A 48,104-nucleotide genomic window follows, 5' to 3' on the forward strand; every position below is an offset into this window, starting at 1 on the left:
GGCTGAGTCCCGTGCAATACAGGACTCAGCCCTTGGGCGCCTAGCCTTTAACTGTCCAACTTTGCGGGGTCAGTTCAAAGGCAGCCTTTTCGTCGTGCTCGGGAACGGTCGATGCTCAGTCGACCGCGCCTTCGCGGCTCGCGCGGCGACGCTCGTGCTCCTTCAGGAAGCGCTTGCGCAGGCGGATCGACTGCGGCGTCACTTCGACCAGTTCGTCGTCGTCGATGAATTCGACCGCGTATTCCAGCGACATCTGGACCGGCGGCACGAGACGCACGGCTTCGTCGGTACCCGACGCACGCACGTTGGTCAGCTGCTTGCCCTTGATCGGGTTCACGACGAGGTCGTTGTCGCGGCTGTGGATGCCGATGATCATGCCCTCATACAGCGCGTCGCCCGGCTTCACGAACATGCGGCCGCGATCCTGCAGCTTCCACAGTGCGTAGGCGACCGCTGCGCCGTCGTCCTGCGAGATCAGCACGCCGTTGCGGCGCTCGAACACCGAGCCTTCCTTGACCGGCGCGTACGAGTCGAAGATGTGGCTCATCAGGCCCGTGCCGCGCGTGAGCGTCAGGAATTCGCTCTGGAAGCCGATCAGGCCGCGTGCCGAGATCTTGTATTCCAGACGCGTACGGCCGCGGCCGTCCGACGCCATGTCCAGCATTTCGCCCTTGCGGCGGCCAAGCTCTTCCATCACGCCGCCCTGGTGTTCGTCTTCGACGTCGACCGTCAGCAGCTCGTACGGCTCGTGCCGCACGCCGTCGATCTCCTGCATCACCACGCGCGGACGCGACACGGCCAGCTCGTAGCCTTCGCGACGCATGTTTTCGACGAGAATCGTCAGATGCAGCTCGCCACGGCCCGACACTTCGAACACCGTTTCGTCGCCGGTATCCTTCACGCGCAGCGCGACGTTGTGGTTCAGTTCCTTCATCAGGCGGTCGCGGATCTGGCGGCTCGTCACGAACTTGCCTTCGCGGCCGGCGAGCGGCGACGAGTTGACGAGGAAGTTCATCGTCAGCGTCGGCTCGTCGACGGTGATCATCGGCAGCGCTTCCGGCGTGTCGACCGCGCAGATCGTCGCGCCGATGCCGACGTCTTCAATGCCGTTGATCAGCACGATGTCGCCCGCTTCGGCCGACTCGACCTGCACGCGCTCCAGGCCCTTGAACGACAGCACCTGGTTGATCTTGCGGTTCAGCACCTCGCCTTCCGGGCCGAAGCGCATCACGACCGGCTGGCCCGGCTTGATGCGGCCGCGCGTGATGCGGCCGACACCGATCCGGCCGACGTACGTCGAATAGTCGAGCGACGTGATCTGGAGCTGCAGCGGGGCTTCCGGATCGGCCGGGCGAACCGGCACGTGCGCGAGGATCGCTTCGAACAGCGGGCGCATGTCGCCTTCGCGCGTGGCCGGATCGAGCGACGCATAGCCGTTCAGGCCCGACGCGTAGACGATCGGGAAGTCGAGCTGCTCTTCGGTCGCGCCGAGCTTGTCGAACAGGTCGAAGGTCTGGTTGATCACCCAGTCGATCCGCGCGCCCGGACGATCGATCTTGTTGACGACGACGATCGGCTTCAGGCCGAGCGCGAGCGCCTTCTTCGTGACGAAGCGCGTCTGCGGCATCGGGCCTTCGACCGCGTCGACGAGCAGCAGCACCGAGTCGACCATCGACAGCACGCGCTCGACTTCGCCGCCGAAGTCCGCGTGCCCCGGCGTGTCGACGATGTTGATGTGCGTGCCTTCGTACTCGACCGCGCAGTTCTTCGCGAGAATCGTGATCCCGCGCTCTTTTTCGATGTCGTTCGAGTCCATCACCCGCTCCGCAATCTGCTGGTTCTCGCGGAAGGTGCCGGACTGGCGGAGCAGTTGGTCGACGAGCGTGGTCTTGCCGTGGTCGACGTGGGCGATGATGGCGATATTGCGAAGGGCGCGGGTCATAGAAACCTGGAAATCGTTTGAACGCGCAAACGCGCGCGCTCGTGTTTTTCACGGGCGCGCGCGTTGCAGCTTGGAAAGCCTCAAATTATAGCACGTGCGCGTGTCGAGAGCCGACCCGCCCGTTGCAACGCAGCAAAACGGGAGCGCCGCGCGGCGCTGCCGAACTGCTCAAAGGTCCGGCGCACCGGCACCGTGCGGCGAAGAAACCTTACCCGGACAAGGGACTCTCGCGGGACACAGCACGCGTTTTGCCGTTCGATTAACATTTGCCGCGGCAAGCAATTGTGCCTATACTGCTGCCTAGTCAACTATTGCAGCTTCAGGGTTTTATGTCGGATTCTTCTACCCCACCGCCCGTTTCGCCGCTGTCTACGTATCAGATGAACGATAGCGTCGGTTATCTGATGTCCCGCGTGAAGTCGGTGATGACCAACCTCGTCACGCAGCGCACGCAGGAAGAACTCGGCATCACGGGCACGCAGGCGAGCATGCTGTTCATGATCGCGGTCGGCAAGTGCTCGACGGCCGCCGAACTCGCGCGCGAATACGGGATCGACGCCAGCGCGGTCACGCGCCTGCTCGACCGGGTCGAGAAACGCGGCCTGCTGTCGCGTGTGCGCAGCATCGAGGATCGTCGCGTCGTGCGCCTCGAGCTCACCGACGAAGGCCGTGCGCTGGCCGAACGGCTGCCGCCCATTTTCCGCAGCGTGCTCGACCAGGTGCTGGACGGGTTTACGCCGGAAGAAGTCGGGTTCCTGAAGAGCATGCTGCGCCGCATTCTCAGCAACTATTGCGAGACGGCCGGCGGTAGCGTCACGTAATAGTTGCCATAACAATTACTTTTGACAGATTAATGTAAGGAAATCCTTGCAGTGTCCATCATTCATTCCGAGTCAGGGGTTAGCGCGATGAAATCCTCCCCGTTGTCCGTGCGCGCCGGGTCGTGCCGCGCCGCCGTCGCCGCCGCGGTCGCCGCGCTGGCGCTCGCGGGCTGCGCGAATTACATCGGCATCAAGAGCGACAAGCAGATTGCCCCCGCGTCGCAATTCGAATCCGCCCAGAGCCTGCCGGCCCAGGGCGGCCAGTGGCCCGCGCTCGACTGGGCCAGCCAGTTCGGCGACCCGCAGTTGCCGAAGCTGATCGACGAAGCGTTGCAGGGCAACCCGTCGATCGCGCAGGCGCAGGCGCGCATCGCGAAGGCTTCGTCGTACATCGAGTCGTCGCGCTCGAACCTGATGCCGAAGGCCGAAGCCAGCTATTCGTGGACGCGCGAGCTGTACTCGTCGAACGCGCTGTTCCCGCCCCCGTACGGCGGCCAGTGGTACAGCGAGAACAACGCGCTCGCGAGCGCCTCGTGGGAACTCGACCTGTGGGGCAAGAACCGCGAACGCCTGCACACGGCCGTATCGCAGGAAAAGGCCGCCGAAGCCGACCTGCAACAGGCGCGCATCACGCTCGCGTCGTCGGTCGCGCGCACCTACAACTCGCTCGCGCAGCTCTATGCGCTGCGCGACATCGCGCAGCGCGAGATCACCAACCGCGAGACGGTCGGCAAGATCACCGACGGCCGCGTATCGGCCGGCCTCGACACCAACGTCGAGCGCCAGACGGCCCGCGGCAACATCGCGACGACGCAGGCTTCGCTGTCGGACCTCGACGGCCAGATCACGACGGTGCGCTACCAGCTCGCCGCGCTGCTCGGCAAGGGCCCGGATCGCGGGCTGCAGATCGCGGCGCCCGTGATGAACCCGAGCGGCGACGTCACGCTGCCCGGCAACCTGCCGGCCGACCTCGTGTCGCGCCGCCCCGACATCGTCGCCGCGCGCTGGCAGGTCGAAGCCGCGATGCACGACGTGAAGGAGGCGAAGGCCGAGTTCTTCCCCGACGTGAACCTCGCGGCCGGTTTCGGCTTCGATGCGTTCGGCTGGGGCAAATTCCTGAATTTCGCGAGCCGCCAGGCGCAGTTCGGGCCGGCGATCCACCTGCCGATCTTCGATGCCGGCGCGCTGCGCGCCCAGCTCAAGGGCCGCTATGCCGACTTCGACCTGTCGGTCGCGAACTACAACCAGACGCTGATCAGCGCGCTGAACGACGTCGCGACGCAGGTCGCGTCGATCCGCGCGGTCGATCGCCAGATGGGCGACGCCCAACGTGCGCTCGACGCGTCGACACGCGCGTACGATCTCGCGGTCATCCGCTACAAGGCCGGCCTGTCGCCGCAACTGCAGGTGCTGACGGCGGACAGCAACCGCCTCGCCTCGGAGCAGACGGTGACCAACCTGAAGATGCGCCGGCGCGACATGCAGCTCGCCCTGATCAAGGCGCTCGGCGGCGGGTTCGACGCGACCGGCACGCCACTCGCCGCACCCGATGCCGCCGCGCCGACCAAACAGGCCGCCAACTGATCCGGCGCCACCACTACGCAGACACTCGAAATAACGGACGGAGAAAATCGCCATGAGCGACCAACAAAACGCCGCCAGCGCGCAGCCGCAGAATAACGGCAAGCGCAAGCGAATGATGACGCTGCTCGTCGCGGTCATCGTGATCGCGGCCATCGCATACGGCCTCTATTACTTCCTCGTCGCCCGCTTCCATGAAGACACCGACGACGCATACGTGAACGGCAACGTCGTGCAGATCACGCCGCAGGTCACCGGCACCGTGATCGCCGTGAAGGCGGACGACACGCAAACGGTCAAGGCCGGCGATCCGCTCGTCGTGCTCGACCCGGCCGATTCGCAGGTCGCGCTGCAGCAGGCGGAAGCCAACCTCGCGCAGACCGTGCGCCAGGTGCGCGGCCTGTTCGTCAACGACGATCAGTACCGCGCGCAAGTCGCGCTGCGCCAGTCCGACCTGTCGAAGGCCCAGGACGACCTGCGCCGCCGCCTGGCCGTCGCGCAGACGGGCGCCGTGTCGCAGGAAGAAATCTCGCATGCCCGCGACGCCGTGAAGGCCGCGCAGGCATCGGTCGATGCCGCGCAGCAGCAGCTCGCCTCGAATCGCGCATTGACCGCGAACACGACGATCGCATCGCACCCGAACGTGATGGCCGCAGCCGCGAAGGTGCGCGACGCCTACCTCGCGAACGCGCGCAACGTGCTGCCGGCGCCGGTCACCGGCTATGTCGCGAAGCGCTCGGTGCAGGTCGGCCAGCGCGTGTCGCCCGGCAACCCGCTGATGTCGGTGGTGCCGCTCAATGCCGTGTGGGTCGACGCGAACTTCAAGGAAGTCCAGTTGAAGCACATGCGCATCGGCCAGCCGGTCGAAATGACGGCCGACATCTACGGCTCGTCGGTCACGTACCACGGCAAGGTCGTCGGCTTCTCGGCCGGCACGGGCTCGGCGTTCTCGCTGCTGCCGGCGCAGAATGCGACCGGCAACTGGATCAAGGTCGTGCAGCGCCTGCCGGTGCGGATCGAGCTCGACCCGAAGGATCTCGACAAGCATCCGCTGCGCATCGGCCTGTCGATGCAGGTCGACGTCAACATCAAGGACGAACGCGGCGACCAGCTCGTCAACGCGCCGAACACCGTCTACGAGACCAACGTGTTTGCGAAATACGGCGACGAAGCCGACGCCGAAATCGCGCGCATCATCGCCGAGAACGCAGGCGGCAATGCATCGGCGCCGGTCGCGGCGAAGCAGAGCACCGCCGCGAAAATGATGTAACCGTTCCGACTTCGGAAAGGCAACCGACATGGCACAGGCTCCCGCCTCCTACCCGCCCCTGCAGGGCGGGCAACTCATACTCGGCACGATCGCGGTGTCGCTCGCGGTGTTCATGAACGTGCTCGACACGTCCATCGCGAACGTCGCGATCCCGACCATCTCGGGCGACCTCGGCGTGTCGTCCGACCAGGGTACGTGGGTCATCACGTCGTTCGCGGTCGCGAACGCAATCTCGGTGCCGCTGACCGGCTGGCTGACCGACCGTTTCGGGCAAGTGCGCCTGTTCCTCGCGTCGATCATCCTGTTCGTCATCTCGTCGTGGATGTGCGGGCTGTCGCCGAACCTGCCGTTCCTGCTCGGGTCGCGCGTGCTCCAGGGCGCGGTCGCGGGCCCGATGATTCCGCTGTCGCAGGCGCTCCTGCTGTCGAGCTATCCGCGCGCAAAGGCACCGATGGCGCTCGCGCTATGGGCGATGACGACGCTGATCGCACCCGTCGCAGGCCCCATTCTCGGCGGCTGGATCTCGGACAACTATTCGTGGCCGTGGATCTTCTACGTCAACATCCCGGTCGGCGTCGCCGCCGCCGCCGCGACGTGGATGATCTATCGCAATCGGGAGTCGGCCGTGCGTCGCGCGCCGATCGACGGCGTGGGCCTCGCGCTGCTGGTCGTCTGGGTCGGCTCGCTGCAGATCATGCTCGACAAGGGCAAGGATCTCGACTGGTTCGCGTCGACGACCATCATCGTGCTCGCGCTGACCGCCGTCATCGCGTTCGCGTTCTTCGTGATCTGGGAGCTGACCGCCGAGCACCCGGTCGTCGACCTGTCGCTGTTCCGCATCCGGAACTTCACCGGCGGGACAGTCGCGCTGTCGATCGGATACGGCCTGTACTTCGGCAATCTCGTGCTGCTACCGCTGTGGCTGCAGACCCAAATCGGCTATACCGCGACCGACGCCGGCCTCGTGATGGCGCCGGTCGGGCTGTTCGCCATCCTGTTGTCGCCACTTACCGGGAAGTATCTGCCGCGCACCGATCCACGCTTCATCTCGACGGCGTCGTTCCTGACGTTCGCGCTGTGCTTCTGGATGCGTTCGCGCTACACGACGGGCGTCGACGAATGGTCGCTGACGCTGCCGACGCTCGTGCAGGGTATCGCGATGGCGGGCTTCTTCATCCCGCTCGTGTCGATCACGTTGTCCGGCCTGCCCGGCCACCGCATTCCCGCGGCGTCCGGCCTGTCGAACTTCGTGCGGATCATGTGCGGCGGCATCGGCACGTCGATCTTCCAGACCGCGTGGGACCACCGCAACAACTTCCATCACGCGCAACTGGTCGAGCAGGCGAACCCGTACAACCCGACGTTCAACCAGGCCGTCACGCAGATGGGCAATCTCGGGCTGTCGCAGAACCAGGCGCACGGGCTCATCAACAACATGGCCACGCAACAGGCCGCGCAGCTCGGCGTGAACGACCTGTTCTACATCTCGGCGGTGATCTTCGTGCTGCTGATCGCGCTGATCTGGATCACCAAGCCCGAACGCGCGGGCGGCGGCGATGCCGGTGCGGCGGCGTCGGCGGCACACTGAGCACTACCCGGCAGCGCATCACTGCGCGGTCACGCGAAACAAAAAGCCCGGTCGAAATCGACCGGGCTTTTTCCTATTCCGCCGCGTGCAGTCATGCGCGCTGCTGCGTCATTGAGCCGTCACGACGAGCCGTTCCGGTGCGAGCACGCCATTCGCCTTGCGCGCCACGCCGAGCAACCGCGTTGCGTCGTACACGCGCACGCGCTCGCCCTCGGCCGCGCCGATCGGCTCCAATGCCGACAGCGGCAGGCGCTGGCCGTGCAGAAACCGCTTCGCGCACGCGTCGTCGAGCCGAACGGCGGGGAACGTCGACAGCAACGCATCGACCGGCTGCAGCCATGCATCGCGCGCCGCCTCGGCAGCGTCCGACAGCGCATCCAGCGTCACCGCATGCTCGAGCGTCAGCGCGCCGACGCCCGTGCGACGCAGCATCGTCAGATGCGCGCCGCAACCCAGCGCCTCGCCAATATCCTCCGCCAGCGTGCGCACATACGTGCCCTTGCTGCAGGTCACGCGAAACGTCACGTCGGGCAGCTCGCAGGCAAGCAGTTCGAGCGCGTGGATCGTCACGTTGCGGCCTTCCCGCTCGACCGTCTGGCCGGCCCGCGCATATTCGTACAGCGGCTTGCCGTCGCGCTTGAGCGCCGAATACATCGGCGGCACCTGCACGATGTCGCCGGTGAAGCGCACGAGCGCCGCTTCCACCGCCGCACGATCGCATTCGACGGGCCGCGTGTCGATCACGTCGCCTTCCGCGTCGCCGGTGGCCGTGCGCTGGCCGAGACGCATCGTCGCTTCATAGGTCTTGTCGGCGTCGAGCAAATCCTGCGAAAACTTGGTCGCCTCGCCGAAGCACAGCGGCAGCAGGCCCGACGCCAGCGGATCGAGCGTGCCGGTGTGACCGGCTTTCTTCGCGAGAAGCAGGCGCTTTGCGCGAATCAGCGCATCGTTGCTCGACAGGCCGACCGGCTTGTCGAGCAGGAGAACGCCGTCCAGCACGCGCCGAGGCACGCGCGGACGTTGGGGTGCTGCATTCGTCATAGGCCGGTCGAGCTCAATCGTCCTTGGCAGGCGCATCGGCCTCGCCGTCGTCCTTCGCGCGCGTCGAGTTCGCTTCCTTGATCAGGCGCGACATTTCGACGGCCTTCTCGATCGTCTGGTCGTAATGGAAATGCAGCGTCGGCACCGTATGAATGTGCAGGCGCTTGAACAGCAGGTTGTGCAGGTGGCCCGACGCGTGGTTCAGCGCCTCCTGCGTCTTGTCCGGATCGCCGGTGAGCGCCGTGAAGTAGACCTTCGCGTGCGCATAGTCGGGCGTGAGTTCCACGCTCTGGATGGTCACGATACCGATGCGCGGATCTTTGACCTCGCGCATGATGAGTTCGGACAGATCGCGCTGAATCTGATCGGCGATCTGAACGTTGCGATTGGGGGAAGTACGTTTCCTGGACATGATCGATCCGTGATCCGTTTATCAGGATGAAGCGGCGGCCATTTTCGGCACGCCACCATGAAAATGGGCGGGACAGGCCCAAGCCTGCCCCGCCCATGAGCCGATACGCGACGATTACAGCGTACGCGCGACTTCGGTCACTTCGAAGACTTCGAACTGGTCGCCTTCGATGATGTCGTTGAAGTTCTTCACCGACATACCGCACTCGAAGCCTTGCTTCACTTCCTTCACATCGTCCTTGAAGCGCTTCAGCGATTCGAGTTCGCCCGTGAAGATCACGACGTTGTTGCGCAGCACGCGCACCGACGACGAGCGCTTGACGATACCGTCCGTGACCATACAGCCTGCGACCGTGCCGACCTTCGGTACCTTGAAGACCTGGCGCACCTCGACCATGCCGGTGACCACTTCGCGCTTCTCCGGCGCCAGCATGCCCGACATCGCCGCCTTCACCTCATCCACTGCGTCGTAGATGATGTTGTAGTAGCGGATATCGATGCCGTTCGCCTCGGCCAGCTTGCGCGCCTGTGCATCCGCACGCGTGTTGAAGCCGATGATGACCGCCTTCGATGCCGTCGCGAGGTTGACGTCGTTTTCGCTGATGCCGCCGACCGCGCTGTGCACGATCTGCACGCGCACTTCGTCGGTCGACAGCTTGAGCAACGACTGCACGAGCGCTTCCTGCGAACCCTGCACGTCTGCCTTGATGATGAGCGGCAGGTTCTGCACTTCGCCTTCGCCCATCTGCTCGAGCATGCTTTCCAGCTTCGCGGCCTGCTGCTTCGCGAGCTTCACGTCGCGGAACTTGCCCTGACGGAACAGCGCGATTTCACGCGCCTTGCGCTCGTCCGGCAGCACGATCACTTCCTCGCCCGCGCCTGGCACTTCCGACAGACCCTGGATCTCGACCGGGATCGACGGGCCGGCTTCCTTCGTCGGCTTGCCGTTCTCGTCGAGCATCGCACGGACGCGGCCGTAGGCCGTACCCGCCAGCACGATATCGCCGCGGTTCAGCGTACCGGACTGCACGAGGATCGTCGCGACCGGGCCTTTACCCTTGTCGAGCTTCGCTTCGATCACGATGCCCTTGGCCGGCGCTTCGACCGGTGCCTTCAGTTCCAGCACTTCGGCCTGCAGCAGCACGTTTTCGAGCAGATCGTCGATACCTGCGCCCGTCTTGGCCGACACCGGCACGAACGGCGAATCGCCGCCGTATTCTTCCGGCACGACGCCTTCCGCGACCAGCTCCTGCTTGACGCGATCGGGGTTCGCTTCCGGCTTGTCGATCTTGTTGATCGCGACGACGATCGGCACGCCACCCGCCTTCGCGTGGGCGATGGCTTCCTTCGTCTGCGGCATCACGCCGTCGTCGGCCGCCACCACCAGCACCACGATGTCGGTCGCCTTCGCGCCGCGTGCACGCATTGCCGTGAACGCTTCGTGACCCGGCGTATCGAGGAACGTGATGACGCCACGCGGCGTATCGACGTGGTAAGCGCCGATGTGCTGCGTAATGCCGCCCGCTTCGCCCGCGGCAACCTTCGCGCGGCGGATGTGGTCGAGCAGCGAGGTCTTGCCGTGGTCGACGTGACCCATCACCGTGACGACCGGCGGACGCGGCAGTTGCTCCGCATCGGTACCGGTTTCGCCCTCGACGAGCAGCGCTTCCGGATCGTCCAGCTTCGCGGCGACCGCGCGGTGGCCCAGCTCCTCGACGATGATCATCGCCGTTTCCTGGTCCAGCACCTGGTTGATCGTGACCATCTGGCCCATCTTCATCATCACCTTGATGACTTCGGAGGCCTTGATCGACATCTTGTGCGCGAGATCGGCAACCGACACGGTTTCCGGCACGTGCACTTCACGGACGATCGGTTCGGTCGGCGCCTGGAACGACGATGCGCTGTCCTGGTGACGGCCGCGACCCTTCGGGCCGCCGCGCCAGCCGCGGTCGACGCCGCCGCTCGAATCGCCGCGCGTCTTGATGCCGCGACGCTTCGCTGCGTCGTCCTGCCAGCCGCCCTTGCCTGCGCCCGGCTTCTTGTTGCGGTCGCCCGCGCCTGCCGGCGCCTGCGTCGCGGCCGGTGCCGCGGCGCCGGCCGGCTTCTTCACGGCCGGACGCGCCTGCGCACCTTCCGGCTTCGCCGGCTTGTGCAGCGTGCCCTTCGCTTCGGCCGGCTTCGCCGGTTCCGCCGGCTTCGGCGGCTCGACTGCCTTGACCACGGCCTTGCGCGGCGTGTTCATCATTTCGCGGATCGCGCGTGCTTCGGCTTCGGCCGCCGCGCGGCGCTTGCTGATCTCTTCCTGCTCGGCGCGCGCCTTGTCGGCCGCCTCGCGAGCAGCGTCCTCGGCCTTCTTCGCCGCTTCGCGCTGCGCCGCACGTTCCGCGGCTGCACGCGCTTCGTCCTGCGCGGACTGCGTCGGCGCCGTTTCCTGCTCGGCCGCGGCGGCCTGCCGGGCTGCCGCCTGCTGCGCCGCGGCGGCTTCCGCCGCTGCACGCTTCGCCGCCGCTTCTTCCTCGGCGCGACGGCGCTCGGCCTCGGCCGCTTCCTCGCGGGCGCGACGCTCGGCTTCCTCGCGTTCGAGGCGTTCCTGACGCTCGCGCAGCTCCTGCGCCTGCTTCTCGAGCAGTTCGGCCTCGCGGCGCGCCTCTTCCTCGCGACGCTTCAGTTCCGCATCGTCGTCCGCTTCGGCAACCTGCGCCTGACCCTGTTCCGCACCGTCGGCCACGTCGTCGCGCTTGACGAACGTACGCTTCTTGCGAACCTCGACCTGAATGGTGCGAGCCTTGCCCGTCGCGTCAGATTGCTTGATCTCCGACGTATGCTTGCGGGTCAGCGTGATCTTGCGCTTGTCGCCGTCGGTTGCGCCGTGCGACTTGCGCAAATGATCGAGCAGACGCGCCTTGTCCGCTTCGGACAGCGCATCGTCTTCACTCGCTTTCTGGACGCCCGCTGCCTGCAGCTGTTCGAGCAGCACACCAGCAGGCATTTTCAGTTCCGCGGCAAATTGGGCTACGTTGTTACTCGCCATTCATTCCTCTTAGTGCAAGGACCGATTCCTTGCGGTTAGCATCGGGTCAGGCCATACGGCCGCCATCAAATCAGTGCGCCATGGTCATTTCTCACTGGAACCAGTGTTCACGTGCTTTCATGATCAACGCCTTAGCGGCATCCTCTTCCATCCCGGTCATGTCGACCAGTTCATCCACAGCCAGCTCGGCGAGATCGTCGCGCGTCTGCACGCCATGTTCGGCCAGCTTCGCGAGCAACTCCGGCGTGATGCCGTCGAGGCTCTTGAGATCCAGCGCCGCGTTCTCGACCTTTTCTTCGTTCGCGATGGCCATCGTCAACAGCGCGTCGCGTGCGCGGTTGCGCAGTTCGTGCACGGTGTCCTCGTCGAACGCTTCGATTTCGAGCATTTCGTTGAGCGGCACGTACGCGATCTCTTCGAGGCTCGTGAAGCCTTCGTCGATCAGGATGTCGGCAACTTCTTCGTCGACGTCGAGACGCGCCATGAACAGTGCACGCAGCCGGTCGCGTTCTTCGCCCTGCTTCAGCGCGGATTCGTCCGGCGTCATGATGTTGATCTGCCAGCCGGTGAGCTCGCCGGCAAGGCGAACGTTCTGACCGCTGCGGCCGATCGCGACAGCCAGTTCGTTCTCGTCGACGACGACGTCCATCGAATGCTTTTCTTCATCGACGACGATCGACTGGACGGCTGCCGGCGCGAGCGCGCCGATCACGAACTGGGCGGGATCCTCCGACCATAGCACGATGTCGATGTTTTCGCCACCGAGCTCGTTGCGTACGGCCTGCACGCGAGAGCCGCGGATGCCGACGCAGGTGCCGATCGGATCGATCCGCTTGTCGTAGGCGATGACGCCGATCTTCGCGCGCACGCCCGGGTCGCGGGCAGCCGCCTTGATCTCGAGCAGGCCCTGCTCGATTTCCGGCACTTCCATCTCGAACAGCTTCATCAGGAATTCGGGCGCCGTGCGCGACAGTTCGATCTGCGGGCCGCGCGCGGTGCGGTCGACCTTCGCGATATACGCACGCACGCGGTCGCCCACGCGCAGGTTTTCCTTCGGGATCAGCTGATCGCGGCGCAGCAGCGCCTCGACACGGCCCGATTCGACGATGAAGTTGCCCTTGTCGAGGCGCTTCACCGTGCCGGTCATGATCTTTTCGCCGCGCTCGAGGTAGTCGTTCAGGATCTGCTCGCGCTCGGCGTCGCGCACCTTCTGCAGGATCACCTGCTTCGCGGCCTGCGCACCGATGCGACCGAATTCGATGGACGGAACGGGTTCCTCGACATACTCGCCGACTTCGACGTCGGGATTCTGCTCACGTGCCTCGAACAGCAGGATCTCTCGATCCGGCTCCTGCAAGCCTGCCTCGTCGGGCACGACGAGCCAGCGACGGAAGGTTTCGTGCTCGCCGCTTTCGCGATCGATATGGACGCGGATTTCGGCGCCTTCGTCGAACAGCTTCTTGGAAGCGGAAGCGAGCGCGGCCTCGAGGGCGCCCAGCACCACATCCTTGTCGACGTTTTTCTCGCGCGCCAGCGCATCCACCAGCATCAACACTTCGCGACTCATTATTTGCGGCTCCTAAAGTCAACTTGCGGAATCAGGCGGGCTTTGTCGATATCGGCCAGCGTGAAATCCAGCATGGCTGCCTCGCCCTTCTTCCCCTCAAATTCCAAACCGATCGTTTCGCCATTCGGCGCGTGCAGAATGCCCCGGTACGTCTTGCGCCCGTCCAGCGGCTTTTTCAAGGTCACGGAAGCTTCGCTGCCGGCGAAGCGCTCGAAGTCGGCCAGCTTCTTCAACGGGCGGTCGAGCCCCGGGGACGAGACTTCGAGCCGTTCGTAATCGATGTTTTCGACCGTCAAGACGTGCTGGAGCTGACGTGTGACCTTTTCGCAATCTTCGAGCGAGATGCCGGCAGGCTGATCGATATAGATGCAAAGCATGCCGCGCCCGGTGCGCTCGAGATCCACCAGCTCGTAGCCGAGCCCGGTGACCGTGGTTTCTATCAGTTCCGTCAGTTGCACAGTGTCCTCTCAGGTGTTCGCGCCCGCCGCTCGCGATTCACCCGCGGGCGCGCGCCTTAGCCGGCGCAGGAAGCGCTACCCGAGATGCCTAACCGTTTCAGCAAAAAAAAATGGGCGGAACGCCCATCTTCTTACTGGTGGTCGCACCTGAGCCGCACATTGAATCCGTACGCCCAGCGACTCCGCGATTATAGCGATTTTTGGCGCAAACGCCAAGCCAGCCGGTAAAAGCAGCGCGTCGGCTGCCTTTACGGACCGAAAATGCGAAATCGGGCTGCCCGATCGACCGATATCACCCTGCCGTACCGGTGATCGCCGTTGTCGCGGCACGCGACATCGATGCAGCCGAACCCCGTCAATACAATGCGTCGCGTCGACACAACCGGCCGGATGCCGGCCAGACCGACGAGCCGGCGGCTTTACGCCGCCGTACGACGCCAATCAACAGCGACTTAACGGCTGCGCGTGCGGCTGCGCTGCGGACGCTGGCCGCCGCGCGGGCCGCCGTTGCCTGCGCCGTCGGCACGATTGCCGCCCGGATTGCGATTGCCGCCGCCCTTGCCACCGCCGCGCTTGCCGCCCGCGCCATCGCGCTTGGGACCTGCGCCATACGACGCGCGATTGCCGTCGACATCGCGACCGCCGCCGGCGCGGTTGCCGTCGCGCCCCATGCGGTTGCCGTCGCGGCCGCCGCCCGTGCGATTGCCGTAGCCCGACGGCGCAACCGGCAGGCTGCCGTAGCCGCTCAGACCCGGCAACCCCGGGCCGCCGCGCCGGCCACCGCCGCGACGCGGCTGGTCGAGTTGCCCGTGCGTCGTCAGCACCGGCTCGCGGCTGATGAAGCCCATCGACGTCTGCATCGGATCGGGCTGGCGACGCTCGGCCGGACCGGCAGCGCCGCGCTTGCCCTTCTCCTCGGACGGCGCCTTCAGGCCGACGGTCGCCATCAGCTTGCGCACCTGCGCGTCGTCGAGCTCCTCCCAACGACCACGCTTCAAGCCGCGCGGCAGCGGAATCGGGCCGTGACGCGTACGGATCAGCCGGCTCACCATCAGGCCGACCGCCTCGAACATCCGGCGCACTTCGCGATTGCGGCCTTCGGCCAGCGCGACGTGATACCAATGATTCGTGCCTTCGCCGCCGCCATCGCGGATACGCAGGAAATTCGCCGGACCGTCGTCGAGCTCGACGCCGTGCAGCAACTTCTGCCGCATGCCTTCGGACAGCTCGCCGACGACGCGCACCGCGTACTCGCGCTCGACGCTGTAACGCGGATGCATGAAGCGGTTCGCGAGGTCGCCGGAAGTCGTCAGCATCAGCAGACCTTCGGTATTGAAGTCGAGGCGCCCCACCGCAAGCCATTTCGCCGTCTTCATCGGCGGCAGGCGGTCGAACACCGACGGACGGCCTTCCGGATCCGCGTGGCTGACGATTTCGCCGGTCGGCTTGTGATACAGCAGCACGCGCGGCGGCTTGTTCGGCAGCTTGCGCTTGACCGGCTTGCCGTTGATCCGCACCTGGTCGGTCGGCATGATCCGCTGGCCGATGTGCGCGGGCTCGCCGTTCACCGACACGCGGCCGGCGACGATCAGCTCTTCCATTTCGCGACGCGAACCCATGCCTGCTTCCGCCAGCACCTTGTGGAGCTTCGGCGCGTCGTCGTCCGGCGACAGCACGCGCTTGTTCGCCGGCTGGTTGCGCCCGCGCCGCAGCATCGGCGCACGGACGCCGCTACCGCCCGCGGAGTTGTCCGCATCGAAGGCGGGCGACGTCACGTACGCAAACAGTTCGTCCTGGGACGCATCGCCTTCAACGGGTTTCGCCAAGCCACCTTCTGCCTTCGATGCCCCGCGACGGCCCTGGCCGCCCTTGGCCGCGCCTTCGCGCTTGCCGGCCGGCTTGCGAGTGCCCTTGGCCGCGCCTTCCTTGCGAGGCGCACGCGCCGGCTGCGCATCGGCAGCCTCGGCCGGCTGCGCATCCGCGCCCTCGGCGCCCTGCTGCTCGCCTTCGGCGCCCTTCGACTTGGCCGCCGCGCGACGCCGCGCGATCAGGCTGCGCGGACCGCGCCGCAGACCGCGGCGGGGACGCTCGTCGCCACCCGCGGCCGAAGCATCCTGCTCCGGCGCATCGTCGGCACGCGCTGCCTGCACGGCAGGCGCGGACGATTCAATATCGTGGATATCTGTCAAAACAACCTCAAAATGTCAGGTCTCGCGCCCGGCGCGGGCGCGGCAAGAAGTTGGCCGCGATCAGGCGCGACGCTGTTCGGGTTCTGCTTCGTCGTCCGGCAGCGCGTCGGCGCCGATGGGCGCACTGGCGCTTCGTACGGCATCCGCGAGACTGTCGGACGTGTCGTCCAGCGTCTCGTCGTCCGCAGGACGGGAGCGGGGGGCGTCGGCCTGATCGGCCTCGCCGGGCGTGTCGCCGGCCGCTTCCGCTCCGTCTCCGGCAGCCGCTTCGGCGGCCGGCTTGCGATCTTCCTCGCTCGAATCCGCACGCTGCGGCTCGGGCTGCACATCGGTCGACACGGCTTCGGCGCCGACCTGTTCCGTCCGTTCCGCGTGCCCACGATCAGCATCGAGCGTATCGCGACTCGGGAATTCCTGCGTCGACGCGACGTCGGCCACGGCATCGCCCGGCACCTCGGCCGACTCGCCGGCGGGCACGTCATCCGCCTGCGCCTGCGGCACGTCGGCCGCAGCCTCGTCGGTCACCGGCACGTCGCCGTCGAAATCCATGGCCTGCTGCGCGAGCAGCGCGGCCTCGATGTTCGCGGCCGGCTCTTCGAGCGCCGGCAGGTCGTCGAGCGCCTTCAGGCCGAGATCGTCGAGGAATTGCTTGGTCGTCGCATACAGCGCCGGACGCCCCGGCACGTCGCGATGACCGATCACCTCGATCCAGCCGCGATCCTCGAGTTGCTTGACCACCTGCGTATTGACCGTGACGCCGCGAATCTCTTCGATGTCGCCGCGCGTGACGGGCTGCCGGTACGCGATGATCGCGAGCGTTTCGAGTACCGCGCGCGAATATTTCGGCGGCTTCTCGGGATGCAGCCGATCGAGATAATGACGCATCGCCGGCTTGCTCTGAAAGCGCCACCCGGTCGCCAGCGCCACCAGTTCGACACCGCGACCGGACCAATCCTGTTTCAGATCTTCGAGCAACGTGCGGACCGTGTCAGCCGACACGCCGTCGGCAAAGAGCTTGCGCAAATCGCCGAGCTTCAGCGGCTCCTGCGCACAGATCAAAGCAGTCTCGAGGACGATCTTCGCCTCTTGGGTATTCATGCAGCTAGGCCAGACCCTGTGGTCAAACGAACCGGATCAACAAACAGACGAAAGGAACGGAAGACGCGCTCGCCCGATTCTGATCGGTCATATTGATGGGAGCACGAACCGGGGGCGGCGAACCAACTTCAGGCCAGGCCCAAACCGGACGGAACAGCACGGCTCAACGACGGAACCGCGTGACTGAACGCCATATTACGCAAAATTGCCCGGTGCGTAAAGATGAGCGGAACAGGCCGCCGCCCAGGCCGCATGCCCGCTCCGGCCCCGCTTCAGCGAGCGCCGGCGCCGCGTGCCAGGAACCGGCGCAGCCGCTCCACGCCCGCGTCGAGTCGCGCCGGATCGCACGCATAGCACCAGCGCACGAACCCTTCCCCCTCGGGGCCGAACGCGCGCCCGGGCGCAAGGCCGAGCCCTGCCTCGCGCACCAGCGTCGTGCAGAACGCCAGGCTGTCGGCCGCGCCCGGCAGCCGCAGGAACAGGTACATCGCGCCCGGCGGCGGCGGCACCTCGACGCCCGGCAACGTCCGCAGCGCGGCGACCAGATGGTCGCGCGCGTCGCGCAGCGCCGAGACGAACGACCGCACGAACGGCTCGCCGTCGCGCAACGCGACCACGGCCGCGGCCTGCACGAAACCCGGCGCACACGACGTGTTGTATTCGACGAGCTTCGACAGCTCGCCCATCACCGACGTCGGCGCAACCAGCCATCCGAGCCGCCAGCCCGTCATCGCCCATGCCTTCGAGAAGGAATTCACGACCACGACGCGCTCGTCGCGCGACGCGATATCGAGGAACGACGGCGCACCGCCCTCGCCGAATGCAAGCCGCTCGTACACCTCGTCGGCGACCAGCCAGATGCCGTGACGACGGCAATGGGCGAGCACGGCCTGCTGATCGTCGCGCGACATCGTCCAGCCGGTCGGGTTGTTCGGCGAATTGATCAACAGCATCCGCGTATCGGGCGTCAGCGCCGCGAGCAACCGGCCGACGTCGAGCTGCCAGCCCGCGTCGCCGTAATCGAGCGGCACGCAGTCGACCCGCGCGCCGAGAATCTTCGGAATCTCGACGAGATTCGGCCACAACGGCGTGACCGCGACGACACGCTCGCCCGGCCCGACGAGCATCTGCGCAGCCAGCATCAGCGCATTCACGCCCGAGCTCGTCACGGCGACCGTGCCGGCCGCCGTCGCGCCGTGACGCGCGCTGACATAGGCCGCGATCGCGTCGCGCAGCGGCGCCGTGCCGAGATTGTGCGTGTAGAAGGTCGCGCCCTCGCGCAGCGCCGCCGCTGCGGCGTCACGGATGAAATCCGGCGTCACGCGATCGGATTCGCCGAACCAGAACGGCAGCACGTCCGGCACGCCGAAGCCGGCGTTCGCGACTTCGCGGATCAGCGACGGGCGCAGCGCGTGCACCGCGGCGCGCGCCGCAGGCTCATCGTTCACCGGGAAAAAACCTGCGGAATGCGTCATCGAGAACCACCGCCAACGAACACGATCCACGTAGTGTACCGGCCGGCAAGCCGGGCCGGCTCACGCCGATGCGCATCACTCGAGGTCCTCGGCCCGCGCCGGCATCTGCCGCACGAGCTCCCAGATCGCCTGCGCGGCGGGCGACAACGACCGGTCGCGGCGGCGCACCAGCTCGACGGTGCGTTCGGTGCGCGGCGTGAGCGGCCGCGCGACGAGCGTCGAGCCGGCGGGCAGCGGCAGCGACAGCCATGGCTGCACGCTCACGCCGACACCGGCCTCGACCAGCCCGAACACGGTCGCCGAATGCCCGAGTTCCTGCATGACCGTCGCGTTGACGCGATGCGTGGCCAGCGCCGCATCGATCAGCGGCCGGCTGCCCGACGCATGGTCGAGCAGCACGAGGCGCTCGCCGTCCAGCGCCGCCCACGGCACCTCGGACCGCGCCGCGAGCGGATGGTCGGCGCGCGCGACAAGGCAGAACGAATCGGTCATCAACGGTTCGCAGACGAGATCGGCGACCGTCAGCGGCCCGATCACGACGCCGAAATCGACTTCGCTCGACTTCACCTTGCGCAACACGTCGCTCTGTACGTCGTCGCGCAGGCCGAGCGTCACGAACGGGAACTGCCGCTCGCACGACGCCACCACGCGCGGCATCAGCCTGCATGCGATCGTCGGGCTTGCCGCGACGATCACGCGCCCGCGGCGCTGCTCGCCGATCTCGCGGATCTCGCGCAGCGTATCGTCGAGATCGTCGAGCAGGCGCGACACGCTCGCGATCAGATTCGCCCCGACATCGGTCAGTTGCACGTCCCGCGTCGTGCGGTCGATCAGCTTCAGCCCGAGTTCGGCCTCGAGCTCGCGCACGCAGCGGCTGACCGCGGACTGCGTGAGCCCGATCTCGTCACCCGCCCGGCTGAAGCTCTTGAGCCGCGCGACTTCGATGAACACGCGAAGCTGGCGCAGCGTAACGTTCATCCCCTGACCTCATCAATCGTCGATATCGATGCGCGATTTTAATGCGCGAAACCGGCTTCGGTGACGAATCCGGCGTCCCTCGCCCATGTTTCGCTGCGGTGCAATACGTTCGCAAACGCACGTGACATGGGCGAATTGCACAAGATTGGTGATTGTCCCGATTTGCTCACGGGTTATTTTGGCGTCTTATACGCCCCTAGCTGACTTAGCCGTTAGCTCGCTGCCAAGCGGCTCTCGAGGGATTCACCTCCGACATGGCACGCTTCGTGCATTACCTTGCGCACAGGGTGCAGGTTTCGTCGGACGGAAGAGCAGAAACACCGCTGCCGGCCAACCGGACGCCCCCACCCGGCACTCGACGATCGAGTGCTTGAAGAGTGCGCGGCGCAGGGCAGCGCACCGGAGTTAGCTTCGCTGAGGTGAGGACATGATGCTGTTCGACGATTTGAGAGATAACGAATGGGCGCTGGTCGAGGGTCTGTTTTGCTCGGAACCCGCACGGAGTGAGCGGCGCGGCCGTCCTCGCGTGGAGGCTCGTTCGGTGGTCAACGCCGTGCTGTGGGTGCTGTCGACGGGCGAAGGCTGGTCCAAACTGCCGGGCCGCTATCCGTCCCCGCCGACCTGCCGCCGCCGCTTCGACGAATGGCAGGCGGACGGTACGCTCGCCGAAATCGTGAAGCGACTCGGCACGAGCGGCCGGCAGATTTCGCTGCGTGGACGCATCGGCGCAAGCGCGGCGAAGCCACCCGCGCCGCCGAGCCGCGATCGGTTGCGCGGCGCCTTCTGGACCAATCCGGAATCCTGGCGCGCGCCCGTCAAGATGGCGTAACGAATGCTCGATCGGGCGGCTTCGGCCGCCCGGTTTCTTTCTGCGACGCGATCTTGTTGCGCCGCATGCATTGCAGTCGATTACCGTTGTCGTGCCGCGAAACATCTATTTACCAATATTTACAGCAAGCCTGCACTCCCACGCTTACCTTAGCGACATATCAACAGGCCGCACGGACGGCTTGAAGGGAGCCCCGCCATGAAAACAATGTCACTGCTCGTTGCATGCGGCATTGTCGTTTCCGTGGCGCTCGCCGCTCCGGCCCATGCCGACGATCGCGTGAAGCCGCCCCATCGCCAGCAGGATCACCGCAATACCCTCCGCCAGCCGCCGTCAGGCAACCCGTCCAGCCGGCAAACCGTGCCGCGCGGCGACTTGCGCGGCGACATCGCCAGCAACGCGCGGGCGCGGATCGGCTCTCAGTCGCCCGGCGTGCCACGCCATCCGTAGACGTCCTGCCGATTTCGAGATTTCGCGAAAGAAAATGTCCGCATCCGGGAACTGCGCCGCATGCGGCGGGTCAACATCGTTGCCATGAGCACAGCGTGGCAGCAGCAAAAGTATCCGGTACGCCCGTATCTTCGCGATACGGGCTTTTTTTGCGTCGCGGGCCCGCGTGGCGATGCACGGGGCGGGATGGAATACCGCTACAGACGGCTTTCGAGAATCGCCACGGCGCTCGCTTCGCTCAACGCGTAGTCGTCCATGCGGCGATCCGTCCAGGAAAGTAATTTCTCTTCGCGCTCGAGGCGCGAGAATTCGGCTCGACCGCTGTCGGTCAGTACGGCAATGTCGACCGGTGCATGGAAGCCCGGTGCGGGGGCAACGGTCTTCTGCCGGACCGTGTCCATCAGCCCGAGCGAACGGAGATACTCGAACACGCCCGGGCGGCGTGCCCACGGTACCTGGCGGTACTGCACTCGTCTCAATGCGTCGAGCACCGCTTCGTTGGAATACGTGGCCATCTCGATTCTTTCTTAAAGTGCAGCGACAATGCGAAGCGGCGCGCCGGGCGGGGTCTCCGCCCGCCCCAACCGCCACCGATTCTGGAGGCCGACGTTCTCCGGCGTCGCGTCAGGGCCAGATCGTCAGTCCTCCATAAAAAGACACCATACCCCAATCAAATTGATTCTGTTCGATTCATTTGTACTTCTCTTCATCGGTTTCATGCTCTGCCGCAAGCAGCGTAGAACCATTTCGATCGCCGCCGTCGCGCTGTTCTGGCTGCTGGCGACGGGCTGGCTTGCGGCGCCGCTGATCGCCTGGACCGAGGCCGGCGTCACGCCGGTCGAACATCCCGACATGCACGGGCGAACCACGCTGATCCTGATCGGCGCCGGCACGCGCCGCACCGACACCGGATTGCAGCCGCCGCCCGATGGCGTCGCGCGCATCCGCAAGGTTGCGGCGCTCTACCGCACGTGCCGGCAACAGGCCGAACGCTGCACCGTGGTGATGTCGGGCGGCGACCCGCAGCATCACGGCGACACCGAGGCGGCCGTCTACGGGCGCCAGCTCGTCGCGCAAGGCGTGGCGCCGGCCGATCTCGTGCTCGAACCGAACAGCCGCACAACCTACGAAAACGCGAAATTCACTGCATCTATACTACGCCCACAGTGTGACGACGCGCGCATTCTCGTCACGTCGTCGTACCAGATGCGCCGGGCCCTGCTCGACTTCCGCCATTTCGGCATCGATCCGCAACCTGTTTATGCGAATCGCCGACGCGCGCAAACGGGCTGGCTGCCGCGCTGGCGCAACGTGGCCAACGCCGAGCAGGCGTTGCACGAACTGGTCGGGATCGCGCAATTCCACGTATATCGTTGGCTCGGCTGGTTTTGACGACATCGTGAAAATCGGCGCGAAAATCGCGGCTCCACCCTCGATGGCCGACGCGTGACGAACTGCGCGGAGTGTTGCGCGACTTCAACGGGGCCTTGCATCGTGCGACGATCCGGTGCACATTGATCCGTCACTTTTGTTACACTCGACACGCACTCGATTGCAGTCGCCAGACAAAACGGCAACACTCGGGTTCATCACCACTTAGCGGAGGTAAAGCAATGAAGAAGACGTCCCTGGCTATCCTGGTAGCGATGTCGGCGCTGACTGGCGCAGCGTATGCGCAAGAGAGCACGCAGATCCAGACCATCACCGATCCGGCCAAGATCGCCGAGATCGAGCAGCGCGCCCAAGCGCTGCAACAGCAACAAGCGGCCGAAGCGGCTCAGCCGGCGGCGCAGGAAGAGCATCACCACGGCAAGAAGGCTGCGCATCACAAGGCAGCAGCGAAGAAGGCCGCCAAGAAGGCGAAGGCTGCAGACGCTGCCAGCCAGTAAGTTCGGCGGCACCGCTCCAGCGAAAAGCCGAATCCGGGCAACCGGGTTCGGCTTTTTTGGTTGCGGCGCCCGCGCGCTGTGCTAAAGTCGCGCACCGAAATTTTCCACCCGTGCGCACCCCGGTGCGGAGGACAGCATGAGCAACATTCAACTCGACATCGAGTGGACCGAAGCCGCCACTCGCAAGATCAAGCAACTGATGCCCCGCGGCTCGGACGACGCGTTCCTCGCGCTGCCGCCGATCGAGTGTCTGCCGATGGAGGGCGACGTGCTGTTCCTCGGCCCGCAAGGCAAGCAGCAGCCGTTCATCGTTGCCGAGCGCCAGTATCACCACGACGGCGACGCCGACTGGACGATCATCCTGATCCTCGACGTACCCGGCGCGTCACACTGACGCGCCGCCGCGACCGGACACGTCCGGTCGCCCCACTCCGCCGCACTCCGGCTCAGATGAGTTTCGACAGCACGCGGATTTCGGAACGCTCGATCCAGTCCGCGGCCGCTTCGCGATAGGCGAGAATGTGCGCGGAACGCGCATGAGCGGCCAGCGCCTCCTCGCTCTCCCAACGCTCGACGAATACGAATCGCGCGGGCTCCCTCAGATCCCGGTGCAGGTCATACTGCAACGCCCCCGCTTCGTTGCGGGTTGGTTCGACGATTCCCTCGAGCACGACGCGCAGTTTTTCCTCGGCGCCCGGCTTCGCCACGATCAGCGCCACGACTGCGATTTCCGCCATTCCCGCCTCCTTCATTCAAAAAGTCCGAGAATACGCGCATCGCGCACCAGCGACGCCGATAAGGCATGACGACGGCACAAAAAAAATAGCCCGCGCTTCAGAGAAGCGCGGGCGAAACCGTCGCCCTACGAGGATAGGCGACGGGGCCATCGAGATCCGCACGCTGGCGCGGATCGTCATCTGTTAACCGACGCTTGTCGCGACGGCATTTGAAAGGCGTCGATACCGTTGTTCAGGCGCTCGCGGCGCATTCCGGACTCTGACGCCATCCTCCCTGCTCTAACGATTCGAACATATAAAGCAGGTTGCGTGCCAAGCATCCAATCCACCTTCACCCCCTTGATTCATAAGGATAATTTTTATATCGGCGACAATGTGACACGTGTTCCGTCGTCGTAACGCGACGGATGTTACGTAACGTCACGAGGCGGGGCCGAACCACCCGAACGCGCGCCCGCGCTGGCGAGCGGCGATGAAAAAAGCCCGCCGAATGGCGGGCTTTCCAAGGGTGCGGGAAACGCCGGAATCAGCGGAGCTGATTCACGAGCAACCCCATGATCTGGCGAGCCGCCGACGACGTGTCGATCGCCCCCGAATCGTCGACGACCGCGACGCGCGTCTGATCGGCCGTGAGCGCCTTCACGTTGACGCGATACTGCTTCGCCTGCTTTTCCTTCTTGCCGTGGAACAGCTGGCTCCAGAAGCCCTGCTCGGCCGAGCTCAGATCCTTCGGATCGACATAGCGCACGAAATACAGGCCCTTCGAGCGATCGCGATCGTCGACCGTGAAGTTCGCGCGATCGAGCGCGAGACCGACGTGCAGCCACGACCGGTCGTACGGCTCGCCGAGCGTGACTTCGGACGGCACGGCTGCTTCCGCCGCGTCGTTGCCTTGCGCCGACGTGCGCGAGACGTTCTGCGCCGCAATCGCCGCGGCAGCCTTCGACGACGCGTCGGTATCCGCCTTCTTGTCCTTCGGTACCACGTTGTCCTTGATGTTCGCGATCGGAGCCTCGCCGTTCTTCGCGCGCTGCTCGTTCTGCGCGAGGACAGCCATCAACCGCTTCAGGTATTCCGTCTCGAGCGCCGGATCGTTCGGCTTCGGTTCCCACTTGCTCGAATCATTGTTCGCGCCGGTGATCGCCTCGCGCATGCCCTTCTGGCTGATGAACACATAGGTGCCGCCGTTCGGCGCCGAATCGAGACGCGTGCGGTACTTGTTGCGCTCGGCCGTCACGTACGAATTGCCCATCGCCTTCGAGATCACGCTGCGGATCAGGCCGTCGTTGATCTGCGGATGGGTTTCGTTCCAGTCGGTTTCCATCACGCCCTTGTCGCGCTGGTCGACCACGAGCAGGAAGCCCTGCTCCTGCCAGAAACGGCGAACCTGCGGCCAGATCGCGGCCGGCTGCTTGCCGTCGATCACGAGCCAGCTTTCCGTGCCGTCGCGCTGGATATGCATGCCGGCCACGGCCGGCGCGACGGTGTCCAGCGCAGGCGCGGCCTGCTGGACCTGCTGGAGCGCGGACAGGGAAGTCGCGCCGCCCTGGGGCGGCAGCGAACGCTGATCGGCCGTCTCGTCGAGCATGTTGGGCGGCACTGCGAGCGACGCTTCCTTCGATTTCGAATCGCTCTTGTAGTCCACTTTCGTGGGCGACGACGTACCGCAACCGGCGACGAGCGCGCCGGTGGCGAGCACTGCAGCGAACCGCATGGTAAGACGAAGATCAGTCATGTTCGGGGAATCCTCTTCCGCTAAATCACGGCGCTTTCCGTGGATCAACCTTGCATTTTACCGGGGCCGCGCTGCGATGTGCAAAAAAGCGACGGCCAAGAAAAAACCCGCGTCAGCCTGAGCTGACGCGGGTTCTTGTCTGGTCGGGGCGAGAGGATTTGAACCTCCGACCACCTGCACCCCATGCAGGTACGCTACCAGGCTGCGCTACGCCCCGAAAGAAAAAAATTATAACAGACAGTTTCCCGATTTAGAACGGGTCGCATGCATTTTGTGCGTGTTCCCGTGAAATTTTTTGGTTCGATGGCGCGCATGCAAGCGACCTGCGGCGGTGCCCCCGTCGCCGTCACCGCTTGCGCGCGACACAGATGACCGTCAGGCCGGCAACGCGATTGAAGCGGAACATCGGCAACTCGATGCGGCAGATCGTCTTGAGCAAGCCGTTGACGAACGGATGATGACGACGCAATTGCGACGCGGGCTCGCGCGGATGCGAACGTGCCCGCTCGCCGAGCCGCAGTGCGGCCGCGAGCGGAAACGTGAGGCCGAAATAATAGGCGCCGTGCTCGACGTCGAGCCCTGCACGCCGGACCACGTTCTCCAGCCCACCGAGCGTATACCTGCGCTTGTGCTCGAGGAAATCGTCGTGGCCGCTCCACAGGAACTGGAACGCGGGCACCGTGATCAGGAACCGGCTGCCCGAAGGCGCGCCCTGCACATACTGCGTCAGCAGTCCGACGTCGTCGTCCACATGTTCGAGCACGTCCATCAGCAACACGAGATCGGCATCGAATCGATCGACGGAGCGCCGAAAGTGAATGGGCTTGCCGGCCGCCTCGCCGTCGCTGTCGTCGGCATAGCTCGTATCGACACACCATGCTTCCGTCGCCTGCGTGCGTTCGAGCAGATGCTTCGAGAAAAACCCGGAGCCCGCCCCGACGTCGAGTATCCGGTTCGTGCCTGACGCGCCGAGGAACCGGCGAATCGCGCTCGCCTTCGACGCGTAGTACCAGTGATCGCCCACCCCCGCACCCAGTACGTCGACTTCCTTCAGGTCCATGGCGCTTCCCCGTGATGGCTGCCGTGTTGTGATGTCGAACCCGCCACTGATGCCGATCTTACCCCGCCGCCGTCGCCGATCGTATCCGTCGATGCCCGGGGCCGCGCCGCCTCTGCATCGGGCGAAACCCGTGCCGCCCAACGCGGGCCGCGAGTTTTCAGGATCGCTTCGAACGATAGCCACCGGCGGCCCGCACAAACCAAACGACCGTTTGATCCGGCCGTACCCCCGGCGCGAATCCGTTGTCTGGCCGCCCGCCGGCGCGGCGCGCCGGGGCGGCGGTTGTTTGGTGACGCCGCTCTAGCGCGCTATGACACACTGCACGGCATCGACGCTCGCGCCGGGCACTGGCGCGCCGCCGTCGATCAAGACAAGACATGGAGACAGACGATGCGGAATGCGGTCCGGCGCGGCCATCGCTCGCCTTTGGCAATTTTCGACTGGTTTTCCGGCCGGCGACGCACGGCCGCCCCGCGGTCGCACACGACATCCCGCCTGTTCGGCTGCGGCGCGCTGGTGCTCGCACTACTCTGCGCCGGCTGCGCGGAATCCGCCGCGCAGCGCGACAGCAACACATCCATCGCATCCACGAAGATCGAACGCGCCAAGGCCGAGCGCCTCGCGCGCGAACGGCAGCTCGCGCGCACCGTGCCGTCGCTCGCGTCGATCAGCCTCACGCAGCCGCGCCCGTTCACGCTGCGCGACTCGGGCCAGAACGGCGCGATGACGTTCCTGCGCGACGTCGATTTCCGCGTCGTCAACAATCTCGGCTTCTTCATCCACCAGTTGTCGGCCACGCTCGTGCCGACGCAAGCCGGCGCGCCGATCGTATTCGACGATCCGACGAGCTTCGAGATCGACGTGCACGAAGGCACGGTCACGCTCGACAACGCGAAGCTGACCGCCCTCTTCAACACTTACATCTTCGGCTATCGCAACGCGCCGCTGCGCAAGCTCGCGGTGTCGGCCGGCGACGGCGTGATCCATCTGCAAGGCGAGATGCGGCGCGACGGCTGGGTACCGTTCTCGCTGACCGGCACGCTCGCGGTCCGCGACGGCAGCCAGCTCGTGTTCCACCCGACCGGCGTACGCGTGTCGGGCCTCGACGCGCAGCCGGTGATGCGCGCGGCCAACGTGAAAATGGCCGACCTGTTGAAGGTTCAGACACCGATCGCGCAACTCGCCGGCGACGATCTCGTGATGGCCGTCGACAAGCTGATGCCGCCGCCGCGCCTGAAACTCACGATCACCGCCGTGCGCGTGACGCCGGCCGGCCTCGACCTGAAGCTCGACGACGGCACGCATGCCGGCTTCGCGATGCCCGCGAACGCGCCGCAGCAGGCGATGGTCATCCGCGGCGGCGACGTGAAATTCATGCGCTCGATGCCGATGAACGCGGACATCCTGATCGGGCCGGTCGACCCATCGAAGCGCGACCAGACGTTCGTGTTCGACCTGTATCACTATCGCGACCAGGTATCGGCCGGCTATTTCAACTTCGACGAAAGCGGCGCGATGACGATCCGGATGCCTTCGTATACGGGCCCGGCCAGCGGCGCGGCGCTCGGCAACGCGGCCGCGCGCCTGAACGACAGCTTCCTCGCCGCGCAGCAGAATGCGCTGCGCGACGTGCGCCAGCACTGGGAAGCGTCCGCGCTCGCGGCAGACGCGGTGCGGCCCGGCATGCAGAAGGTCGCGATGCGACGCACGTCGACGACGCCGTTCAACGAACGGTACGTATCGAACCGCAACCCGACGATCCATCTGCGCAACGTCGATTTCAACCTGTCCGGTGACATCGGCTTTCATGTCGACGATCTCGACGTGGAACTCGTGTCGAAGCGCCCGGGCGAACCCGTCGATCTCGACGACCCGAACCAGTACGACATCCGCATTCTCGGCGGCACGGTCGTCGAGTCGTGGAAGGCGATGTCGGCGCTGTTCAACAACTACCTGCTCGACTATTCGCCGCGCTCGCTGAACGACCTGCAACTGAGCGCGGACGGCCAGAACCTGCGCGTCCAGGGCGGCATCAAGCTGTGGAATCACGTACCGGGTGTCTGGCTGCCGACGGACATGAAGGGCTCGCTGACGGTGCTCGACGACCGGCATCTCGCCTTCACGCCGTCACAGGTGTCGGTGCTCGGCATCCCGCAGGCCACGCTGCTGCGCTCGCTCGGCATCGAGCTCGCATCGCTGACGCCGTTGCGGCGACGCGGCGCGGAACTGCGCGGCGACACGCTCGTGCTCGACCAGTACACCGTGTTCCCGCCGCCCGTGCTGAACGGCAAGCTCGCCCAGGCCACCGTCGAGCGCGATGGACTGCGTCTCACGTTCCGGCGCGCGGCGGGCGCGCCCGCGCCGAAGCGGCCGCAGATCGACGCGCCAAGCTACATGTGGATGGAAGGCGGCGACATGAAAATGTTCAACGTGCTCGAACTGAACGTGCGCGCGCTGATCCGGAATTCGGCCGAGGCCGGTCCGATGCGGTTCGACCTGTACGACTATCGCAGCCAGGTCGCGCAGGGCTCGGTGCGGATGCTGCCGGACGGCACGCTGGTCGTCGACACCGGACAGAAGAATCCGCTTGCGTCGCGCTGATCCGCAAGCAAGCACGGCCCGCATGAAAAAAGCCCGGTGGCAGATCGCCAACCGGGCTTTCCAACGCATCCTGCGCGGCGCGCACTCAGTCGTGTTTCAGTCCGTCGATCACGTCCAGCAACGCAAGCCGCAACGCAATGACGTCGACGTTTTCGCCGGGCTTGCCCGTCCGACGCGCATCGTTTGCCTGCGCGTCGGATTCGACCGGCTCCGCCGCGGCCCGCTCGCTGCCCGGCGAATCGAGCCGGTTGCGCGCGCCGTTGATCGTAAAGCCCTGCTCGTACAGCAACTCGCGAATCCGCCGGATCAGCAGCACCTCGTGATGCTGGTAATACCGCCGGTTGCCGCGCCGCTTCACCGGCCGCAACTGAGTGAATTCCTGTTCCCAGTAACGCAGCACATGTGGCTTGACCCCGCACAGCTCGCTGACTTCGCCGATCGTGAAGTAGCGCTTCGCGGGAATCGGAGGCAAAACGACTTTCTCAACCGTGGTGGTCATCGTCGGTTAACCGTCGGTAAGGGATGCGCGGGGCCGCGCAGGGGCGCCGGCGCGTGTTACTCCGCGCCGTTTTCGACCAGCGCCTTCAGTTTCTGGCTCGCGTGGAAGGTTACCACCCGGCGGGCCGCGATCGGAATCGCCTCGCCCGTCTTCGGATTGCGGCCCGGACGCTGCGGCTTGTCGCGCAACTGGAAATTGCCGAACCCCGACAGCTTGACGCTTTCACCGTTTTCGAGCGCGTCGCGGATCACTTCGAAAAACGCCTCGACCATGTCCTTCGCTTCACGCTTGTTCAGCCCGACGCTGTCGAACAACAGCTCCGCCAGTTCCGCCTTCGTCAGCGTCGGCGTCTCGGTGGACGCCGGCGCCGAAGCGTCGCGGTTCATCGCGCTGCGTTGCGCCGTCAGGAGGGCTTCGAATTCACTCGAGGTCATGTCGTTCATATCTGCCATACAGCGCGTTGAATCAAAACTTACGATGGAAAAAAGCCGCCCGCGAACGGGCGGGCCCTCTCCCTAGCCGCGCAGACGCGCACCGGCACGCGCCATCCGCTCGACCAGCGTCTGGATCGCCTGATCGACGACCTCGTCCTGCAGCGTGCCAGCCGCGTCCTGCAGCGTCACGCGGAAGGCAAGGCTCTTCTCGTTCGCGGCAAGGCCACCGGAAGTATTTGATTTTGCACGAAATTCGTCGAAGAGTACAACCTTCTGAACGAATCGGCAGGCGTCTTCCGCAAGCGCCTTCTTCATTTCGTCGAAAAGGGCCTGTACCTCGACCGCCTGATCGACGACAACGGCGATATCGCGACGGACCGGCGGGAATTTCGACACGTCGGTCGGCGCGGGCAGCGCACGTGCGATCAGCGCGTCCGCGTCGATCTCGAACATCACCGGCGCGTGCGGCAGCTCGTACTTCTGCATCAGACGCGGATGCAGTTCGCCGATCCAGCCGACCGCGCGGCCGTCGACCTCGATGCGTGCGCTGCGGCCCGGATGAAGGGCCGGATGCTCGGCCTTCACGAAGCGTGCCACCGCCGGCGCGAGCAGCGCTTCGAGATCGCCCTTCACGTCGAAGAAATCGACCGCGCGGGTCGCCACGCCCCACTGCTCGTCGAGTGCCGGACCGTACGCAAGCGCACCGACGCGCTTCGGCTGCGCATGACCCTCGACCGCCAGCTCGCCGGCCTTCACCGACGGATCGGCGACGAACACGCGGCCCGACTCGAACACGCGCACGCGATCGGCGCGCCGGTTCAGGTTGTGGCGCAGCACGGCGATCAGGCTGCCGAACAGCGTCGTGCGCATCACCGAAAGCTGGCTCGCGATCGGATTCAGCAGACGAATCGGGTTGTCGTTGCCCGCGAAATCGCGCTCCCACTCCGCATCGACGAAGCTGAAGTTGACGGTTTCCGCGTAGTCGCGCGCGGCCAGCGCGTGACGGATGTCGTGGATCGAACGCCGCGTCTCGTGGGTCGCGCGCATTTCGCTCGTCGCGACCGGCGGCCGCGCGGGGATCTTCTCGAAGCCGTAGATGCGCGCCACTTCCTCGATCAGGTCTTCCTCGATCTCGATGTCGAAGCGGTGCGACGGCGGCGTGACGAGGAACGCGTCGTCTTCACGCTCGAACGGCAGGCCGAGGCGCGTGAAGATGTTCGCGATCTCGTCGGCGCCGATCTTCACGCCGATGATGCGATTCGCGCGCGACACGCGCATCTTCACCGGCGCGCGCTGCGGCAGGTTCACCGCCTGATCGTCGACCGGGCCGGCCTTGCCGCCGCAGATCTCGAGGATCAGTTGCGTGATGCGCTCGACGTGTTCGACGGTCGTCGCGTAATCGACGCCGCGCTCGAAGCGATGGGCCGCATCGGTCGAGAAGTTGTACTTGCGCGCGCGGCCGCGGATGCTGTCCGGCCACCAGAACGCGGCTTCCAGGTAGATGTTGGTCGTATCGAGCGTGACGGCCGTGCTGTCGCCGCCCATGATGCCGGCCAGGCTTTCGACCTGACGGTCGTCCGCAATCACGCCGACCGTTTCGTCGAGTTCGACCGTGTTGCCGTTGAGCAGCTTCAGCGATTCGCCGCGCTTGCCCCAGCGAACCTCGATGCCGCCGTGGATCTTGTCGAGATCGAACACGTGCGACGGGCGGCCGAGCTCGAACATCACGTAGTTCGAAATGTCGACGAGCGCGGACACGCTGCGCTGGCCCGAACGCTCGAGGCGCTCCACCATCCACTGCGGCGTCTTCGCGCGCGCGTTCACGCCGCGGATCACGCGGCCCGAAAAACGGCCGCACAGATCCGGCGCGGCGATGCGCACCGGCAGCGTTTCGTCGAGCTCGACGTTCACCTGGCGGATGTCGACCGGCGTCAGCGGCGCGCCGGTGATCGCGGCCGTCTCGCGCGCGATGCCGAATACCGACAGGCAGTCGGCCTTGTTCGGCGTCAGCTTGATTTCGAAGATCGTGTCGTCGAGATTGAGGGTCTCGCGGATGTCCTGGCCGATCGGCGTGTCTTCCGGCAGGATCAGCAGCCCGCTGTGGTCTTCCGACAGCTTCAGCTCGCGCGCCGAGCACAGCATCCCCTGGCTCTCCACGCCGCGCAGCTTCGACAGCTTGATCGCGAACGGCTTGCCGCCCTCTTCCGCCGGCGGCAGTTCCGCGCCCACCAGCGCGACCGGCACCTTGATGCCGGGCGCCACGTTCGGCGCGCCGCAGACGATGTTCAGCGTCGCGCCGGTGCCGGCGTCGACCTGGCAGACATTGAGCTTGTCCGCATCCGGATGCTTGACGACTTCGAGCACGCAGCCGACGACGATCTTCGACGTCGGCGGCGCCGCCTTGCTCAGCGATTCGACTTCGAGCCCCGCCATCGTCAGCGCGTGCGACAGCTCGTCGGTCGTCAGCTGCGGGTCGACAAAGGTTCTCAACCAGGATTCAGGGAATTGCATGGATGTCTACGTTCGAAACAGGTTAGATCGGCGCCCGGGCCCCTTCGGAAACGTCCGGCGGGGGCATGCACGGGCACATGTCGGCGCGGCGAGCAGCGTTACGCGAACTGGCGCAGGAAACGCAGATCGTTCTCGAAGAACAGCCGCAGATCCTGCACGCCGTAGCGCAGCATCGTCAGGCGCTCGAGACCGCTGCCGAACGCGAAACCGATGTAGCGCTCGGGGTCGAGGCCCATGTTGCGGATCACGGTCGGATGCACCTGGCCCGAGCCGGAAATTTCGAGCCACTTGCCGGCGTTCTTGCCTTGCTCGAACATCATGTCGATCTCGGCCGACGGTTCCGTGAACGGGAAATACGACGGACGGAAGCGCACGAGGATGTCGTCGCGCTCGAAGAATTTTTTCAGGAAGTCGGTATAGACGCCCTTGAGATCGGCGAAGCTGATGTTTTCGTCGATCCACAGCCCCTCGACCTGATTGAACATCGGCGAGTGGGTCGCATCGCTGTCGACGCGATACGTGCGGCCCGGCGCGATCACCTTGATCGGCGGACGGTTCATGCGCGCATAACGCACCTGCATCGGGCTCGTGTGCGTGCGCAGCAGCAGCTGGCGGCCGTCGGCATCCTTGCCTTCGACGTAGAAGGTGTCCTGCATCGAACGCGCCGGATGGTTCTCCGGGCTGTTCAGCGCCGTGAAGTTGTACCAGTCGGTCTCGATTTCGGGGCCGTCGGCCACGTCGAAACCGATCGAGCCGAAAATCCGTTCGACCCGCTCCCACGTGCGCATCACCGGGTGCAGGCTGCCTGTGCCGGCGCCGCGGCCCGGCAGCGTCACGTCGATCGCTTCGGCGGTGAGGCGCTGATTCATCAGCGCGTCGGCCAGTGCCTGGCGACGGGCGGTGAGCGCGGCTTCAACCTGCTGCTTCGCGACGTTGATGCGTGCGCCTTCGGTCTTGCGTGCTTCGGGATCGAGCTTGCCGAGGCCCTTGAGCAACTCGGTCAGCGCACCCGATTTACCGAGAAATCGAGCTTTCTCGTTTTCGAGCGTGGTGATGTCGGCAGCCTGTTCGAAGGACTGCTGCGCGTCGGCGACAATCTGGTCCAGATCCATAGATCCCATCATTTCCAACGTCATTCGGTCTTGGCGAGAAAATCTACCCACCAAACAAAAAAGGGGCTCGGAAGAGCCCCGTTTTCGCTGCAGCGGCCGAGACTACCGGAACCTCGCTGCAACTAACCACGCAGTGCTAATTTCGCAATTAGGCTGCAACGGCGGCTTTCACCTGCTTGACGATCGCAGCAAAAGCAGCCTTGTCGAACACCGCGATGTCGGCCAGCACCTTACGGTCGAGTTCGATCGACGCCTTCTTCAGGCCGTTGATGAACACGCTGTAGGTCATGTCGTGCTGGCGAACTGCCGCGTTGATACGCGTGATCCACAGTGCGCGGAACACACGCTTCTTGTTGCGGCGATCGCGGTACGCGTACTGACCAGCGCGCATCACCGCCTGCTTGGCGATGCGGTAGACGTTATTGCGACGGCCGCGATAACCCTTGGCCAGGTTGATGATCTTCTTGTGGCGGGCCCGTGCGGTTACCCCACGTTTGACTCGAGGCATGTTTCTCTCCTTGGAGTATCAGTTGAGGGGTTACGCGAACGGGAGCATCGCGCGGACGGAGTTCAGATCGGAATCGTGAACTGCCGTTGCGCCGCGCAGATGGCGCTTGTTCTTCGTGGTTTTCTTGGTCAGGATGTGGCGCTTGAAGGCTTGACCGCGCTTGACGGTACCGCCCGGACGCACCACGAAGCGCTTTGCAGCGCTCTTCTTGGTCTTCATCTTAGGCATGACGAACAACTCCAGTTTATTAGATGGCGATGGGTGTGCGGTTGGCTTGCGCCCTTGACCCGCCCTTCGAAACCCAGTCCACTTGTGTACGGCGAACCGCTTGCGCAGCCGCCGTCGTTGCTGGCGCGCCGCCCTGACCGGGCAACGCGCCGAACCACTGTCGAACCTGCGCGCGATGCGCGCGGGCCCGTTACTTCTTTTTCTTCGGCGAGAGCACCATGATCATCTGGCGCCCTTCCATCTTCGGCATCTGCTCGACCTGGCCGACTTCGTCGAGATCCGTGCGCAGACGCTCGAGCATCCGCATACCGATTTCCTGGTGAGCCATTTCGCGGCCGCGGAAACGCAACGTGATCTTCGTCTTGTCGCCCTCTTCGAGGAAGCGCACGAGATTGCGGAGCTTGACGTTGTAATCCCCGTCATCGGTACCCGGACGGAACTTGACTTCCTTGACCTGGATGACCTTCTGCTTCAGCTTCGCTTCGTGCTGCTTCTTCGATTCCTGGTACTTGAACTTGCCGTAATCCATCAGACGGCAAACCGGCGGCACCGCTTGCGGCGCGATTTCCACCAGGTCAACATCCAGTTCTTCCGATTTACGGAAAGCGTCAGCGAGTTTTACGATACCGAGCGGTTCATTCTCGATCCCGACCAGGCGCACTTCCGGCGCAGTGATTTCACCGTTGATGCGGTGCGACGACTTATCAGTAGCGATGTTACGTTTCCTCTAAAAATTAAAAAAACGAGCCGCGCTGCCAGGGCGGTTACTTGAACGAGCGCAGGTCTTCCTGCAGACGCTCAACGAAGGCTTCGACCGGCATAACGCCAAGGTCGACGCCGCCACGGGCACGCACGGCTACCGTTTGCGCATCACGCTCCTTATCGCCCACGACGAGGAGATAAGGCACCTTTTCCAGCGTGTGCTCGCGTATTTTATAGCTAATCTTCTCGTTGCGCAAATCGGCCGCCACTCTAACCCCTTGTTTTTGCAACGATTGGGCCAGAGACTGCGCATATTCGGCCTGACTTTCGGCGATATTGAGCACAATTGCCTGGTACGGCGCGAGCCAAACCGGCATTGCACCAGCATGGTGCTCGATCAAAATGCCAAGGAAACGCTCCATCGAACCGACGATCGCACGGTGCAGCATCACCGGCCGGCGGCGGCTGTTGTCTTCCGCCACGTACTCGGCGCCCAGGCGCTCCGGCAGCACCATGTCGAGCTGCAGCGTGCCGCACTGCCACGAACGGCCGAGCGCATCCTTGATGTGGTACTCGATCTTCGGGCCGTAGAACGCACCCTCGCCCGGCAACTCTTCCCACGTGAGGCCACAGGCGGTCAGTGCATCGCGCAGACCCTGCTCGGCGCGATCCCACGTCTCGTCCGTGCCCGCACGCTGATCGGGGCGCAGCGACAGCTTGATGTCGATGTGATCGAAACCGAAATCCTTGTACACGCTCATGGCCAGCGTGTTGAACGCGATCGATTCCGAGATGAACTGGTCTTCCGTGCAGAAGATGTGCGCATCGTCCTGCACGAAGCCGCGCACGCGCATCAGGCCGTGCAGCGCACCCGACGCCTCGTTGCGGTGGCACGAGCCGAATTCCGCGTAGCGCAGCGGGAGATCGCGGTACGAGCGCAGGCCGTGCTTGAACACCTGGACGTGGCCCGGGCAGTTCATCGGCTTGATCGCGTAGTCGCGCTTCTCCGACTCCGTCGTGAACATGTTCTCGCGATAGTTCTGCCAGTGGCCCGACGCTTCCCACAGCGAGCGGTCCATGATCATCGGCGTCTTGATCTCGAGATAGCCGGCTTCGTTGACGCGGCGGCGCATGTACTGCTCGACCTGCTGCCACAGCGCCCAGCCCTTCGGATGCCAGAACACCATGCCCGGCGACTCTTCCTGCATGTGGAACAGGTCGAGCTGCTTGCCCAGCTTGCGGTGGTCGCGCTTTTCCGCTTCCTCGAGCATGTGCAGGTACTGGTCCTGGTCTTCCTTCTTCGTCCAGGCCGTGCCGTAGATCCGCTGCAGCTGCTCGTTCTTCGAATCGCCGCGCCAGTACGCGCCGGCGACCTTCATCAGCTTGAAGACCTTCAGCTTGCCGGTGGACGGCACGTGCGGGCCGCGACACAGATCGGTGAAGCCGCCGTGCGAGTACAGCTTGATTTCGTCGCTTTGCGGAATCGACTCGATGATCTCGGCCTTGTACTTCTCGCCGATGCTGCGGAAGTAACCGGCGGCCTCGTCGCGCGACACGACACGGCGCGTGACCGGCTCGTCCTTCTTCGCGAGTTCCTGCATGCGCTTTTCGATCTTTTCCAGATCTTCCGGCGTAAACGGGCGGTTGTACGAGAAGTCGTAATAGAAACCGTTGTCGATCACCGGGCCGATCGTCACCTGCGCGTCCGGATACAGTTCCTTCACCGCATACGCGAGCAAGTGGGCGGTCGAATGGCGGATGATGTCGAGGCCGTCGGCATCCTTGTCGGTGACGATCGCGAGCGACGCGTCGCGGTCGATTACCGTCGACGTGTCCACCAGCTCGCCATCGAGCTTGCCACCAAGCGCAGCCTTCGCAAGACCGGGACCGATCGAGGCCGCAACCTCGGCGACTGTCACCGGATGCTCGTATTGTCGAACTGAGCCGTCAGGCAAGCGTATCGAAACCATAGCACTCTCCGTGATGCCGACAGTGGGCGGCAGACCAGGTACGCGAGATCGAACTCACGCATGAAAATTTCGCGACAAAAAAAATGCGGCCCCGCTTTCGAGGGGCCGCATTCGATACTTCACTCAAACTGAAAGGGCGAAAACGTTCCTCGACTAGCGTCGCTCCGAAGTGGTTTCGGTCAACGTTCGCGGTGTCATAACCGTATTCGCCTTGTTCGCGTTGAGTTGTGTACTGCTTCGAACACCCGGAGGCCGGGCATTCTCAATTCGTTGGTAGGCTCGATTGGACTCGAACCAACGACCCCCACCATGTCAAGGTGGTGCTCTAACCAGCTGAGCTACGAGCCTAGAGAAGCTAAGATTATATGGGGCGGCGGCCGGCTTGGCAAGTGTTTTATGCGGCCGCAGCAAAATGACGCCGTTCCAACCCCATTACGACTTCCGCCCCGCCCGCACGACGCCCTGCACCTCGCCGAGCAGCGTGCACGCGCGCTGCACCTGCGCCGAATTCGATACCTCGACCGTGAACTGCATGAACGCCGCATTGCGGCGGCTCTGGGTCTTCACGCCCACGACGTTGATCTTTTCGCGCGCGAACACTTCGGAGATATCGCGCAGCAACCCTTGCCGGTCGCTCGCCTCGATCATCAGGTCGACCGGATAGACGGACGCGCCGCGCCCGCCCAGCACGTCGGCCGACCAGGTCGTCTGCAGCACGCGCTCCGGCGCGCGTTCGACCATCCGGCGAAACGTCGGGCAGTCGGTGCGGTGGATCGACATCCCCTTGCCGCGCGTGACGAAACCGCTGATCGGATCGGGCGGCGCCGGACGGCAGCAGCGCGCCAGTTGCGTCAGCAGCGCGTCGACGCCCACCACCAGCACGCCGGTCGACGCGCCGTGCGCGACGCTCGCACCGCTGCTGCGCTTCTCGAAATCGGCCGGCGCCTCGGGCGCCGGTTCCGGCGGCGGCGCATCGGACAGCGCGTGCTCGACGTTGCGCAGGCTGAACTCTTCCTTGCCGACGACCGAGAACAGTTCCTCGGGCGACTTGAAGCCGAGCTTCGCGGCGAGGTTGTCCAGGTTGACCGACGTCTTGCCCTCGCGCTGCAGCGTCTTTTCGACGAGCGCGCGGCCGTGCGCGACGTTTTCTTCCTGCTCGATCGAGTTGAACCACGCACGCACCTTCTGTCGCGCGCGCGAGCTCTTCAGGTAACCGAGCTGCAGGTTCAGCCAGTCGCGCGACGGCCCGCCTTCCTTCACCGCGACGATCTCGACCGTCTGGCCGTTGGCGAGCGGCGTGTTCAGCGGCACCATCGCCCCGTCGACGCGCGCGCCACGGCAGCGATGGCCGAGCTCGCTGTGCAGGTGGTACGCGAAATCGACCGGCGTCGCGCCCTGCGGCAGCGCGATCACGCGCGCCTGCGGCGTCAGCACGTAGATGTGGTCGTCGTCGAGCGACGTCTCGCGCAATTGCGCCCACGCCTGGTCGCCCGACACTTCGGCGCCGTCCTCGACGTCGTCCTTCCATGCGAGCAACTGGCGCAGCCACGCGATCTTCTCGTCGTACTTGTCGCTCGCCGAGAACTGGCCGCCATAGCCGCGCGCGCCGGCCTCCTTGTAGCGCCAGTGCGCGGCGACGCCGTACTCCGCGAAACGATGCATCTCCTGCGTGCGGATCTGCACTTCGAACGCGCGGCCGTCGTCGCCGATCACGACCGTATGCAGCGACTTGTAGCCGTTCGGCTTCGGCCGCGAGATGTAGTCGTCGAACTCCTTCGGCACCGGCTGCCACAGGTGATGCACGATGCCGAGCACCGCGTAGCAATCCTTGATGTCGGGCACGATCACGCGAAACGCGCGCACGTCGTACAGCTCGGAGAAATCGAGCTCCTTGCCGCGCATCTTGCGCCAGATGCTGTAGATATGCTTCGGCCGGCCGCTCACGTCGGCCTGGATGTGCGCCTGCGCGAGCTCGTGCTGCAGCCGCGCGATCGCCTGCGTGACGTACGCCTCGCGCTCGATGCGCTTTTCGTCGAGCAGCTTCGCGATCCGCTTGTAGGTGACGGGATCCTCGAAGCGGAACGCGAGATCCTCGAGCTCCCACTTCAGTTGCCAGATACCGAGACGGTTCGCGAGCGGCGCATAGATCTCGAGCGTCTCGCGCGCGACGTCGGGCGGCGGATCGAGCTTCGCGGCCGCGTAGTAGCGCAGCGACTGCAACCGCGACGCGAGCCGGATCAGCACCACGCGGATGTCCTGCGCGAAGGCGAGCAGCATCTTGCGCAGCGCCTCGATCTGCGTGCGCCGCTCCTCCGCCGCGTCGCGCCCGGCGTCGGGCTTCGCGTTCTGCGCGGCGCGCAGGCTGACGGTACCGAGCCGCAACAGCTTGCGCACGTCGGCCACGAGCCGCGCGACCTCGTCGCCGAAACGCTCGGTCAGCTCGCGCTCGGGGTCGCTCAGGTGCGGCGTCAGCACGAACAGCGCGGCGGCCTGCATCGCGTGCGGATCGACGTTCAGCGTGCGCATGATCGCCGCCGTGCCCGCCGAGTGATCGGCGAGCAGCTCGCCCGACGACAGGCGCGCGTCGCCGGCCCGCTCGCGCACGAACGCGAGCACGTCGTCGAACGACGGCGCCGCGACGGGAGAAGCGGAAACGGATTCGGTCATGGCACGGCCTGCCGGAATACGGTCATCGTCGGATAACGCTCAGCTCCGCTGCGCGGCGACGACCACGATCTCGACGAGCAGCGCCGGATCGGCGAGCTTCGCCTCGACGGTCGCGCGCGGCGGCGTGTTGCCCGGCGCGACCCATGCGTCCCACTCCGCATTCATGCCTTCGAAGTTCGCGAGATCCGAGATGTAGATCTGCACCGACAGCAGATGCGCCTTGTCGCTGTTCGCTTCGGCGAGCAGGCGATCGATGTGGCCGAGCACTTCGCGCGTCTGGCCGCGGATGTCCTGCGTGGTGTCTTCGGCGATCTGGCCGGCCAGATACACGGTACCGTTGTGGATCGCGGTTTCGGAGAGACGGGCCCCGACGTGGTGACGAATGACTGCCATGAAATGTTCCGGTCGTGATGGGTAAGGAATCGGGCGGCGGCACGGCCCACGTGCCGCCGAACCGCATATTATGACGCGTTTATGCGTCGCCTTCGACGAAAAACCGCCGCGCGAGCGCAATCTGGTCGGCGCTGACGAACGCCGGCGCGTGGCCCGCGCCCGGAATCTCGACCTGCGTCACATGCCGGCCGCGACGCACCATTTCATCCGCCGTCTCGCGCGACAGCAGGTCGGACGTCTCGCCGCGCACGACGAGCAGCGTCGCGTCCGTCGTCTCGATCGCGCGCCACAGCGCGGCCTCGCCGAGCGCGGCCAGCTCGGGCGTCGTCGCCTTGAACGGCTCGGCGATGCGCGGGTCGTAGCGCATCGTCCAGCCGCCTTCGGGCAATTCGTGCAGCAGCGGCCCGTTGATCTCGCGCCACTCGTCGGCGCTCAGCGCACCGAACGGCAGCGACAGCGACGTCAGATAGTCGATTCCCTCCTGCTCGGTCGCAAAGCGCGGCTGCACGCCGAGGTACTCGCCGATGCGCGTCAGCGAATCGGGCTCGATGCGCGGGCCGACGTCGTTGACGATCATCCGGCGCAGCGGCGAACCCGGCAGCCCGGCGAGCGCCATGCCGATCAGCCCGCCCATCGACGTGCCGAACCAGTCGACCGATTCGACGTCCAGCCGTGCAATCAGCGTCACCATGTCGGCCACGTACTGCGGAATCGCATAGAGCCGCGGATCGGCCAGCCGATCGGACCGGCCACGCCCGGCGACGTCGGGGCAGACGACGCGATACGTATCCGACAGCGCAGCGGCAAGCCGGTCGAAATCGCGCCCGGAGCGCGTCAGGCCGTGCACGCAGACGAGCACGCGCGGATTCGCGGGATCCCCCCACTCGGTATAGGCGACATGGTGAAGGCCGGCCGCGCTCGCGCACTGCACGCGCCGCTGGCGGGGAACCGCGGGATTCGCTGGGGTCGTTGGCATCGTTGGCATCCTGTCGAACGGGGGCGACGCGCAGGGCAACGCTTGCGGCGCCCGATGCAAACGATTGTAAACCGCTTCGGAATCACGAGGCGCCACGCGCCCGGCTCACCGCCCGGGACGGGTTCAAGCGTCGCGGCGCCACGCGTGGCGCAACTGCTCGCGCAGGAAATCGACGAACGTCCGCACGCGCAACGGCACATGGCGGCCGCCGGGATAGACGGCATGCAGCGGCGCCGCGGGCGCCTCGAAGGCCGGCAGCACGCGCACGAGCCGGCCGGCATCGAGATCGGCGCCGACGTCCCAGATCGACTTCAACGCAATGCCCGCGCCTTCGAGCGCCAGCGTGCGCGCCGCGCCGCCGTCGTTCGTCAGCAGCGCGGCCGTGACCTCGACCGCCACGTCGCCTTGCGCGCCGTCGAACCGCCATTCGGCACGCGGCTGGTCGCCCATCACGATGCATCGGTGCGCGCGGAGCTCGGCCGGATGAGCCGGCCGCCCGTGCGCCGCGAGATAGCCCGGTGACGCGCACAGCACGCGATGATTCGGCGCCAGCTCGCGCGCGATCATCGTCGAATCGGCAAGATTGCCGATTCGCACGGCGACGTCGATGTCGGCTGCGAGCAGATCGACGACCGCATCGGTCAGCACCAGCTGCACGGTCAATTGCGGATGTCGCTGCTGAAAGGCCGCCACGAGCGGCGCGATGCGCAGGCGGCCGAGCTCGCCGGGCGCCGTCACGCGCAGCACGCCGCTGACCGTGCCGCGACGATCGCGCATCAGCGTTTCGGCATGCTCGACCTCGGCCAGGATGCGCAGCACCTGCGCGTGAAACTGCGCGCCGTCGTCGGTGAGCGTTTGCTGCCGCGTCGTCCGGTGCAGCAGGCGCACGCCGAGCCGCGACTCGAGATGCGCGAGCCGCTTGCTGACGACGGACAACGACAGGTCGAGCTCGCGCGCCGCCGCCGACAGGCTGCCGGCCGACACGATCCGCGCGAAGGTATCGAGCGCCGGAAAATCGTCGATGAGCGTCATGGTGCCAGCCTCGCTTCAATCTTTCCTTTTTTCGAAGAATCCATTCGCCTTTTGCCCGTATTTGCATGTAGAACGGAAACCTACCATACCTGTTCCGCGTCGTCGCATGACGCTCTTCACAGGACCCTCGAAATCATGTCGATCCGCCTTCGTTCGGCCGCCCGCCCCGTCGCGCACGCATTCGCGGCAGCCGCTTGCGTCGTGGCACTCTGGCCCGCCGCGTCCCAGGCCGCCGATCTCGTCTCGCCGCACAGCCTGACCGTCGCGGCAGGCTTGCCGGCCGCGCAGGCTCGCGCGCAAATCCTGGCCGCGCGCCGCTACGGCAGCTTCTGGAACACCGGCGACCCCGCCCTCGCCCGCGCGGCGCTCGCAGACGACTTCACCGACCAAACCCTGCCGCCCGGCCGCGAACAAGGCATCGCGGGGCCGATCGCGGCCTCCGGCACGATGCGCGGCGCGATCCCGGACCTGCGCTGCGACATCGAACAGATGATCGTGGCAGGCGACCGGGTCGTCGTGCACCTGCATTTCCGCGGGCATTTCACCGGCGCATTCAACGGAACGGCCGGGCGCGGACAGGCAATCGACTTCATCGCGACCGATATCTACCGGATCGATCACGGCCGGATCGCGGAAAACTGGCACATCGAGGACAACCTGACGCTGATGCGTCAGCTCGGGCTCGTCGGCTGACGGAGAGGACGATGACTCACGATAACGACACGCCCGCGACACCCCTGCCGCGCCGCACGTTCCTGGCCCAGGCCGGCGCCGGGCTCGCTGCCGGCGTCGCGCTGGCCGCAGGCACGCCCCTGCCTGCCACCGCCGCGCCGACGCCGGCGCCCGCGGCGCCGGGCGCTACGCCGTTCTGGCCCGACGGCGCGCGGCTCGTGATCTCGATCTCGATGCAGTTCGAGGCGGGCGGACAACCGTCGACCGGCGCGGACAGCCCGTTTCCGGCCGTCGCGTTTCCGCCGTCGGTGCCGATCGATCTCGCGTCGGCCACCTGGTTCGCGTATGGCTACCGGGAAGGCATTCCGCGCCTGCTCGACCTGTGGGATCGACACGGCGTGAAAGTGACGTCGCACATGATCGGGGAAGCCGCGCGCCGGCACCCCGAACTGGCGCGCGAGATCGTGTCGCGCGGCCACGAAGCCGCCGCGCACGGCCCGACGTGGCGCGCGCAATTCGCGATGAACCGCGACGACGAGCGCCGCTTCCTGACCGAAGCGCGCGACATGGTCGAAGCGGTGACCGGCCAGCGCCCGACCGGTTACAACTGCAACTGGCTGCGGCGCGGGCCGCATACGTTGTCGCTGCTGCAGGAACTCGGCTACGTGTATCACATCGACGACGTCAGTCGCGACGAACCGTTCATCGAGACCGTCGATGGTCGCGATTTCGCGGTGGTTCCGTACACGCTGCGCAACAACGACATCCTGCTGATCGAAGGCCGCAACTACTCGCCGACGATGTTCGTCGAGCAAATCAAGCTCGATTTCGACCAGTTGTACGCGGAAGCCGGCCACAGGCGGCGGCTGATGTCGATCAGTGCGCACGACCGGATCAGCGGCACGCCGCAGATGGTCCGTGCGTGGGACGACTTCCTGCACTACGCGCGATCACACCCGGGTGTCGCTTTCATGCGCAAGGACGACATTGCGCGCTTCGCGCTGCATAGCCCGTCGACGCTGCGCGAAACCGAAACGATCTGACCGGATGCCGTTCAACTCATCACCCAGGAAAGACCTTCATGAATGATCCGCTCCACGGAAAGAAAGTACTCGTCGTCGGAGGAAGCTCCGGCATCGGCGCCGCCACCGCGACGGCATTCGCGCAACGCGGCGCGCGCGTGACGATCGCGTCGCGCGATCCGGGCAGGTTCGATATCGACGCCATACCGGGCGAGCACGTGCGAACCGAAACGCTCGACATCACAGATACGGCGAACGTCGATGCATTCTGCGCCCGCGCCGGCCAGTTCGACCACGTCGTGATTTCTGCCGCGAAGACGGCCACAGGACCGGTCCGCGCGCTGCCGCTTGACGACGCGCAGGCGGCGATGGACAGCAAGTTCTGGGGCGCCTACCGCATCGCCCGCGCGATCGATATCGCGCCCGGCGGTTCGCTGACGTTCGTGTCGGGCTACCTCAGCGTGCGGCCGAGCGCGTCGTCGGTCCTGCAAGGCGCGATCAACGCGGCGCTCGAGGCGCTCGCCCGCGGGCTGGCGCTGGAGCTCGCGCCGGTGCGTGTGAATACCGTGTCGCCGGGCCTGATCGCGACGCCGCTATGGGACAACCTCGCTCCCGACGCACGCGACGCGATGTATGCGGGCGCCGCGCAGCGGCTGCCGGCACGCAGGGTCGGTCAGCCGGAGGATGTCGCGAATGCGATCGTGTACCTGGCGGCAACGCCTTATGCAACCGGCTCGACGGTGCTGATCGACGGCGGCGGCGCGATTGCGTGACACATGCGGTCATGACAAAACGCCCCGCGTTCCGTCGGGAACGCGGGGCGTCGAGGATGACGCAACGAGGTAATGTCAGGCCACGGCACTGACGTCGAGCGGTGCGCCCGTCTTCGCCTGGATCTCGTCGACGCTCACGCCGTCGGCGAGCTCGAGCACCTTCAGCCCGGCCGGCGTCACCTCGATCACGCCGAGATCGGTGATGATCAGGTCGACCACGCCGACGCCCGTGAGCGGCAGGTTGCATTCGTCGAGGATCTTGTGCTGATCGCCCTTCGCGACATGCTCCATCAGCACGACGACGCGCTTCACGCCCGCGACGAGGTCCATCGCGCCGCCCATCCCCTTGATCATCTTGCCCGGGATCATCCAGTTCGCGAGATCGCCCTGCTTGCTGACCTGCATCGCGCCGAGGATCGCGAGGTTGATGTGACCGCCGCGGATCATCGCGAACGAATCGGCCGACGAGAAGATCGACGAACCCGGCAGCGTCGTGACGGTCTGCTTGCCGGCGTTGATGAGATCGGCGTCGACTTCGTCCTCGGTCGGCGACGGGCCGATGCCGAGCAGGCCGTTCTCCGACTGCAGCCACACCTCGACGCCTTCCGGCACGTGGTTCGCGACGAGCGTCGGCAGGCCGATGCCGAGGTTCACGTAGAAGCCGTCCTGCAGTTCCTTCGCCGCGCGCGCGGCCATCTGGTCACGATTCCAGGCCATGTCAGTCTCCTTTCGCGCGTACGACGCGTTGTTCGATGCGTTTTTCAGGCGTCGCGTTCAGCACGATGCGCTGCACGAAGATGCCAGGCGTATGGATGTGGTCCGGATCGAGCGCGCCGTTCTCGACGATCTCCTCGACCTCGGCCACGGTGATCTTGCCGGCCATCGCGCACATCGGGTTGAAGTTGCGCGCGGTGCGGCGGTAGATCAGGTTGCCGGACTTGTCGGCCTTCCACGCCTTGACGAGCGCGACGTCGGCCGTCAGCGACGGCTCGAGCACGTAGTGGCAATCGCCGAACTGGCGCGTTTCCTTGCCTTCCGCGATCACGGTGCCGTAGCCGGTATTCGTGAAGAACGCGGGAATGCCCGCGCCGCCCGCGCGCAGCTTTTCGGCGAGCGTGCCCTGCGGCGTGAATTCGAGCTCGAGCTCGCCGGCCAGATACTGGCGCTCGAACTCCTTGTTCTCGCCGACGTACGACGAGATCATCTTCTTGATCTGGCGCGTTTCCAGCAGCAGGCCAAGGCCGAAACCGTCGACGCCCGCGTTGTTGCTGATGCAGGTGATGCCCTTGACGGCCGAATCGCGCAACGCCGCGATCAGCGCCTCGGGAATGCCGCACAGGCCGAAGCCGCCCACCGCGAAGGTCTGTCCGTCGCGGACGATTCCCTCCAGCGCGGCAGCCGCGCTTGGATAGACTTTGTTCATCTGTTGTCCCTTCCTCTATGGAAACCAGCAAAACCGGTTCACGCGCCACGTGGCGCAAGCCCGCCGCACCATTCTATGCATGCGCGGCGATGCCTGCGTCGAAGCGCGCTGTTTTTATGTCGCGACACACCGCCGCGAGATGCCTGAAAGGGTACGATGTGACGCCGATGCGGCACAATACGCAAAAATACATAAGCATTTGCCTCCGCTTGCCTGCGCCATGCCCGAGCTCGATTACCAGACCGCCTTCCACCTCGCGCCGCTCGGCCTCGTGCTGTCGCGCGACCGGGTGATCGAGGATTGCAACGACGCGCTCGCGTCGATCTTCCGCTGCGCACGGGCCGACCTGATCGGGAAATCGTACGCGGTGCTCTACCCGTCGACGGACGAATTCCAGCGCATCGGCGAGCGCATCGCCCGCGTGATGGTCGCGAACGGCGTCTACTCGGATGACAGAATCATGAAACGCGCGGACGGCGAGCTGTTCTGGTGCCACGTGACGGGCCGCGCGCTCGACCGCACCGCGCCACTCTCGGCGGGCGTCTGGACCTTCGAGGATTTGAGCGCGACGCGCCGCGTCGCGGTGGAGCTGACCCCGCGCGAGCGCGAGATCGCCGCCCAGCTCGCGACCGGCAAGACCAGCAAGCAGATCGGGCGCGTGCTCGACATCAGCTCACGCACGGTCGACATCTATCGCGCGCGGCTGATGCGCAAATACGGGACGAACAACACGCCGGAACTGCTGCAGCGCCTGCTCGGGCAGTAAACGCGCATTGCATAGCATCGCGACGCGCGAATGACGATCGGCCGCGCGCGGCGGCCGATCCGGGGAAACATCGGGCACGGCGCGCCACCGGCGGCCTTGCGCAGGCCTGCCGGTATCCGCGCTCAGCCGACTTTCGTCGCGAGCGCGCGCTCGATCGTGTCGCGCAGCAGTGGCGGCAGCGGCACCGACTTGCCGAGCGCGTAGTCGACCCACACGCAGCGCGCGTTGCCGCGTGCATAGACATGCTGCGGATCGTCCGCGCGCGTGAGCTCGAAGCCGGTGTCGAAACTGCTTCGGCCGGGCTTTGCAGCCGACATCTTCGCGATCACGTCACCCGGATAGTGCAGTTGCTTCAGGAACTCCATCGACGCGGTGACGATGACGGGCCCCTGCCCCTCGCCGTTGCCGCCCGCAATGCCGAGCTGCTCGAACCACGAGATCCGCGCCTGCTCCATGTAGCGGAAATAGACCGTGTTGTTCACATGGCCGAACGCGTCCATGTCGCCCCAGCGGATCGGCATCGACATCTCAAAAACGGGAGAGTAATCGCTTGTTGCGCTCATTGCAGTCTTCTTTGTTGCGAAATGTCATCCGCTCACGCGAGGCCGAAGCCGTCGTCCGCGGAGATGATCGAGCCATTGATGAACTGCGACTCGTCGGCCGCGAGCAGCAACAACAGCCCGTCGAGATCCTGCGGCTTGCCGACGCGCCGGCGCGGCAGCATCGACTGCAGCTTCTGGCCCTGCTCGGTTTCCCACAGGTAATGATTGATTTCGGTATCGATATAGCCGGGACAGATCGCGTTCACGTTGATGCCGTGGCGGCCCCACTCCAGCGCCATCGCGCGCGTCATCTGCACGACCGCCGCCTTGCTCATCGCGTACAGCCCGATCTGCGGAAACACGCGCAGCCCGGCCACCGACGCGATGTTGATGATCCGGCACGGCGGCTTGCCGTTGCCGCCGCCGTTCGCGCGCATGATCATCCGCTTCGCGACTTCCTGCGCGACGAAAAACGCGCCGCGCGTGTTCGTATCGAACACGAATTCGAAATCCGCCGGGGTGACGTCGACGAGCTTCTGCATCGTCGACACGCCCGAATTGTTCACGAGGATGTCGATCGTGCCGGCTTCCGTCTCCGCATGCGCGACGGCCGCCTTGATGCTCTGGACGTCGGTCACGTCGAGCGACACGACGTGCGCGGCACCGCCCGCCGCCTCGATCTCCGCACGCAGCTCCTTCAGGCGCTCGACGCGGCGGCTCGCGAGCACGACCTTCGCGCCGGCCTGCGACAGCACCTGCGCAAAACGCTGCCCGAGGCCGCTCGACGCGCCCGTGACCAGCGCAACCTTGCCTTCCAGATTGATCGATCGACCCATTTGCACATCCCCTTTCGATGTCGTTGCGCCAGCCCGGGCTGGCACAGCCCGAGCGGCATTACCCTAGCACAAAAAATAGAACGATCGTGCTAATCTACCTGCATGTTGTTGCGGCAAGCGTTTCGTTTCGCAGACAATACGCTCCCGAATAAAAGCATTCTAACGGTTAGAGGAACGCCAATGACCCCCGCAAGCCTCATCGAGCAATACGGCCCGCGCGAATCGATGGAATACGACGTCGTGATCGTCGGCGGCGGCCCCGCCGGGCTGTCGGCGGCGATCCG

43 protein-coding genes, 2 tRNA genes and 2 pseudogenes are annotated in these 48,104 nt (G+C 65.5%); 15 read left to right on the forward strand and 32 right to left on the reverse strand.

The features are described from left to right. Nucleotides 1-115 precede the first annotated feature (115 nt). Nucleotides 116-1,942, reverse strand: a complete 1,827-nt coding sequence (gene typA / locus C5F75_RS11350; protein WP_059575756.1) for a translational GTPase TypA — start codon at nt 1,940-1,942, stop codon at nt 116-118. 329 nt (nt 1,943-2,271) lie between these two features. Here typA and C5F75_RS11360 point away from each other — a divergent pair, with 329 nt between their 5' ends. From C5F75_RS11360 to C5F75_RS11375, 4 genes are all read left to right on the forward strand, one after another. Beyond that, nucleotides 2,272-2,763, forward strand: a complete 492-nt coding sequence (locus C5F75_RS11360) for a MarR family winged helix-turn-helix transcriptional regulator (protein WP_059575757.1) — start codon at nt 2,272-2,274, stop codon at nt 2,761-2,763. A gap of 87 nt (nt 2,764-2,850) precedes the next feature. Continuing rightward, a complete protein-coding gene (locus C5F75_RS11365) occupies nt 2,851-4,347 on the forward strand; it encodes an efflux transporter outer membrane subunit (protein ID WP_059575759.1) in 1,497 nt (498 codons plus the stop codon). 52 nt (nt 4,348-4,399) lie between these two features. Beyond that, nucleotides 4,400-5,614 (forward strand): HlyD family secretion protein, encoded by a 1,215-nt coding sequence (locus C5F75_RS11370; RefSeq protein ID WP_059575761.1) that lies wholly within the window; start codon nt 4,400-4,402, stop codon nt 5,612-5,614. Between the two features lie 28 nt (nt 5,615-5,642). Continuing rightward, nucleotides 5,643-7,202, forward strand: a complete 1,560-nt coding sequence (locus C5F75_RS11375) for a DHA2 family efflux MFS transporter permease subunit (RefSeq protein ID WP_059575763.1) — start codon at nt 5,643-5,645, stop codon at nt 7,200-7,202. A gap of 108 nt (nt 7,203-7,310) precedes the next feature. Here the strand turns inward: C5F75_RS11375 and truB are convergent, their stop codons facing one another. The 9 genes from truB to C5F75_RS11420 form a co-directional block, all read right to left on the reverse strand. After that, nucleotides 7,311-8,243 (reverse strand): tRNA pseudouridine(55) synthase TruB, encoded by a 933-nt coding sequence (gene truB, locus C5F75_RS11380; RefSeq protein ID WP_059638807.1) that lies wholly within the window; start codon nt 8,241-8,243, stop codon nt 7,311-7,313. A 13-nt stretch (nt 8,244-8,256) separates the two neighbouring features. Further along, nucleotides 8,257-8,655: a 30S ribosome-binding factor RbfA gene (gene rbfA / locus C5F75_RS11385; RefSeq protein WP_059575767.1), complete on the reverse strand. Its 399-nt coding sequence runs from the start codon at nt 8,653-8,655 to the stop codon at nt 8,257-8,259. A gap of 114 nt (nt 8,656-8,769) precedes the next feature. After that, nucleotides 8,770-11,688, reverse strand: coding sequence for a translation initiation factor IF-2 (gene infB / locus C5F75_RS11390; protein ID WP_059575770.1), 2,919 nt, complete (start codon nt 11,686-11,688; stop codon nt 8,770-8,772). 91 nt (nt 11,689-11,779) lie between these two features. Further along, complete coding sequence (gene nusA / locus C5F75_RS11395; protein WP_059499058.1) at nt 11,780-13,255, reverse strand: transcription termination factor NusA; 1,476 nt, start codon at nt 13,253-13,255, stop codon at nt 11,780-11,782. Continuing rightward, nucleotides 13,255-13,713, reverse strand: coding sequence for a ribosome maturation factor RimP (gene rimP, locus C5F75_RS11400; protein WP_059575772.1), 459 nt, complete (start codon nt 13,711-13,713; stop codon nt 13,255-13,257). The genes nusA and rimP overlap by 1 nt, the downstream gene beginning before the upstream one ends. A 452-nt stretch (nt 13,714-14,165) precedes the next feature. Next, on the reverse strand, nt 14,166-15,902 hold the full coding sequence (gene rluB / locus C5F75_RS11405; protein WP_059575774.1) for a 23S rRNA pseudouridine(2605) synthase RluB: 1,737 nt from the start codon (nt 15,900-15,902) through the stop codon (nt 14,166-14,168). Nucleotides 15,903-15,962: 60 nt separating this feature from the next. After that, nucleotides 15,963-17,000 carry an SMC-Scp complex subunit ScpB gene (gene scpB, locus C5F75_RS11410; protein ID WP_059575776.1) on the reverse strand — a complete coding sequence of 346 codons (1,038 nt, stop codon included), beginning with the start codon at nt 16,998-17,000 and terminating at the stop codon, nt 15,963-15,965. 272 nt (nt 17,001-17,272) lie between these two features. Next, on the reverse strand, nt 17,273-18,475 hold the full coding sequence (locus tag C5F75_RS11415) for a pyridoxal phosphate-dependent aminotransferase (RefSeq protein ID WP_059575778.1): 1,203 nt from the start codon (nt 18,473-18,475) through the stop codon (nt 17,273-17,275). Nucleotides 18,476-18,550: 75 nt separating this feature from the next. Then, nucleotides 18,551-19,453, reverse strand: coding sequence for a LysR family transcriptional regulator (locus C5F75_RS11420; RefSeq protein WP_059575780.1), 903 nt, complete (start codon nt 19,451-19,453; stop codon nt 18,551-18,553). 430 nt (nt 19,454-19,883) lie between these two features. Between C5F75_RS11420 and C5F75_RS11425 the strand changes: the two are divergent. Together C5F75_RS11425 and C5F75_RS11430 are read left to right on the forward strand one after the other, a co-directional pair. Next, a pseudogene (locus C5F75_RS11425) lies at nt 19,884-20,279 on the forward strand (transposase); the annotation flags it as partial. A 201-nt stretch (nt 20,280-20,480) separates the two neighbouring features. Continuing rightward, the gene (locus C5F75_RS11430; protein WP_059608805.1) at nt 20,481-20,732 is read left to right on the forward strand and encodes a hypothetical protein; all 252 of its coding nucleotides are present in this window, start codon (nt 20,481-20,483) and stop codon (nt 20,730-20,732) included. 197 nt (nt 20,733-20,929) lie between these two features. Here the strand turns inward: C5F75_RS11430 and C5F75_RS11435 are convergent, their stop codons facing one another. After that, the gene (locus C5F75_RS11435) at nt 20,930-21,247 is read right to left on the reverse strand and encodes a hypothetical protein (protein ID WP_059575782.1); all 318 of its coding nucleotides are present in this window, start codon (nt 21,245-21,247) and stop codon (nt 20,930-20,932) included. Between the two features lie 160 nt (nt 21,248-21,407). On the opposite strand from C5F75_RS11435, the gene C5F75_RS11440 reads away from it, so the two are divergent. The 3 genes from C5F75_RS11440 (at nt 21,408) to C5F75_RS11450 (ending at nt 23,015) form a co-directional block, all read left to right on the forward strand. Continuing rightward, on the forward strand, nt 21,408-22,124 hold the full coding sequence (locus C5F75_RS11440) for a YdcF family protein (RefSeq protein WP_059575784.1): 717 nt from the start codon (nt 21,408-21,410) through the stop codon (nt 22,122-22,124). A gap of 221 nt (nt 22,125-22,345) precedes the next feature. Continuing rightward, entirely contained in the window at nt 22,346-22,621 is a 276-nt protein-coding gene (locus tag C5F75_RS11445) for a hypothetical protein (RefSeq protein WP_059575785.1), read from the forward strand. 136 nt (nt 22,622-22,757) lie between these two features. Then, nucleotides 22,758-23,015 carry a hypothetical protein gene (locus C5F75_RS11450; RefSeq protein WP_059575787.1) on the forward strand — a complete coding sequence of 86 codons (258 nt, stop codon included), beginning with the start codon at nt 22,758-22,760 and terminating at the stop codon, nt 23,013-23,015. Nucleotides 23,016-23,067: 52 nt separating this feature from the next. On the opposite strand, the gene C5F75_RS11455 is transcribed toward C5F75_RS11450, so the two are convergent. From C5F75_RS11455 to C5F75_RS11470, 4 genes are all read right to left on the reverse strand, one after another. Beyond that, a complete protein-coding gene (locus C5F75_RS11455; protein WP_059575789.1) occupies nt 23,068-23,358 on the reverse strand; it encodes a putative quinol monooxygenase in 291 nt (96 codons plus the stop codon). Between the two features lie 526 nt (nt 23,359-23,884). Further along, entirely contained in the window at nt 23,885-25,093 is a 1,209-nt protein-coding gene (bamC, locus tag C5F75_RS11460) for an outer membrane protein assembly factor BamC (protein WP_059575791.1), read from the reverse strand. A 140-nt stretch (nt 25,094-25,233) separates the two neighbouring features. Beyond that, nucleotides 25,234-25,310: transfer RNA gene (locus tag C5F75_RS11465), tRNA-Pro, on the reverse strand. A gap of 129 nt (nt 25,311-25,439) precedes the next feature. Beyond that, nucleotides 25,440-26,153, reverse strand: a complete 714-nt coding sequence (locus tag C5F75_RS11470) for a class I SAM-dependent methyltransferase (protein WP_059575793.1) — start codon at nt 26,151-26,153, stop codon at nt 25,440-25,442. A 390-nt stretch (nt 26,154-26,543) separates the two neighbouring features. Between C5F75_RS11470 and C5F75_RS11480 the strand changes: the two genes are divergently transcribed. Next, entirely contained in the window at nt 26,544-28,754 is a 2,211-nt protein-coding gene (locus C5F75_RS11480) for a hypothetical protein (RefSeq protein WP_059575796.1), read from the forward strand. 85 nt (nt 28,755-28,839) lie between these two features. Here C5F75_RS11480 and C5F75_RS11485 read toward each other — a convergent pair whose 3' ends face one another. The 13 genes from C5F75_RS11485 to C5F75_RS11550 all read right to left on the reverse strand — a co-directional run bounded on the left by C5F75_RS11485 (nt 28,840) and on the right by C5F75_RS11550 (nt 41,786). After that, a complete protein-coding gene (locus tag C5F75_RS11485) occupies nt 28,840-29,253 on the reverse strand; it encodes a MerR family transcriptional regulator (RefSeq protein ID WP_059575799.1) in 414 nt (137 codons plus the stop codon). A gap of 56 nt (nt 29,254-29,309) precedes the next feature. Beyond that, nucleotides 29,310-29,696 carry an integration host factor subunit alpha gene (locus C5F75_RS11490; RefSeq protein WP_006486093.1) on the reverse strand — a complete coding sequence of 129 codons (387 nt, stop codon included), beginning with the start codon at nt 29,694-29,696 and terminating at the stop codon, nt 29,310-29,312. Between the two features lie 72 nt (nt 29,697-29,768). Then, on the reverse strand, nt 29,769-32,198 hold the full coding sequence (gene pheT / locus C5F75_RS11495) for a phenylalanine--tRNA ligase subunit beta (protein ID WP_059575800.1): 2,430 nt from the start codon (nt 32,196-32,198) through the stop codon (nt 29,769-29,771). A gap of 98 nt (nt 32,199-32,296) precedes the next feature. Beyond that, nucleotides 32,297-33,310 (reverse strand): phenylalanine--tRNA ligase subunit alpha, encoded by a 1,014-nt coding sequence (gene pheS / locus C5F75_RS11500; protein ID WP_059575802.1) that lies wholly within the window; start codon nt 33,308-33,310, stop codon nt 32,297-32,299. Between the two features lie 148 nt (nt 33,311-33,458). Further along, a complete protein-coding gene (rplT, locus tag C5F75_RS11505; RefSeq protein WP_104012258.1) occupies nt 33,459-33,818 on the reverse strand; it encodes a 50S ribosomal protein L20 in 360 nt (119 codons plus the stop codon). Between the two features lie 30 nt (nt 33,819-33,848). Next, a complete protein-coding gene (rpmI, locus tag C5F75_RS11510) occupies nt 33,849-34,046 on the reverse strand; it encodes a 50S ribosomal protein L35 (RefSeq protein WP_004191477.1) in 198 nt (65 codons plus the stop codon). A gap of 190 nt (nt 34,047-34,236) precedes the next feature. Beyond that, nucleotides 34,237-34,761 (reverse strand): translation initiation factor IF-3, encoded by a 525-nt coding sequence (gene infC / locus C5F75_RS11515; protein ID WP_081066449.1) that lies wholly within the window; start codon nt 34,759-34,761, stop codon nt 34,237-34,239. Nucleotides 34,762-34,810: 49 nt separating this feature from the next. Beyond that, entirely contained in the window at nt 34,811-36,718 is a 1,908-nt protein-coding gene (gene thrS / locus C5F75_RS11520; protein ID WP_006486105.1) for a threonine--tRNA ligase, read from the reverse strand. Between the two features lie 271 nt (nt 36,719-36,989). Further along, nucleotides 36,990-37,066: transfer RNA gene (locus tag C5F75_RS11530), tRNA-Val, on the reverse strand. A gap of 84 nt (nt 37,067-37,150) precedes the next feature. Further along, a complete protein-coding gene (locus C5F75_RS11535; protein ID WP_104012259.1) occupies nt 37,151-39,385 on the reverse strand; it encodes a RelA/SpoT family protein in 2,235 nt (744 codons plus the stop codon). A gap of 39 nt (nt 39,386-39,424) precedes the next feature. Beyond that, a complete protein-coding gene (locus C5F75_RS11540; RefSeq protein ID WP_006486103.1) occupies nt 39,425-39,778 on the reverse strand; it encodes a RidA family protein in 354 nt (117 codons plus the stop codon). A 79-nt stretch (nt 39,779-39,857) separates the two neighbouring features. Beyond that, nucleotides 39,858-40,754, reverse strand: coding sequence for an alpha/beta fold hydrolase (locus C5F75_RS11545; protein ID WP_059575808.1), 897 nt, complete (start codon nt 40,752-40,754; stop codon nt 39,858-39,860). A 123-nt stretch (nt 40,755-40,877) separates the two neighbouring features. Beyond that, on the reverse strand, nt 40,878-41,786 hold the full coding sequence (locus C5F75_RS11550; protein ID WP_099316343.1) for a LysR family transcriptional regulator: 909 nt from the start codon (nt 41,784-41,786) through the stop codon (nt 40,878-40,880). A 135-nt stretch (nt 41,787-41,921) separates the two neighbouring features. Here C5F75_RS11550 and C5F75_RS11555 point away from each other — a divergent pair, with 135 nt between their 5' ends. The 3 genes from C5F75_RS11555 to C5F75_RS11565 are packed head-to-tail and all read left to right on the forward strand — an operon-like array spanning nt 41,922 to nt 44,253. Then, a complete protein-coding gene (locus C5F75_RS11555; RefSeq protein WP_099316342.1) occupies nt 41,922-42,479 on the forward strand; it encodes an ester cyclase in 558 nt (185 codons plus the stop codon). Nucleotides 42,480-42,490: 11 nt separating this feature from the next. After that, nucleotides 42,491-43,501 carry a polysaccharide deacetylase family protein gene (locus C5F75_RS11560; RefSeq protein WP_059575814.1) on the forward strand — a complete coding sequence of 337 codons (1,011 nt, stop codon included), beginning with the start codon at nt 42,491-42,493 and terminating at the stop codon, nt 43,499-43,501. Nucleotides 43,502-43,539: 38 nt separating this feature from the next. Continuing rightward, entirely contained in the window at nt 43,540-44,253 is a 714-nt protein-coding gene (locus C5F75_RS11565; RefSeq protein WP_059575818.1) for an SDR family oxidoreductase, read from the forward strand. A 75-nt stretch (nt 44,254-44,328) separates the two neighbouring features. Here C5F75_RS11565 and C5F75_RS11570 read toward each other — a convergent pair whose 3' ends face one another. Both C5F75_RS11570 and C5F75_RS11575 read right to left on the reverse strand, forming a co-directional pair. Next, complete coding sequence (locus tag C5F75_RS11570; RefSeq protein WP_059575820.1) at nt 44,329-44,970, reverse strand: CoA transferase subunit B; 642 nt, start codon at nt 44,968-44,970, stop codon at nt 44,329-44,331. Between the two features lies 1 nt (nt 44,971). Beyond that, complete coding sequence (locus tag C5F75_RS11575) at nt 44,972-45,676, reverse strand: CoA transferase subunit A (protein ID WP_059575822.1); 705 nt, start codon at nt 45,674-45,676, stop codon at nt 44,972-44,974. Nucleotides 45,677-45,896: 220 nt separating this feature from the next. On the opposite strand from C5F75_RS11575, the gene C5F75_RS11580 reads away from it, so the two are divergent. Further along, on the forward strand, nt 45,897-46,442 hold the full coding sequence (locus C5F75_RS11580; RefSeq protein WP_059575823.1) for a LuxR C-terminal-related transcriptional regulator: 546 nt from the start codon (nt 45,897-45,899) through the stop codon (nt 46,440-46,442). 122 nt (nt 46,443-46,564) lie between these two features. On the opposite strand, the gene C5F75_RS11585 is transcribed toward C5F75_RS11580, so the two are convergent. After that, complete coding sequence (locus C5F75_RS11585; protein WP_059575825.1) at nt 46,565-47,005, reverse strand: acyl-CoA thioesterase; 441 nt, start codon at nt 47,003-47,005, stop codon at nt 46,565-46,567. Between the two features lie 32 nt (nt 47,006-47,037). Then, entirely contained in the window at nt 47,038-47,820 is a 783-nt protein-coding gene (locus C5F75_RS11590; protein ID WP_011545236.1) for an SDR family oxidoreductase, read from the reverse strand. Between the two features lie 108 nt (nt 47,821-47,928). On the opposite strand from C5F75_RS11590, the pseudogene C5F75_RS37180 reads away from it, so the two are divergent. Continuing rightward, nucleotides 47,929-48,104 (forward strand): annotated as a pseudogene (locus tag C5F75_RS37180) (electron transfer flavoprotein-ubiquinone oxidoreductase); the annotation flags it as partial.

The sequence above is a fragment of the Burkholderia anthinoferrum genome (genome assembly GCF_002925705.1).
Classification (GTDB): domain Bacteria; phylum Pseudomonadota; class Gammaproteobacteria; order Burkholderiales; family Burkholderiaceae; genus Burkholderia; species Burkholderia semiarida.

What these genes read in the sequence shown, in the direction of transcription:
- typA (WP_059575756.1), bottom strand. Translation starts at nt 1,942, where the DNA reads ATGACCCGCGCCCTTCGCAATATCGCCATCATCGCCCACGTCGACCAC.
- C5F75_RS11360 (WP_059575757.1), top strand. Translation starts at nt 2,272, where the DNA reads ATGTCGGATTCTTCTACCCCACCGCCCGTTTCGCCGCTGTCTACGTAT.
- C5F75_RS11365 (WP_059575759.1), top strand. Translation starts at nt 2,851, where the DNA reads ATGAAATCCTCCCCGTTGTCCGTGCGCGCCGGGTCGTGCCGCGCCGCC.
- C5F75_RS11370 (WP_059575761.1), top strand. Translation starts at nt 4,400, where the DNA reads ATGAGCGACCAACAAAACGCCGCCAGCGCGCAGCCGCAGAATAACGGC.
- C5F75_RS11375 (WP_059575763.1), top strand. Translation starts at nt 5,643, where the DNA reads ATGGCACAGGCTCCCGCCTCCTACCCGCCCCTGCAGGGCGGGCAACTC.
- truB (WP_059638807.1), bottom strand. Translation starts at nt 8,243, where the DNA reads ATGACGAATGCAGCACCCCAACGTCCGCGCGTGCCTCGGCGCGTGCTG.
- rbfA (WP_059575767.1), bottom strand. Translation starts at nt 8,655, where the DNA reads ATGTCCAGGAAACGTACTTCCCCCAATCGCAACGTTCAGATCGCCGAT.
- infB (WP_059575770.1), bottom strand. Translation starts at nt 11,688, where the DNA reads ATGGCGAGTAACAACGTAGCCCAATTTGCCGCGGAACTGAAAATGCCT.
- nusA (WP_059499058.1), bottom strand. Translation starts at nt 13,255, where the DNA reads ATGAGTCGCGAAGTGTTGATGCTGGTGGATGCGCTGGCGCGCGAGAAA.
- scpB (WP_059575776.1), bottom strand. Translation starts at nt 17,000, where the DNA reads ATGAATACCCAAGAGGCGAAGATCGTCCTCGAGACTGCTTTGATCTGT.
- C5F75_RS11415 (WP_059575778.1), bottom strand. Translation starts at nt 18,475, where the DNA reads ATGACGCATTCCGCAGGTTTTTTCCCGGTGAACGATGAGCCTGCGGCG.
- C5F75_RS11420 (WP_059575780.1), bottom strand. Translation starts at nt 19,453, where the DNA reads ATGAACGTTACGCTGCGCCAGCTTCGCGTGTTCATCGAAGTCGCGCGG.
- C5F75_RS11430 (WP_059608805.1), top strand. Translation starts at nt 20,481, where the DNA reads ATGAAAACAATGTCACTGCTCGTTGCATGCGGCATTGTCGTTTCCGTG.
- C5F75_RS11435 (WP_059575782.1), bottom strand. Translation starts at nt 21,247, where the DNA reads ATGGCCACGTATTCCAACGAAGCGGTGCTCGACGCATTGAGACGAGTG.
- C5F75_RS11445 (WP_059575785.1), top strand. Translation starts at nt 22,346, where the DNA reads ATGAAGAAGACGTCCCTGGCTATCCTGGTAGCGATGTCGGCGCTGACT.
- C5F75_RS11450 (WP_059575787.1), top strand. Translation starts at nt 22,758, where the DNA reads ATGAGCAACATTCAACTCGACATCGAGTGGACCGAAGCCGCCACTCGC.
- C5F75_RS11455 (WP_059575789.1), bottom strand. Translation starts at nt 23,358, where the DNA reads ATGGCGGAAATCGCAGTCGTGGCGCTGATCGTGGCGAAGCCGGGCGCC.
- bamC (WP_059575791.1), bottom strand. Translation starts at nt 25,093, where the DNA reads ATGACTGATCTTCGTCTTACCATGCGGTTCGCTGCAGTGCTCGCCACC.
- C5F75_RS11470 (WP_059575793.1), bottom strand. Translation starts at nt 26,153, where the DNA reads ATGGACCTGAAGGAAGTCGACGTACTGGGTGCGGGGGTGGGCGATCAC.
- C5F75_RS11480 (WP_059575796.1), top strand. Translation starts at nt 26,544, where the DNA reads ATGCGGAATGCGGTCCGGCGCGGCCATCGCTCGCCTTTGGCAATTTTC.
- C5F75_RS11485 (WP_059575799.1), bottom strand. Translation starts at nt 29,253, where the DNA reads ATGACCACCACGGTTGAGAAAGTCGTTTTGCCTCCGATTCCCGCGAAG.
- C5F75_RS11490 (WP_006486093.1), bottom strand. Translation starts at nt 29,696, where the DNA reads ATGAACGACATGACCTCGAGTGAATTCGAAGCCCTCCTGACGGCGCAA.
- pheT (WP_059575800.1), bottom strand. Translation starts at nt 32,198, where the DNA reads ATGCAATTCCCTGAATCCTGGTTGAGAACCTTTGTCGACCCGCAGCTG.
- pheS (WP_059575802.1), bottom strand. Translation starts at nt 33,310, where the DNA reads ATGGATCTGGACCAGATTGTCGCCGACGCGCAGCAGTCCTTCGAACAG.
- rplT (WP_104012258.1), bottom strand. Translation starts at nt 33,818, where the DNA reads ATGCCTCGAGTCAAACGTGGGGTAACCGCACGGGCCCGCCACAAGAAG.
- rpmI (WP_004191477.1), bottom strand. Translation starts at nt 34,046, where the DNA reads ATGCCTAAGATGAAGACCAAGAAGAGCGCTGCAAAGCGCTTCGTGGTG.
- thrS (WP_006486105.1), bottom strand. Translation starts at nt 36,718, where the DNA reads ATGGTTTCGATACGCTTGCCTGACGGCTCAGTTCGACAATACGAGCAT.
- C5F75_RS11535 (WP_104012259.1), bottom strand. Translation starts at nt 39,385, where the DNA reads ATGACCGAATCCGTTTCCGCTTCTCCCGTCGCGGCGCCGTCGTTCGAC.
- C5F75_RS11540 (WP_006486103.1), bottom strand. Translation starts at nt 39,778, where the DNA reads ATGGCAGTCATTCGTCACCACGTCGGGGCCCGTCTCTCCGAAACCGCG.
- C5F75_RS11545 (WP_059575808.1), bottom strand. Translation starts at nt 40,754, where the DNA reads ATGCCAACGACCCCAGCGAATCCCGCGGTTCCCCGCCAGCGGCGCGTG.
- C5F75_RS11550 (WP_099316343.1), bottom strand. Translation starts at nt 41,786, where the DNA reads ATGACGCTCATCGACGATTTTCCGGCGCTCGATACCTTCGCGCGGATC.
- C5F75_RS11555 (WP_099316342.1), top strand. Translation starts at nt 41,922, where the DNA reads ATGTCGATCCGCCTTCGTTCGGCCGCCCGCCCCGTCGCGCACGCATTC.
- C5F75_RS11560 (WP_059575814.1), top strand. Translation starts at nt 42,491, where the DNA reads ATGACTCACGATAACGACACGCCCGCGACACCCCTGCCGCGCCGCACG.
- C5F75_RS11565 (WP_059575818.1), top strand. Translation starts at nt 43,540, where the DNA reads ATGAATGATCCGCTCCACGGAAAGAAAGTACTCGTCGTCGGAGGAAGC.
- C5F75_RS11570 (WP_059575820.1), bottom strand. Translation starts at nt 44,970, where the DNA reads ATGGCCTGGAATCGTGACCAGATGGCCGCGCGCGCGGCGAAGGAACTG.
- C5F75_RS11575 (WP_059575822.1), bottom strand. Translation starts at nt 45,676, where the DNA reads ATGAACAAAGTCTATCCAAGCGCGGCTGCCGCGCTGGAGGGAATCGTC.
- C5F75_RS11580 (WP_059575823.1), top strand. Translation starts at nt 45,897, where the DNA reads ATGCCCGAGCTCGATTACCAGACCGCCTTCCACCTCGCGCCGCTCGGC.
- C5F75_RS11585 (WP_059575825.1), bottom strand. Translation starts at nt 47,005, where the DNA reads ATGAGCGCAACAAGCGATTACTCTCCCGTTTTTGAGATGTCGATGCCG.
- C5F75_RS11590 (WP_011545236.1), bottom strand. Translation starts at nt 47,820, where the DNA reads ATGGGTCGATCGATCAATCTGGAAGGCAAGGTTGCGCTGGTCACGGGC.